The sequence below is a fragment of the Nocardioides sp. Leaf285 genome (assembly GCF_001422955.1).
In the GTDB taxonomy this organism is placed as follows: Bacteria; Actinomycetota; Actinomycetes; order Propionibacteriales; family Nocardioidaceae; genus Nocardioides; species Nocardioides kribbensis.
Genome location: NZ_LMNH01000003.1, coordinates 854,517 through 910,020, shown reverse-complemented (window position 1 = coordinate 910,020; position 55,504 = coordinate 854,517). Strand labels below are relative to the sequence as shown.

Genomic DNA, 55,504 nt, shown 5'->3' with positions numbered 1-55,504 from the left:
GGGGGGCCTTGTCGCCGTAGACGGTGGCCGAGGAGGAGAAGACGAGGCGGTGCACGTCGTGGCGGCGCATGGCCTCGACGAGGGAGAAGGTGGAGTCGAGGTTGTTGCGGTAGTACTCCAGCGGCTTCGCGACGCTCTCCCCCACGGCCTTGAAGCCGGCGAAGTGGATCACCGCGTCGATCTCCTCCACCGCGAAGAGGTGGGAGGTCTTGTCGACGTCGGTGAGGTCGATGGCGTGCAGCGGCACGTGGCGCCCGGAGAGCGCCTCGAGGCGGGCCACGACCGTGGGCTTGCTGTTGGAGAAGTCGTCGACCACCACGACGTCGTGGCCGGCCTCGATGAGGGCGAGGACGGTGTGGGACCCGATGTAGCCGGCACCGCCGGAGACCAAGACGCGCATGGGGAGGAACCTACCGAGGCCGGCGCCGATGACTTCCCCGCCCCGCCGTGGTCTGCCCCCGCATGAGCCTCAGCACAGGAGACAGGCCCGCCGGCAGCATCACCCCCTGCCTGTGGTTCGACCACGAGCTGGAGGAGGCGGCGTCCTTCTACACCGCGATCTTCCCCCGGTCCTCGGTCGGCCACCTGTCGCGGTACGGCGAGGGCGCCCCGATGCCCGCGGGCACGGTGATGGCCGGGGAGTTCACCCTCGACGGCCTCACCTTCCGCGCGATCAACGGCGGACCGCTCCACGCCGGCTTCACGCCGACGGTCTCCTTCAGCATCGCCTGCCGCGACCAGGCCGAGGTCGACCACTACTGGCGGCGCCTCGGCGACGGCGGGGAGGAGTCGCGGTGCGGGTGGCTGACCGACCGCTTCGGGCTGTCCTGGCAGGTCGTGCCCGACCGGCTCGGCGAGCTGGTCTCCGACCCCGACCCCGCACGGGCCGGAGCCGCGATGCAGGCCATGCTCGGCATGCGGCGCATCGTCGTGGCCGAGCTCGAGGCCGCGGCCGACGCGGCCGGCCGGCCCGTCAGCTGACGTCGGGCCGCGTCGGTGTGAGCACCACCACCCGCTGGCGCACCTGCCGCCCGGCCACCTCGCGCCCCTAGCCTGGGAGCAGTCCGTGGACTCCATCCGGGAGCCGCGAGATCGCAGCCGAAGGAGCTCGTCATGAGCACGCCCAGCCCCGGGTCGCCCGACCCGTCCGTGCCGTCGTCCGCCGCGCCCGAGGAGCCCGCGCCCTACGGCACCGGCCCGGCCGCCCCCACCGCAGCCGCCGCAGCCGCCGCACCCGCCCCGGCACGACGCGTGCGCACCCACCACCTGCGCGAGATGAAGCAGCGCGGGGAGCGGATCACGATGCTCACCGCCTACGACCAGTACTCCGCGCAGACCTTCGACGAGGCCGGCATCGACGTCCTGCTCATCGGCGACTCCGCCTCCAACAACGTGCTCGGCAACGAGACCTCGCTGCCGGTCACCGTCGACGAGCTGCTGCCGCTCACCCGCGCCGTGGCCCGCTCGGCGCGGCGCGCGATGGTGCTCGGCGACCTGCCCTTCGGCTCCTACCAGGGCTCGCCGCAGCAGGCCTACGACACCGCCGTGCGCTTCATGAAGGAGGGGGGCGCCCACGCCGTGAAGCTCGAGGGCGGAGCCGAGATGGCGCCCCAGATCGAGCTGCTCACCCGCGGCGGCGTGCCGGTGATGGCCCACATCGGCTTCACGCCCCAGAGCGAGCACACCCTCGGCGGCTACCGCGTGCAGGGCCGCGGCGACACCGCCGCCCGGGTGCTGGCCGACGCGCGGGCGGTCGAGGCCGCCGGCGCCTTCGCCGTGGTCATGGAGATGGTGCCCGGCGACGTCGCCGGCGAGGTCAGCCGTGCGTTGGGCATCCCCACGATCGGCATCGGGGCCGGCCCCGAGTGCGACGGCCAGGTGCTGGTGTGGCAGGACGCCCTGGGTCTGCGCACCGGGCGGATGCCGCGCTTCGTCAAGCAGTACGCCGACCTGCACGGCGTCATGCTCGACGCGGCCCGTGCCTACGCCGCCGACGTCAGGGGCGGCACCTTCCCCGGCCCCGAGCACACCTTCTGACGCGACCTCCGGGCAGCACGAGACAGCCCGCGCGCCGCTCCCCCCGGAACGTCGTGCGGGCTGTCCTCGTGTGTCCGACGACGGGGGCGCTGTGGCCCCCCAGCCACGTGGTCCCCCGGGAGCGCGCGACCCTCCGTCGCCTTCTCCGTCGGCAGCCGGTCCGTCCCCCCGGAAGGTCCGGCTGATGGGTAGAACACTACGGACGTCAGGCCCACGGCCGGTCCACGCAGCGGTGACACGACCCCACCGGTTCGGTAACACGACGCCCGGCACCGCAGCGCCCGGCGGGCGCTCCTCCACACGAGATCCACCGATCGGGTGGATGCCTCCGGGCGGGTCGCGCCGTAGCGTGGCGCCATGGCCCCTCTCGGACTCCGCCGCCCCACCCGCCCCGCCGGCAGTCCCGCCCACCGTGGCGGCCGCCTGAGCGCGTGCGCCGCCGCCGTGCTCGCCGCCGCGCTCCTCGCCCCCGCGGCACCGACCGCCCAGGCGGCACAGGCGACGCCCGACGGCCAGGGCCCCACGGACTCACGCACCGCGGCTCCCGGGAGCACCGCCGACCCTCACCCCGCCCCCGTCACCGCACCCCGGGCCGTGCCGCGGCTGAGGGTGTCGCGGGTGGCCTCCGGTCTCGACCACCCGTGGGACGTGCGCTCCATCGGCGAGGGGCGCCTCCTGGTGACCCAGCGCGACCGCGCCGCGCTCACCGTGGTCGAGGGTGGCGAGACCCGCGACGTCGACTTCCCCTCCGACCAGGTGTGGGTCTCCGGGGAGACCGGCCTCATGGGCCTGGAGGTCGACCCCCGCTTCGCCGACAACGGGCGCTTCTACACCTGCCAGGGCGCCACGACCTCCGGCGGCGGCCACGACGTGCGCGTGGTCGCCTGGACCCTCGACGACGCCGCCACCACCGCGACCCGCGCCAAGGTGCTCCTCAAGGGCCTGCCCGCCTCCTCCGGGCGCCACGGCGGCTGCCGGCTCCTCGTCGCCCGCGACGGCTCGCTGCTCGTCGGCACGGGCGACGCCGCGGTCGGCACCAACCCCCGCGACCTGACCTCGCTGGGCGGCAAGACCCTGCGCCTCGACCGCCGCACGGGCGCCCCCTGGCCCGGCAACCCCTTCCCCGGTGCGAAGGTGCGCAGCAAGCGCTACGTCCACACCTACGGCCACCGCAACGTGCAGGGCCTGGCCCAGCGCGCCGACGGCAGCCTGTGGTCGGTGGAGCAGGGCAGCTTTCGCGACGACGAGGTCAACAAGCTCCGCAACGGCGGCGACTACGGCTGGCACCCCGTCCCCGGCTACAACGAGCAGGTGCCGATGACCGACCGGTCGCTGCCCGGCACCCAGGTCGCCGCCCGGTGGCGCTCGGGCCCCTCGACCGTCGCCACCTGCGGTGCCACCTTCGTGCGCGGGAAGCAGTGGGGCGCCCTGCGGGGCGCCCTCGCCGTGGCGGTGCTCAAGGACACCGAGGTGCTCTTCCTGACCTTCGACGCGCGGGGTGACCTGCGCAAGGTCCGCGCCCCCGCGGCGCTGAAGGAGCACGGCCGCATCCGCCAGGTCACCCAGGCCCCCGGCGGCGCGCTGCTGCTGACCACCGACAACGGCGACGGGAACGACGTCGTGCTGCGGGTCACCCCGGCCTGACCGGACCCGGCCCGACCCCGGCCCGCCCCCGGCCCGACCCCGGCCGCATCCGGATCACCCCTTGGGGCGATCAGGCACGCTCGGCACCACCTCGCCCCCGCACCAGGAGAACCGGTGGACCAACAGACCCTGATCAACGCAGCCCTCGTGCTGGCCTTCGTGCTCGTCGGAGGGGTGTTCGCCGGCACGGAGATCGCGCTGGTCTCCCTGCGCGAGAGCCAGGTCAGCGACTTCGAGAAGCGCGGCGGGCGCGCCGGACGCGTCGCCCACGTCGCGCGCCAGCCCAACCGCTTCCTCGCCGCCGTGCAGATCGGCGTGACCGTGGCCGGCTTCTTCTCCGCCGCCTACGGCGCCTCGACGCTCGCGCCCGACTTCGCGCCCTTCCTCGTCGGCGCGGGCCTGCCCGAGGCGGCGGCCGACACCGCCGCCCTGGTCCTGCTGACCCTCGTGGTGGCCTACGTCAGCCTCGTGCTGGGCGAGCTGGTGCCCAAGCGCATCGCGCTGCAGCGCTCCGCCGGCGTCGCCCTGGTCGTCGGGCCGCCGCTCGACCGCTTCGCCAACCTCATGCGCCCGGTGATCTGGCTGCTGTCGAAGTCGACCGACGCCGTGGTGCGCCTGGTCGGCGGCGACCCCCACGCGGCCTCGGAGGAGATGAGCGAGGACGAGCTGCGCTACATGGTCGACCAGCACGAGGGCCTCGGCGAGAGCGAGCGCCAGATCCTCGTCGACGTCTTCGACGCCGGCGACCGCACGCTGGTGGAGGTGATGCGGCCCCGCGCCGACGTGACGGTGCTGCGCGTCGAGGACACCGTGGCCCAGGCCTTCGCCACGATCCGCGACAACCCCTTCTCCCGCTACCCCGTCATCGGGCGCGACGTCGACGACGTGCGCGGCTTCGTGCACGTGCGCGACCTGTTCGGCGCCGACCCCGACGACCCCACCGACACCGTCGAGCAGCACCTGCGCGCGGTGACCCACCTGCCCGGCACCAACCGGGTGCTGCCCACCCTGACCTGGATGCGCAAGCAGCGGGCCCACCTCGCGGTCGTCGTCGACGAGTACGGCGGCACCGACGGCATCGTCACCCTCGAGGACCTGGTCGAGGAGCTGGTCGGCGAGATCGACGACGAGTACGACGACCCCGCGACCCACCAGCGCACCTCCGACGACGGCGAGGTCGACGCCGCGCTGACCATCGAGCAGTTCGCGACCCAGACCAGCGTGGAGCTGGCCGACGGACCCTACGAGACGGCCGCGGGCTACGTGCTGCACCGCCTCGGGCGCATCCCGGACGTCGGCGACGACCTCGCTGTCGGTGGGCACACCCTCGTCGTCACCGGCCGCGAGGGCGCGCGCCTGACCCGGTTGTCGGTGAAGCAGCCCGAGCCCGAGCCCGAGCCCACCGCCTGAGCGCGGGGCACCGCGGTCCGGCGGTGGCGCTGCTGCCGGGGCGGGGCGGCGTCGTGAGGCGGCGTGCGGGGCGGCGTGGCGGGCCGGCGTGGTGGGGCGGCTAGTCCGCCCAGCCCCACCAGGCCGCCCCCGCGACGACCGTCGCGAAGAGCACCACGAAGCCGACCACCGGCACCCACGGCACCCAGCCGGGATGCAGGCTCCACCAGGCCGCGGCCACCAGGAGCAGGAGGGCCCAGAAGGCCAGCAGCAGGGCCTGACCCCACCACGGCGTGACCGGGCCGCTCGCGGCGTACAGGAAGAAGACCGCGGCCATGCCGGCCATGCCGACGAAGGGCCACGGGGAGGCGGCGTCCGCGCGGCGCGGCGGGCGACCGGGTCGGCCCCGCCCCCCGCCCCAGCCGGGGGCCACCGTCAGCGGGGGTCCCCGCCGGCGGCGGGGGCGTCGTCGTTCCAGTCCGGGTCGCCGTCCCAGTCCTCGTTGCGCTGGGCCGCCTTCTCCAGGGCCCGCTCGGCCTCGGCCCGCGTGGCGTAGGGGCCGAGCCGGTCCTTGCTGGGGCTCAGGTCCTCGGTGGTCTCCACCCGGTGGAGCTTGACGTTGAACCAGTACTCGCCGTCGCTGTCAGCCATGGGGGCGAAACTACACTTCACGCCCGTGACCCCTCCCGCAGCCGCCCCCGTGACCCCGGCCGCCGTCAGCCCGCGCCGCCCGGTGCCCGCCCACATCGTGCGCCCCGAGTACGTCGACCGCCCCGCCCCCGCTCCCTTCGAGGGCAGCGAGGTCAAGGACGCCGAGACCATCGAGCGCATGCGCGCGGCCTGCCGCCTGGCCGCGCAGGCACGCGAGACCGTCGGCGCGGCGGTGCAGCCGGGGGTCACCACCGACGAGCTCGACCGCCTCGGCCACGAGTTCCTGTACGACCACGGCGCCTACCCCTCCACGCTCGGCTACCGCGGCTTCCCCAAGTCGCTGTGCTCCAGCGTCAACGAGATCGTCTGCCACGGCATCCCCGACAGCCGCGTGGTCGAGGACGGCGACATCGTCAACATCGACATCACCGCCTACCTTGACGGCGTGCACGGCGACACCAACGCCACCTTCCTCGCCGGCGACGTCGACGAGGAGTCGCGGCTGCTGGTCGAGCGCACCCGCGAGGCCCTCGACCGGGCGATCAGGGCGGTCATGCCCGGCCGACGGCTCAACGTCATCGGCCGGGTGATCGAGACCTACGCCCGTCGCTTCGACTACGGCGTGGTCCGCGAGTTCACCGGCCACGGCATCGGCACCCACTTCCACTCCGGGCTCGTGGTGCCGCACTACGACGACCCGCACTACGACGACGTCATCAACGTGGGCATGACCTTCACCATCGAGCCCATGCTCAACCTCGGCACCCACGAGTGGACGATGTGGGACGACGGCTGGACGGTGGCCACCAAGGACCTACGGCGCTCGGCGCAGTTCGAGCACACCCTCCTCGTCACCGCCGACGGCGCCGAGGTCCTCACCCACCCCTGAGCCCGCCCCCGCCGCCGCACGCGAGCCCCGGCGCCGGCGCCACGCGTGGGGCAGCAGCACACCCCCCACCACGAGCACCCCGCCGAGCACCTCGGCCAGCGCGGGGGTCTCGCCCAGCACCAGCCACGCGGTCGTGATGCCGGTGACCGGCACCAGCATCGAGAAGGGCGCGACCGCGCTGGAGGGGTTGCGCCGCAGCAGCAGCGTCCACAGCCCGCTGCCGACCAGGGTGCCGACGACCACGGTGTAGAGCAGGCCGAGGTTGGCCGCGGCCGCCTCGGGCGCGGCACCCGGACCCACGGCGGAGCCGAGCGACGCGAGGATCCGGTCCGGCCCCTCGACCAGGAGCGAGAGCGCCAGCATCGGCAGCGGGGGCACGACCGTCATCCACAGCATGAGCGCGAAGGGCGAGGCGCTCGCCGGCCCGGCCTGGGCCTGGGCCTGACGCGAGGCGATGTTGCCCAGGGCCCAGCCCAGCGCCCCCAGCAGCACCAGCACCGTCGGCAGCAGCGAGACCGTCAGGCCGCGGTAGGCCGCGATCACCAGCAGCCCGGCCATCGCCACCGCGATGCCCACCCAGGTCGCGCGGGAGGGGCGCTCGCCCAGGCACGCCGCCGCGATCAGCACCGTGAAGGGCGCGGAGGCCTGGAGCACCAGCGAGGACAGCCCGACCGGCATGCCGGCGGCCATGCCGGCGTAGAGGAACACGAACTGGAGCACGCCGAAGCCCACGCCGTAGCCGACCAGCCAGCGCGCGGGCACCTGCGGGCGCCGCACCAGCAGCAGCGTGGGCACCGCGATCACGGCGAAGCGCAGCGCGACCAGGAACATCGGCGGGTAGTGCTCCAGGGAGGCGTGGATGGCCAGGAAGTTCACCCCCCAGCAGACCGAGACGAGCACGGCGAGCAGGGCGTCGCGGCGGGTCACCGGCGGCCCACCCGGAGCGGGACGTGCGTGAGGGTCATGCACCCAGCCTGGGGCCACCCACCGTGAAGGTCCATGTCATCGTTCTGCAGCGACTGCGTAGTCTTCCTTCATGGACGTCCCGACCGGGCAGGCCCCGCCCCCGCGCCACCTCGACGTCCGGCGGCTGGGGCTGCTGCGCGACCTCGAGCGGCTCGGCACCGTCACCGCGGTGGCCGGGCGCGCCCACCTGACCCCCACGGCGGTCTCCCAGCAGCTCAAGACCCTGGAGCGCGAGGCCGGCGCCAGCCTGCTGCGCCGGGTCGGTCGCCGCGTCGAGCTCACCGACGCCGGCCGGGTGCTCTGCGAGGCCGCGGGCGAGGTCGAGCAGGCGCTCGAGCGCGTGCAGGCCCGGTGGGACGACTACCACGGCGAGGTGCGGGGCACCGTGCGGCTCAGCGTCTTCCCCACCGCCGCGCAGGGTCTGCTCCCCCACCTGCTCACCGCCCTCTCCCGCCACCCCGGTCTGGAGCTGGAGGTGGTCGAGGCCGACCTCCACGGCGACGAGTACGCCGCGCGCACCGACCTCGCCGACGTCGTCCTGGCCCACCGCGCGTCGGTCGACGGCGCGTGGTCGGGCGCGGTGTCGCAGGCCCTGTGGCGACGGCGCGGCGTGCGGGTGGTCGACCTGGTCGAGGAGCCGCTCGACGTGGGTGTGCCGCCCGGCCACCCCCTGGCCGGTACCACCCGGCCGGTCCGGGTCGAGGACGTGCGCGCCGAGACCTGGGTCGGGGTGCCGGCCGGCTGGCCCTTCGACCGGGCGCTGCTGGCGTGGTTCGCCGCCGCGGGCGCCCCGGCGCCGCAGGTGACCCACCGCTTCGCCGACCTGCGCACCCAGCAGGCGCTCGTGGGTGCCGGGCACGGCCTCGCCCTGCTGCCGCGCCACGCCGCGCGCCTCGGCGACGCGGGCTCGGGCCCCGCGTCGGGGTCGGGCGCCCGCTCGGGGGCGGGCAGGCCGGTGCTGCTGCCCACCGCCGAGCCCGTGCAGACCAGGCGCATCGCCGCGCTCGCCCGCGCCGACCAGGCCGAGCGGGCCGCGGTGCGGGTGGTGCTGGAGGCGCTGCGCGAGGTGGCGCCGCGCTACCGCGGGCACGCCGCTGTCCCGACGGCCCCGACGGTCCGCGGCGACCGCGAGGGCGGCTGACCCACCCCAGGCCCCGAGGCCGGGTCAGGTCGGGGTCAGGTCAGGTCGGGGGTCAGGTCAGGTCGTCGAAGGACCGCTCGCCGGCCTCGGCGAGGCGCCGCTCGACGCGGAGCACCGCGACCTCGTGCTCGGGGTCGCCCGACATCGCCGCGGCCAGCCGCAGGTGGGGCAGGGCGTCGGCGAGGCGGCTCTGGCGCTCCAGGGCGCGCCCCAGCGCGTGGCGCGCCCACAGGTCGTCGGGCTTCTCCTCCACCAGGCCGGCCAGCTCGGCCTCGGCCTTCGTCAGCTGGGCGCGCAGCAGGTACGCCCAGGCGCGCAGGGTCCGCAGCCCCGAGCTGGTCGGGTCGAGGGCGAGCGCGGGCTCGAGCACGGCGAGCGCCTCGGCCGGTGCGCGGCGCGCGAGCAGGTCGTGGGCGACGCGGTAGGCCGACTCCGCGCCGGTCTGGCCGGGGAACACGAGGGGCGGGGGCACCAGGTCGTCGGAGGACACGCCCCCACGGTACGTTCTCTCCTGCGGACGGGCTGGCCGGGCGACCGCGTCGTCTCCCTCGGGAGGCGCCGAGGAAGGTCCGGGCTCCACAGGGCGTGGTGGTGGGTAACGCCCACCCGGGGTGACCCGCGGGACAGTGCCACAGAGAACAGACCGCCGCCGAGGGCTCCGGCCCGAGGCGGTAAGGGTGAAACGGTGGTGCAAGAGACCACCAGCGCCCCGGGCGACCGGGGCGGCTAGGCAAACCCCACCTGGAGCAAGGTCAAGAAGTACGGAGCCGCGAGGCCCCGCACGCGTGCACGTCTGAGGGTGACCCGCCCGAGTGCACGGGTAGACCGCTGGAGGCTGTCGGCAACGGCAGTCGTAGATGGATGGTCGCCGCCGGCGCGAGCCGGCACAGAACCCGGCCTACAGGCCAGCCCGTCCGCACCCCGGGGTCCGCTGCACCGCGCGTGCCCCTTCACCCCGGGACGCCGAGGTCCTAGGGTCGCGAGATGCCCGAGTTCACCTGGCTCCCGGCCCACCGCGCCTCCGCCGAGGACGTCGCGGCCGTGTTCGCGGCGGGCGGGGCGAGCAGGTGCCGCTGCCAGGGCCTGAAGGCGCCGGGCTGGATCTGGCGCGACACCACCCAGGAGCAGCGGGAGGCGGCGCTGGTCGCGCAGACCGCCTGCGGCACCGACGGCCCGACCTCCGGTCTCGTCGGCTACGTCGACGGCGAGCCCGCCGGCTGGGTCGCCGTCGAGCCGCGCGAGCACTACCCCCGCATCTGGAGCCGCAAGCAGCCGTGGATGCGTCAGGACCCCGAGCTGTCCGGCGTCTGGTCGGTGACCTGCTTCCTGGTGCGGTCGGGCTGGCGCAGGGGCGGTCTCACCTACGAGCTCGCCGCGGCCACCGTCGAGTACGGCGCGCAGGTCGGCGCCCACGTCCTCGAGGGCTACCCGATCGAGCCCGCCCCGGGGCGCACCGTCATCTGGGACGAGGCGTCGGTCGGGCTCCTGCAGGTCTTCCTCGAGGCCGGCTACGAGGTCGTCTCCTCCCCCACCCTGCGCCGCCGCGTGGTGCGGCACCGGCTGGCCGCCGGGGCCTGAGCCGAGCCCGCGCCGCGTCCCGGGCGGAGCCGCGGCGCCCGTGGTGCCCGCACCACCCCGGGGGGCCTCGCGCACGGGACGGCGTCCGTGCTTGGGTGACCCATGACCAGACCCCGCGTGCTCGCGATCGTCCAGGCCGGCGGCGCCGGTGGGCGCATGGACGTGCTGACCCGGGAGCGCGCCAAGCCCGCGCTGCCCGTGGCCGGCGTCCTGCAGCTCGTCGACTTCCCGCTGTCCAACCTCACCCACAGCGGCATCAGCGACGTGTGGCTCTCGGTGCAGTTCCAGGGCGGCACGCTCGAGGAGGAGGTCGCCAACGGACGCCCGTGGGACCTCGACCGCACCCGCGGCGGCCTGCGGCTGCTCATGCCCGAGGAGGGCACCGGCAGCCTCGACGAGGAGGGCTTCGCTCGGGGCAACGCCGACGAGCTCTACCGGCTGCGCCACCAGATCACCGGCTTCGGCGCCGACGTCCTGCTGGTGATGAGCGCCGACCACGTCTACACCTACGACTACGCCGAGCTCGTCGCCGCCCACCTCGACCGCGGCGCCGAGTGCACCCTGCTCACCAGCGAGGTCGACCCCTCCGAGGCGGGCGACCACGGGGTCGTCGAGGCCGACGACGACGGCCTCGTCACCGGCTTCGCCTACAAGCCCGACGAGCCCGTGACCTCGGTGGTCTCGACCGAGGTCATCGCCTACGACCCGGTCGTGCTGGTGGCGGTGCTCGAGGAGCTGCACCGCGAGCTCGGCGCCGACAGCCCGGCCGGCGACTCCGGGCTCGACGACTTCGGCGACCACCTGGTGCCGCGGCTGGTGGAGCGGGGCCGCACCCGGGCGCTGGCCCTCGACGGCTACTGGCGCGACCTGGGCGAGCCCCACAAGTACCTGCGCACCCACCACGACCTGCTCCTCGACGACCAGGGGGTGCTGGGTCGCGCCGACTGGCCGATCCTCACCCGCCAGCCGCAGCGCTCGCCGGCGCGGCTGCGCGACGGCGCCGACGTCGTCGACAGCCTCGTCTCCCCGGGCTGCCAGGTCGCGGGGTCGGTGCACCGCAGCGTGCTGGGGCCCGGGGTGGTCGTCGAGGAGGGCGCGATCGTCACCGACAGCGTGCTCTTCGCCGACTCCGTGGTCGGTGCCCGCAGCGCCGTGCACGACGCCGTCGTCGACGTGCGCTGCCGCGTGGGCGTCGGCGCCATGGTCGGTGCGCCCCGCGAGACGGCCTCGCGGCCCGACCCCGAGCACGTCGTGCTGCTCGGCCGTGAGTGCACGGTCGGCGAGGGCGTGGTGCTCGAGCCCGGTGCGCGGCTGGAGCCCGGCACCACCGCCTGAGCGCACCGCCCCGACGTACGTCACACTGCTCACCTGCCGCCGACCGGCGGCGCCGACGGAAGGAACCCCATGGCCACCTACGACGCCGACCTGCAGGCCGCGGTCGACTCCACCTCGGTCGCCTACGCGACCGGCCAGACCGAGCTGCTCGACTACCTGCGCGGCGAGCTGGCCCAGCGCGACATCGAGACCTCCGACGAGGACTGGCTGCACCGCATGGTCGAGGGCATCAAGGCCGACCGCGGCTTCATGATCGACAGCGAGCCGTCGGACTACGAGCGCCCGCGCCGCGACACCTGAGCCCCGTCGGGACGCTTCTGACCGGCTCCCCGGCCAGAAATGTCCGATCGGAGGAGTGATCGCCCCCGCGCGCTGGGGAGAGTAGGACCCACGGCCCCCCGGGTGGCTGCGACGCGGCTCGCGTTCCCCCCGGCACGAGACGCGGCAGACCCGGGGGCCGGCCTACCTCGCCCCACGACGCTCCCGCGGCGGCACCGCTCACTCCACCAGCGCGAACCCGACCCTCCCGGTCGTCACGTCGGCGCTCTCCAGCCTGACCCGTACGTCGGCCCCGAGCGGCAGCTCGCCCGCCGCCGTGACCGTGGCCTCCACGGCGGGGTCGGCCACCACGACGGTGCCCCGGTGACCCTCGTCGTCGACCGAGACGACCACGCCGGCCATCTCCTCGCCCACGCGCCCGGCGAGCACCCCGGCCTCCACCAGGTCGAGCACCGCCCGCTCGTAGCGACCGGCCAGCTGCCCCGAGCGCTGCAGCGTGCGCGGCAGCTCGTGGAGCTCGGCCAGCACCCACGCGGGCACGTCCTCCCCCGCGCACAGCGCGAGGCACACCTCCCCGGCGTACCGGTCGCCCAGGCGGCGCAGCGGCGCCGTGACGTGGGCGTACTCCGAGGCCAGCGCGGCGTGCTGCGGGTCGGCCGGCACCTCGCCGTCGAAGCCGACGTAGCCGCTGCCGCGCAGCAGCCGGGTGCAGGCCACGACCATCGCGGCGTGCGCGGGCAGCGACGGGTCGAGGGAGCGGACGAAGTCGGGGTAGAGCTGCTCGGCGGGCCACTCGACGCCCAGCGCGCGGGCGGTGCGGTGCAGCCGCTGCACGTCGCGCGGGTCCGGCGGCGGCAGGGTGCGCAGCAGGCCGACGCGGCCGTAGACCATGAGCGCGGCGGCTGCGAAGCCGGTGAGCAGGGAGAGCTGGGCGTTCCACTCCTCCACCGGCAGCTGCCGGCGGAACTCGAGGTGCCAGGTCTCCCCGTCGACGTCGACCTCCTGCTCGGGCAGCGGCAGCGACACGCCGCCGCGCGCGGCCTCGCGCGCCAGGCGGATCGGTCCGAGCTCGGCCAGGACCCGCAGCGAGTCGGCCGCGCTGCCGTCGTCGATCGCGGCCTGGGCCTGCTCGTAGGACAGCTGGGCGGTCGAGCGCACCCGGGCCCGCTCGACCACGACGTCGGTGCGCTCGCCCTCGGCGCTCAGGGTGATCGTCCACAGCAGCGCGGACCGCACCTGCCCCGGCAGCAGGGAGGCGGCGTCCTCGCTGAGCACCCGCGGGTGCAGCGGCACCTTCGCGTCGGCGGCGTAGAGGGTCTCGCCGCGGCGGTGGGCCTCGACGTCCACGGGGTCGCCGGGGGTCACGAAGGCCGCGACGTCGGCGATCGCGTAGTGCACGACGAAGCCGCCGTCGTCGCTGCGCTCGAGGTGCAGCGCCTGGTCGAGGTCGCGCGCGCCCTCGGGGTCGATGGTCAGCAGCGGCAGGTCGGTGCGGTCGAGGTCGGGCAGCCGGGGCGCAGCGGCCGCGCGCGCGGCGGCCTCCTCGACCTCGGCCGGGAAGGCCTCGGTGACCTCCAGCTCCTCGCGGATGCGGTCGATCCCGGCGCGCAGCCGGGTCGCGGCCACCCCGTCGTCGGAGGAGCGGACCCGGACCACGCGGTTGCTGGGCATGCAGGCACCATAGCGACGTGCTGATGCTGCTGCCCCCCAGCGAGGGCAAGACCGCGCCGCGGCGTGGCAAGCCCCTCGACCTCGGGTCCCTCTCCTCCCCCTCGCTCACCCCCGCCCGCGAGCGCGTCGTCGACGCACTGGTCGCCCTGTGCGAGGGCGATCCCGAGGCGGCGGCCCGCACCCTCGACGTCGGCTCCACCCAGCTCGACCTCGTCGACCTCGACCGGCGCCTGCGCGAGAGCCCCACGGCGCGCGCCGACCAGGTCTACGCCGGGGTCGTCTACGACGCGCTCGACGCCGCCACCCTCTCCCCCGCCGCCCGGCGCCGCGCCGCCACCCGGCTCGCGGTCGTCTCCAGCGTCTTCGGCCTGGTGCGCCCCGCCGACCGGATCCCCGCCTACCGGCTCTCCGGTGGCACCTCGCTGCCCGGTCTCGGCCCCGTCGCCGGGGTCTGGCGCGAGGCGCTGGGCCCGGCCGTGCTCGACGCCGTCGGCGACGGCCTGCTCGTCGACCTGCGCTCCTCGACGTACGCCGCCTTCTGGCGCCCCTCGCCCGAGGAGGCGCGCCGCGTGGCCACCGTGCGCGTGCTCCACGAGGTCGACGGGGTGCGCAAGGTGGTCAGCCACTTCAACAAGGCCACCAAGGGTCGCCTCGTGCGCGGGCTGCTCGAGGACGGCGCCAACCCCCGCACCCCGGCGCGGCTCGCCGAGGCGCTGCACGACCTCGGCTGGACCGTCGAGGTCGGCGCCCCCGGACCCCAGGGCACCCGCCTCGACGTAGTGGTCGCCGCGCTCTGACCGGCCGCGATCTCACCGGGGCCCGGTGCCGCTGTGCCGGGAGATCGTGGGGCTCGCCCGTCGCCCCTGCGTCCAGGGCTCACGGTCGCGCGTGCGGTCGGCACCGTGCACGGTTCGGCTCGCACTGCGCTCCGCCGGTGATCGCACGGCGCTCGCACGGCGCTCCGCCGGTGATCGCACGGCGCTCGGTCGGCGCTCGGTCGGCCGCTGCCGTCGGATGCCGACGGAGTACTCGGCAGCGAGCCCGACTGGTCACCCGACGGAGCACTCGGCGCCGAGCCCGACCGGCGAGGGCGCCGGCCGCTCGGCAGCAAGGTCGGCCGGTCACCCGACCGGGGCGCACGGCAGCAAGGTCGACCAGTCACCCGACCGGGGCGCTCGGCAGCAAGGTCGACCAGTCACCCGACCGGGGCCCTCGGCAGCAAGGTCGACCAGTCACCCGACGGGGCGCACGGCAGCGCGCCCGACCGGCGAGGTCGCCAGCCGCTCGACGAGTCGCTGGCGCCCCGCGGGGGTGAAGCAGGACGCCCGCAGCAGCGCGGTCCACGCGCGCACCGTGGCCGGGTCGTGCTCGCGCCCCAGGGCCAGGTCGACGTCCCGCACCACGGCGCCGGGCCGCGCGACGAGGTCGCCCGAGGTGTAGGCGCGGCGCGACCACCCGGCGCGGGCCAGGCGGCGGTCGCGGCGCAGGTCGTCGGCGTGCTGGGGCGCCTCGCGGTGGTGGGCTCCGTCGTACTCGTGCAGCACCGTCGTGCCGACCAGCCACAGGTCGCCGCGGGCGACCATGCCGGAGTCGTCGCGCACCTCGTGCTGGCTCACGACGTCGGCCCCGCACACGTGGTGCAGCACCCGCAGCACGCTCTCCCACGCCGACTCCGCCCCGGCGTCGGCCAGCGCGGCGGCGCGACGCAGCGCCGGGAGGCCCCGCCGCCCGGTGAGGTCCGCGAGCCCGTCGAGGCAGGAGGCGTCCTCGCGCAGCGCGGCGTCGACGAGGACCACCAGGTCCAGCAGCGCGAGGTCGCACGCGCACGCCAGGAGGACGTCGAGCGCGGGCGCCACCCTCAGCCCCCGCACGTCCTCGACCCGCGGCCGCGCCAGGCGGATCGTGCGCAGCCCGGGGCGGGCCGGACGCACGTCGCGCCGGCCCATGCAGACCAGCACCGGCAGGCCGGCGGGGAGCGGCGGCAGGGACCAGCCCCGCGCCGCGGCGCCGGTGAGATGGGTCAGCCCGCCCGACGGCGGCACCAGCAGCAGCCACGCCGCCAGCTCTTCGTCGTCCCCGGCCGACGCCGGCACGTGCAGGCCGTGCGCCACCTGACGCCACCCGACGCCGCGCCGGCGCCCCCGCACGGCCCCGGCGTCGGGCTCGTGGGGGCCGTCGGGGGCGGGACCGCTCGCGAGGCTGGACACCCCCGGGTCCTTCCCACTCCGGGCCCCTCGGTCCCGTCCACGGCGGCACCCTGTGGACAAGCACCCGGACGTGGCGTCGTGCGACGAGCCCACGGCTCTCCGAGCTGTCGTCTGCCGCCACTTCCCGCGGGCCACCGACCTGGAGTGTGCCGCCCTGTCCCCACGGGCCATCAACCCGGTGGCGGCGACCACCACCAGCCACCCGGCGCCGAGACCCGCAGCGGACCCGGCCGCACCACCGAGACCCGGACGACGTCCGACTCGGCGGCCCCGCCCACTCAGAAGTGGCGGCGAACGACAGGCCCACGCCCCTCCGACCTGCCGTCTGCCGCCACTTCCCCGCACGCCGCCGATCCGGCAACAGCGACGACCACCACCAGCCACCCGGCGCCGCGACCCGCAGCAGGACCCGGCCGCACCCCCGACACCCGGACGACATCCGACCCGGCGGCCCCCCCACTCAGAAGTGGCGGCGAACGACAGGCTCACGGCCCTCCGACCTGCCGTCTGCCGCCACTTCACGCGGGCCCCCGACCTGGCGTGTGCCGCCAGGTACCCACGGGCCATCAACCCGCTGGCGGCGGCCACCACCAGCCACCCGGCGCCGCCACCCGCAGCAGCAGGCCCGCACCGCCGACACCCAGACGACATCCGACCCGGCAGCCCCGCCCACTCAGAAGTGGCGGCGAACGACAGGCCCACGACCCTCCGACCTGCCGTCTGCCGCCGCTTCCCGCACGCCGCCAATCCGGCAACAGCGACCACCACCAGCCACCCGGCGCCGAGACCCGCAGCGGACCCGGCCGCACCACCGACACCCGGACGACGGGCGACCCGGCGGACCCGCCCACTCAGAAGTGGCGGCAAACGACAAGCCCACGACCCTCCGACCTGCCGTCTGCCGCCACTTCCCGCACGCCGCCGATCCGGCAACAGCGACCACCACCAGCCACCCGGGGCCGCGACCCGCAGCAGCACGCGGCCCGCACCGCCGACACCCGGACGACGTCCGACCCGGCGGACCCGCCCACTCAGAAGTGGCGGCGAACGACAGGCCCACGACCCTCCGACCTGTCGTCTCCCGCCACTTCCCGCACGCTGCCAATTCCGCAGCATCGGCGACCACCACGACCCACTCGGGGCCGAGACGCCCCGGCAGGTAGCTCAGCCCGCCGCACCAGCACACCCTCGACAGCGGACCCCGGCCCCGGCAGGTAGCTCAGCCCGCCGCACCAGCCCACCGCCCGCGGCAGCCCGCGGCGTCCGCGCCGCCGGCTACCAGCGACCGGGGTCGAGGCTGGCCTGGTCGCCGGGGGGCAGGGCGTTGTAGAGCCGCATCGAGCCGCGGGGGGCGGAGGGCTCGTCACCGGGGTAGAACGACAGCACCGAGATCGACGCCGGCGAGAGCTCCATGCGGAAGACCGCGCCGAGGGGCGCGTCGACGGCGTGCGCGACCAGCGTCTTGATCGGGGTCACGTGGCTGACCACCACCACGGTGCGCCCGGCGTGCTGCTCCAGCACCCGACCGAGACCGGCGAGCACCCGCTCCTGCACCACGGCGAAGGACTCTCCGCCGGGCGGCGGCACGTCGAGCGAGCCGAGCCAGGCGTCGAGACCGGCCTGGTCGCGCTCGGCGACCTCGGCGAAGGTCAGGCCGTCCCAGGCGCCGAACTCCATCTCCGCGAAGCCGGCCTCGGTCTCGACCGGGAGGCCGAGCCGCTCGGCGACGATCGCGGCCGACTCCTGGGTGCGGCGCACCGGCGAGGCGACGACGGCGTCGACCCGGTCGCCGAGCCCGCTCAGCCAGTCGGCGGCGGCGCGCACCTGGGCGCGGCCCTCCTCGCTCAGCCCAGGGTTGTCGCCGCCGAGACCGCCGGAGAAGCGCTTGGCCGCGGTGTGCGGGGTGACGCCGTGGCGCAGCAGCACCAGGGTCGTCGGCGGGCCGCCGGGGCCCGACCAGCCGCGCGCGGGCGCCGAGCGCTCGACCTCCTCCACCAGCGACTCGTCGTGCTCCTGGGCCGGCGCACCCGCCCCGGCGTACCCCGGAGCCACGGTGACGCCGTCGCGCCGACCGTCGAGCGCCTCGTTGGCGAGCCGGTCGGCGTGGGCGTTCTGCGCCCGCGGCACCCAGGTGTACGTCGTGCCCGCCGGTGCCAGCGTCCTCGCCTCGGCCGCCAGCGGCACCATGTCGGGGTGCTTGATCTTCCAGCGCCCCGACATCTGCTCGACGACCAGCTTGGAGTCCATCCGCGCCTCGACGGTGGCGCCGGGCGCGAGGTCGCGGGCGAGGCGGAGTCCGGCGATCAGCCCGGAGTACTCCGCGACGTTGTTGGTCGCCACCCCCAGGCGCGCGGCGTCCTCGGCGACGACCTCGCCCGTGTCGGCGTCGGTGAGCACGGCACCGTAGGCCGCCGGCCCGGGGTTGCCCCGCGAGCCCCCGTCGGCCTGCACGACCACCCGGCGGGGCGCCGGCGTGGGAGCAGCGGTCACAGGCCCGACTCGGCGGTGCGCACGAGGATGCGCGAGCACTCCTCGCAGCGCACGACGGTGTCGGCCGGGGTGGAGCGGATGACGGCGATCTCGGCGTTGTCGATGCCGAGCTGGCAGCCGGTGCAGCGGCGCTGGTGCAGCCGTGCGGCGCCCACGCCGCCCTTCTGGGCGCGCAGCTTCTCGTAGAGCGCCAGCAGGTCCTCGGGCAGGCCCTCGACCGACGGGCCGCGCTGGGCCTCGACGTCGACGAGCTGGGTGTCGATGACCCCGGCCTTCTCGTCACGCGCCTCGGTGAGCGTGGCCAGGCGCGTGTCGATGGTCTCGACCTGGGCGGTGAGCGAGTCGAGGGTCGCCTGGGCCTGCTCGATGCGCTCCATGACCTCCAGCTCGTCGTCCTCGAGGCTGGCGATGCGGCGCTCGAGGGAGGTGAGCTCGTGACCCATGCGCTCGAGGTCCTTGGGGTTGGTGATGAGCCCCTGGTCCATCCGGTCGCGGTCGCGGGTGCGGCGGGCCTTGACCTGCTCGACGTCGGCGTCGACCTTGGCCTGCTCGGCCTGCAGGTCGTCGACCACGATCCGTGCGTCGCGGGCCTGGTCGTCGAGCTGCTTGCGCTGCGTGGTGAGGTCGGCGATCTCGGCCAGCTCGGGCAGGTGCGAGCGCAGGTGGCGCAGCTGGTCGGCGCGGGCGTCGAGCTCCTGGAGGTCGAGGAGCTTCAGCTGGGCGGACGGGTCGGCTTTCAGGGGGTGCTCCTGGTGTCGGGACGCTCCGTGCGGAACGTCCAGGGGTCGGTCGATCGCGTGCTGACGCGGGTCTCCACCGTATCGCCCAGCGCCGCGCGCAGACGCTTCTCCAGCACCGGCAGCCAGGTCCACTCCGCGGCCCAGTGGGCCACGTCGACCAGGGCCGGGCCGTCGTGCTCGAGGAACTCCCCGGCCGGGTGGTGGCGCAGGTCGCTGGTGACGTAGACGTCGGCGTCGCTGTCGCGCACCCGGTCGAGCAGGAAGTCGCCGGCCCCGCCGCACAGCGCGACGCGGCGTACGACGCGGTCGGGGTCGCCGGCGACCCGCACGCCCTGGGCCGTGGCCGGCAGGGCCCGGGCGACCACGTCGGCGAAGTCGCGCAGCGTCGTCTCGGCCACCGTGCCGATCCGGCCGGTGCCGGTGAGACCGACGCCGGCGTCGACGATCTCGGCGACGTCGTAGGCGACCTCCTCGTAGGGGTGCACGGCGAGCATCGCCCCGACCACCTCGGCGCGGCGGCTGCGGGGCATGACCACCTCGATGTTGACCTCGGAGGTCACCTCGAACTGGCCCACGGTGCCGATGGCCGGGCGCGCGCCGGGCAGCGGCCGGAAGCGCCCCTCGCCCACGGAGGAGAACGACGCGTGCTCGTAGGCCCCCACCGACCCGGCGCCGGCCTCCGCCAGCGCGGCGCGCACACGGTCGGCGTCGGCGGCCGGCACGTAGACGGTGAGCTTGTCCAGCGGGGCGGCGGGCGCGGGCAGGACCGGGCGCAGGTCCTCCAGGCCCAGCGCGAGCGCCATCGCCTCCGAGACCCCGCCCGCGGCCTGGTCGGCGTTGGTGTGGGCGGCCAGCAGGGCGCAGCCGCCGCGGGCCAGGGTCATCAGCGTGCGCCCCTTGGGCGTCTCGGTGGTGAAGCCGTGCACGCCCTGGAGGAAGAGCGGGTGGTGCACGACCAGGAGGTCGGCGCCCCAGGCGACGGCGTCCTGCGCCACCTCGAGCGTCGCGTCGACGGCCAGCATCACCCGGGCCACGGGCTGCGCGGTGTCACCGTGCACGAGCCCGACACGGTCCCAGTCGTCGGCCGTGGCCGGCGGGTACCACCCGTGGAGCAGGTCGACGACGTCGCGCAGGGAGAGGGGCGAGGGCATGGGCGGGAGGCTATCCGGCGTACGCCCGGTGACGGGCATCCGACTCCTGTGCGACCGGTCCTAGGCTGGGCGCATGCCCGTCGTGAAGATCAACGCCATCTCCGTGCCGCCGCAGGCTGGTGCCGAGCTCGAGAAGCGCTTCGGGGCGGCCGCCCACCGCATGGACGGCACGCCCGGCTTCCTCGGCTTCCAGCTGCTGCGCCCCGTCGCCGGGGAGTCCCGCTACTTCGTGGTCACCCACTGGGCCGACGACGAGGCCTTCTCCGCCTGGCGCGAGGGCCAGGCCGGCGCCGTGCACGGGGGCGAGGGCGGCGAGCGCCGCGACCCCGTCTCCTCGGGCGCCGACCTGCTGGAGTTCGAGGTCGTCCTGGACGTCGCCGCCTCGTCCTGACCCGCCGGCCGAGCCCTCAGTTGACCTGGCGGTCGCGACCCTCCCAGTACGGCGCGCGCAGCTTGAACTTCTGCAGCTTGCCCGTCGCGGTGCGGGCCAGCTCGTCGCGGAACTCGATCGACGTCGGGGCCTTGTAGCCGGCCGCCTTGTCCTTGCACCACGCGATCAGCTCGGCCTCGGTGGCCTCGCCGCCGGGGGCGAGCACCACCAGCGCCTTGATCGTCTCGCCCCATTTCTCGCTGGGCACGCCGATGACGGCGACCTCGGAGACCGCGGGGTGGGAGAAGAGCACGTCCTCGACCTCGATCGAGGAGACGTTCTCGCCGCCGGTGATGATGACGTCCTTCTTGCGGTCGCTGATGGTGAGGTAGCCGTCCTCGCCGATGACACCGCCGTCACCGGTGTGGAACCAGTCGCCCGCCAGCGCCCTCGCCGACTCCTCGGGCTGCTCCCAGTAGCCCTCGAGCACGACGTTGGAGCGGGCCAGCACCTCCCCGGCCCCCTCCTCGGAGTCGTCGATGCGCAGGGTGACCCCGAGCGCGGGTGCGCCGGCGCGGGTCAGCAGACCGGCGCGCTCCTCCGTGCCGAGGTGGTCCCACTCGGCGCGCGAGCGGTTGACGGTGAGCAGCGGCGAGGTCTCGGTGAGGCCGTAGATCTGGATGAACTCCCAGCCCAGCTCCTCCTCGACCCGGGCGACGGTCTTCGTCGGCGGAGGCGCGCCGGCCATGATGATGCGCACCTTGTCGCGCCCGGGGATCTCGCCCTCCCAGTCCTGGGCGGCCTCCAGCACGGCGGCGGCCACGGCCGGGGCCGCGCACATCACCGTGACGCCGTGCTCCTCGACGCGCCGCAGGATCTCGGCGCCGTCGATCTTGCGGATGACCACCTGCGTGATCCCCAGGCCGGTGGTGGCGAAGGGCATGCCCCAGCCGTTGGCGTGGAACATCGGCAGCGTGTGGAGGTAGACGTCGCGGTCGCTGAGCGTGACGTGCATGGCGAACGTGACGGCGTTGGTCCAGATGTTGCGGTGCGTGATCTGCACGCCCTTGGGTCGCGCGGTCGTGCCCGAGGTGTAGTTGATGCAGGCCGTGGCGTTCTCGTCGTGCTCCCACGCCCGCGGCTCGGCGCCCTCGGGGGCGTAGAGGTCCTCGTCGTCGCCGAGCACGAAGCGGTGCTCCGCGGTCACCTCGCGCAGCGCCTCGTCGAGCTCGGGGTCGACGTAGAGCACCCGCGCCCCGGAGTGCTCGACGATGTACTTCACCTCGTCGGGGCGCAGCCGGAAGTTCACCGGCACCAGCACGCGACCCGATCCGGCGACGCCGAAGAACGACGTGAGCAGCCGCGAGCTGTTGTGGCTCACCACCGCGACCCGGTCGCCCACGCCGATGCCGAGCTCGTCGAGCCTCGCGGCCTGCCGGCGGGCCAGGGCGGCCATCTCGCCGTAGGTGAGGCGGCCCTCGTCCCCCAGCGGGGTCGCGGGCTGCTGCGGCTCGTCGACGGCGCCGACGCGGTCGGCGTACACCCCCTCGGCACGCTCGATGAAGTCGGCAACGCTGAACGGGACGAACATCGGACCTCCTGGCTGGTCGCCCGGCGGCACGCCGGGCGGACGAGTCTCCTGGACCCTCCTGGACGGGGAGTGACGCGGGCCACTCTAGTGAGACGAGGTCGGCTCGCCGTTGGCCCGACGCGCCGAGCGCGACGAGCGGTCGCTCCCCCGCGCCCGGTGGTCGTGCCGGAAGCAGGGCGCCGGACCGGTGGCCGGGGCTGTGGCCGGTGCGGTGGCCGGTGCGGTGGCCGGTGCGGTGGCCGGTGCGGTGGCCGGGGTCGCGAGGATGAGAACCCTCTCATCGCGGTCTCACGCCCGACCCACGATGAGGCAGGATCGTCCTCGTCATGAACATCGTGTGGAAGGTCGTCGTCGCCCTGGCGCTGCTGCTGCCCGTGGGCGGCTACGTCGCGGGCTCCCTGGCCGCCAACTCCAGTGACGGCCCGGCTCCCCGCGACCCGGTCGTGATCTCCCCGGCGGCCTCACCCGACACCGACCCCGCCCGCGCCGCCGGCGACGACCGCGGCGGCGAGCGGTCCGACGACGAGCGCTCCGACGACCGGTCGGACGACCGCGGCGACGACTCCGACGAGCGCGGGGACGACTCCGGTGGCGTCGACGTGGTCGCGCCGCGGCCCGGCGAGGTCGACGACGACAGCGGCCCCGGCAGCGACGACGGGGACGACGACGGGGACGACGACACCGACGACGGCGGGGACGACGGGGACGACGACGGCGGGGATGACGACGACTGACGCGCCCCGCACCGCTCCCGACGCCCGACCACGCCGGTCGGGCGTCTCGGTGCGTGTGCGCATCACCGCCACCGTGGCCCTGCTCGTCGCGCTCGCGCTGACCGGCGCCGGCTTCATCGTCTACGCCATCGAGAGCCAGCGCCTCGACCGGCAGTCGGCCGAGGAGGTCGACCAGGAGCTCGACGAGTTCGCCCGTCTCGTCGCCGACGGCCGCGACCCCGAGACCGGTGAGGCCTTCCCCGCGATCCGCCCGCTCATCGACCTCTTCATGGGCCGCAACGTCCCCGACGACGACGAGCTGCTGGTGGGCTGGATCGGTGACGGCCCCAAGGTGAGCTTCCCCGAGGACGCCCTGGTCTACGACCCCGGCTTCCGCGCGGCCACCGCTCCCCTGGTCACCGGCGGCGGGTCGACCACCCTCGACACCGCGCAGGGCGAGGTGCTCATCGCCTCCCAGCCGATCACGCTGGCCGGCTCCGACGCGGTGGCCCCCGACGCCAGCGGGCCCTCGACCGGCGCCCTGGTCGTCGTGGTCTACCTCGACGAGGACCGCGCCGAGCTGCTCGACACCATGCGCACCTACGGCATCGTGGCGCTGCTGTCGCTGCTCGCGGTCATCGCCTTCGCCTTCTGGCAGTCGGGCCGGCTGCTGGCGCCGTTGCGCACCCTGCGGCTGACCGCCGAGGAGATCGGCGACACCGACCTGTCGCGGCGCGTGCCCGTGCGCGGCAACGACGACATCACCGCACTCACCCTCACCGTCAACGGCATGCTCGACCGGCTCGAGGACTCCTTCGCGGGCCAGCGACGCTTCCTCGACGACGCCGGCCACGAGCTCAAGACGCCGCTCACCGTGCTCCGCGGCCACCTCGAGCTCCTCGACGTCGGCTCCCGCGAGGACGTCGAGGAGACCAAGGGCCTGCTGCTCGACGAGGTCGACCGCATGGCGCGCCTGGTCGGGGAGCTGATCCTGCTGGCCAAGAGCGACCGGCCCGACTTCGTCACCACCGGCCCGGTCCAGCTCGGCCGGCTCACCGAGGACCTGCTGTCCAAGGCCAGCGCCCTCGGTGAGCGTGCCTGGCGCCTCGACGCCGCGGCCGAGGTCGAGGTCGACCTCGACGAGCAGCGCGTCACCCAGGCGGTGCTCCAGCTGGCCGACAACGCGGTCAAGCACACCCGCCCGGGCGCGGAGGTCGCGCTGGGCTCGTCGTACGACGGGCGCGAGGTGCGGCTGTGGGTGCGCGACACCGGGCCCGGTGTGCCCGCCGGCGACCGCGAGCTGGTCTTCACCCGCTTCGGGCGCAGCGCCGTGCCCGAGGGCGACGAGGGCTTCGGGCTGGGCCTGTCGATCGTCGCCGCCATCGCGGAGGGCCACGGCGGACGCGTCGAGCTCGACGACGCCGAGCCGCACGGCGCGCGCTTCACCCTCGTCCTGCCCTCGCGCTCCCACGGCGCCCCCGACGTCACCGCGACCCGGACGCTGCCCGCCCTGCGGGCCGTGACCGGGCCCGACAGCACCCGCGGGCAGACCGACCCCGACCGCACCACCGGCACCACCACCGGCACCGGCACCAGCACCAGCACCGACACCGACACCCGGCCCGTGAGGGCCCTCCAGGAGGACTCGTGGCCCGCATCCTGATCGTCGAGGACGAGGCGCGCATCGCGTCGTTCGTGGCGAAGGGTCTCAAGGCCGACGGCCACCAGGCGACGGTCGTGGGCGACGGTCCCGGCGGCCTCGACCACGCCCTGAGCGGCGACTACGAGCTCATGGTGCTCGACATCGGCCTGCCCGGCATGGACGGCTTCGAGGTGCTCGACCAGCTGCGCTCCCAGGGCTCGCGGATGCCGGTCATCGTGCTCACCGCGCGCGACTCGGTGGGCGACACCGTGACCGCGCTGGAGAACGGCGCCGACGACTACATGCCCAAGCCCTTCCGCTTCGCCGAGCTCCAGGCGCGCATCCGGCTGCGCCTGCGCCAGGCCCCCGGCAACGAGGGCGGCGGGGGCCGCTCGGGCGACGTGGTCGAGGCCGGCGGGGTGGCGCTCGACGTGCGCACGCGCCGGGCCACCGTCGACGGACGCCAGGTCGACCTCTCGGCGCGCGAGTTCACCCTCGCCGAGATCTTCATGCTCAACGCCGGCCAGGTGCTCTCGCGCGAGCAGCTGCTCGACCACGTGTGGGGCTTCGACTTCGACCCCGGCTCCAACGTGGTCGACGTCTACGTCGGCTACCTGCGCAAGAAGTTCGGCGCCCCCACGATCGAGACCGTCCGGGGCATGGGCTACCGCTTCGTGCCCTGAGCCGGCCCGGCCCCCGCACGACGAGAACCGCGGCGGGGGCCCGGGGACAGGGGCCTCCCGCCGCGGCGCGGTGGAGGGGGGATGCGGAGGATCGTGCGGACAGGGCGGGTACGCCGGGTCTCAGCGCACCTTCCAGCCCGCGAGCCGGGCCCGCGGCTGGGCGGCGAGCACCGGCTCGAGGGCCTCGGCCACCTCGTGGGGCAGCGGACGGTCCTCGGGCCGCTTCTCGAGACCGGCGTAGACGATCTTGGCCACGTCGGCGGGCACTGCGTCGGGGAGCCGGTAGGGGTCCTGGGACACCTGCGGGTAGCGCACCCGCACGTCGTCGGAGGTCAGGTCGCCGTCGTCGAAGGCGCGGTAGCCCGCCACCGCCTCGAAGAGGGTCGCGGCCAGCCCCCAGACGTCGCTGGCGTGCCCGGGGGTGCCGGTGCGGGGCGGGTCGGCCTGCTCGGGGGCGAGGTAGGCGTCGGTGCCGATGACGTGGTCGAGGGCCTCGGCGGCGGCCAGCGGGCGCGCCACCGAGAGGTCGATCAGGCGCGCGGGTGCGCCCATGATGATGTTGCTCGGCTTCACGTCGAGGTGGGTCCAGCCGAGGTGGCGCAGGTAGTGCAGCGCCGAGGCGACCTCGATGCCGAGCGGCAGGTACTGCTGCGGCTGGAGCGGGCCGTAGCGGCGTACGAGTGAGGACAGGCGGGGCCCGTCGAGGTGCTCGAGCACCAGGTGGGGCCGCTCCCCCTCCAGCTCGTGGCGCAGGCCGCGGACGACGGCGGGGTGGTTGACGACGGCCAGCGCCTCGACCTCACGGCGCAGGCCGCGGATGCTCGAGCGGTCCTCGACCTTGGCCGGCCGGACGATCTTCACCACCACCGGGGCGTAGGTGATCTCGTCGAAGGCCAGGTAGGCCTCGTAGGACGACCCGCCCCCGAGCAGCCGCATCGCGGTCAGCTCGCGGGTGATCGGGTCGCCCTCGCCCAGGCCCCAGGTGCTCGGCTTGCTCATCTCGTCCCCTCCGTCGTCCGCGTGCCCGGACCGTCAGCCGCGGGTGTCGTTGCGCGAGGCGTCGTTGGTCTGGTTGGCGGAGAAGTCGCGGGTGCGGTCGCCGCCGTCGCGCGTGAAGTCCTTGGTCTTGTCGCTGCGCGAGACGTCGCGGTCGCGGCTGGCCTTGGTGAAGTTGCTGTTAGTGCCGTCGTTGGTCGACTTGCTGGCGCCGGTGTTGGTGTTGTCGCCGTTGGTGTCGTCGTCGCGGTTGCCCGTGTCGTCGTCATCGTCGTCGTCGACGCTCATGACGACATCGGCGGTGTCCTCGTCACGCTTGGCGAAGGCGTCGTCGGCGTTGGCGATCGGGGCCTGGAAGGCCAGCAGGCCGCCGGTGAGGGCGGAGGCCAGGGTGAGCGAGCCGAGGGTGGCGATCTTCTTCATGGTGCTTCCTCTCGTGGGTCCGCCGGGTGGTCCGGCGGCTGATGAGGAAGACTCTGACGGCCGGGGGTGAGGCCCCCATGAGGCTCGGATGAGGGCACTCTCATCCACGACGGGCCGCAGGGGTGAGGCGCACCCTCCCGGCGCCGGGTCAGCGCCGGGTCGGCGCCGGGTCAGCGCCGCCAGACGGCCAGGCGCCGCGACGAGGTCGGCTCGGCCGGCGGGGAGTCGGTCTGGGCCCAGACCCGCCGCCAGGTGGCCACCTCGGGACCCGAGGGGTCGGGGGTCTCGCCGCGGGCGGCGCGCCCCCGGGCCTCCCACCAGGTGGTGGTCTCCTCGTCGAGCAGCGCGGCCACGGCGTCGCGCACCCTCGGCGCGAAGTCGCGCACCGACTCGCCCTCGCGCGCACGCAGCGGCTCGCCGAAGCGCACGGTCAGCTGGCGGCGGCCGCGGCCGGGCCACCCCTGGCCGCGCGGCATCGCCGCGAAGGTGCCCCGGTGGGCCACCGGCACGACGGGCACGCCGTGCTCGTGGGCCAGCCAGGCCGCGCCCATCCGGAAGCCCGACATCCAGCCGTCGGTCGACCGGGTGCCCTCGGGGTAGATGACCAGGCTCCAGCCGTCGGCGAGCACCTCGCCGGGCGTCGCGGTGAGCGTGCCGCCGCGCCGGTCGATCGGGAAGGTGTTGAACAGCAGCGAGGAGCCCACCGCGCGCCACCAGGTGTCGAAGAAGTAGTCGGCCGCGGCGGCCACCGCCGTGCGCCGACGCCACGCGTCGGGCAGCGAGAGCAGGATGAGCGGGGTGTCGAGGTGGGAGGCGTGGTTGGCCACGAAGATCACCGGGCCCTCGACCCGCTCGAGCACGTCGAGGCCCTCCACGCGCGTGCGCACCTGGCTGCGGAAGAGCGGCTCCAGCCCGCCGCGCTGCGCCACCTCGCGGGCGGCCACGGCCGAGGGCCGGCGCGACCAGTCGGAGGGGAACACACGCGAGCGCGCCGCGGGCACGTAGGGCTCGGCCGAGCGCGGCACCTGCGCCCGCCTCCCCCAGCGCCAGCCGCGCGCCGTGCGGCGTACGTCGTCGACACCCTCGCTGACGAAACCCATCGCTGCCTCCCTCGCCCCGCTGCTCAGACCCGCACGTCGGCGACGAGGTGGGGCGGGTTGTGGAGGTAGGTGATCGACGGGCTCGAGCCCACCGAGCCCGACACCATCTCGAGGGCGTCGGCCAGCGTCGAGGCGGCGCGGAAGCCCAGCCGCGCGGCGACCCGGCGGTCGCCACCGACCCAGACGACGTCGCCGACGTGGTCCATCGCGTGCGCCGCCCAATACCACATGTAGAACGGGTGGACGCCGTGGTAGGCGTGCGAGGTGCGGTAGAGGTGGCGGTACCAGTCGTCCTCGGCGAACTGCCGCTCGTACTTCTCCGAGAGCACCACGGGATCGGTCGTCTCGGAGAGCACCTCCTCGTAGAAGTCGACGTAGGAGGGGTGGTGCAGCTGGTTGAAGCCCTCGTCGAGGGGGTGGTAGAGGATGACCGCGCCGCCGCGGCGGACCACCGGGTGGTTGCGGTAGGAGTTGAAGTAGTAGCCCAGACCCATGCACGTGGCGAGCACGGGGTTCATCGAGCTGCCGACGTTGTAGGGGCCCAGGAACGGCACCCCGAGCACGAGCACGTCGGAGGCCCCGTCGACCTCCACCAGCTGCTGGCGGTGCACCCGCTCCAGGGTCTTCTCGTGGACCTCCTCGACCTCGCCGGCGGCGATGCCGGTCAGGCCGTAGGGCGCACGCAGGTCGTGGAAGATCTTGTGCCGCAGCTTCGCGGGGGCCAGCGCCAGGCCGCGGCGGGCCGCGAGCATCGAGGCCTGGTCGCGCAGCGACCACTCCCACTCACGCTTCATGAGGAAGTCGAAGGGCGCTGGGAAGACCTGGTTGTCCAGCGTGGTCTCGATCTGGAAGACCGCCACGTGCTCCTTGATCACCCGCCCGATGCGCCACGCCGAGTGGTGCATCGCCGACTTCTCGTGGTCCATGAAGGAGCGCGAGTGCACCATCGTGCGTGGGTTGTGGTGGTGGCGCAGCGAGCGGTAGGAGGCCAGGCCGATGCCGACCGACTTGTGCCCTCCGTCCATGGCCACGAGGTTGACGTTGACGTAGACCAGCAGGTCGGACTCCGCGGCCCGCTTGCTGATCTCGATGTCCTCGCCCTCGTCGGTGGTGCCGAGGTGGGTGAGGTTGTCGCGGTCCTCGGCGTCGAAGTTGTAGAGCTTGCCCTGGGGGTGGAAGGAGCGGAAGACGCGCTCGCCGACGATGTGGCGCAGCTCCGCGGTCGTCATCCGGCGGTGCAGGGCGTTGGCGGCGATGATCTCGACGTCGTCGACGCCGGCCTCCGCGGCCAGGGTGAGCACCTGCTCGATCACCCGCTGGCGGATGTCGGGGGCGCGCATCGGGGGCAGCGGCAGCGAGACGTCGTCGAAGGCGAGGGTCAGCCGCATGCCCGGGAAGAGGCGCTCGGGCAGCGGGTCGGAGCCCAGCGGGTGGAGCAGGGCGTCGGTGATCGCGGCCTCGACGTCGCGCACGGCCGGCAGCGACTCGGGCGGGTAGACCACGCGCGTGCCCTGCGGGAAGTCCTCGAGCCGGAAGCCGAGGCCCTCGTGCACGAGGAGCGGAGGCGTGCGGTCGTCGACCTCCAGGACGAATCCGGGACGGGGCACTAGTCGGTTCTCCTCGGGTCGAAGGCCACCTTGACCGTGCCGAGACGGCCGGCGGCGTGGGCGTGGTCGAGAGCTTCTCGCCAGCGGTGGAGCGGGTAGGTCGCGACCGACCCGGCGATGCGGGCGACGGCGTCGTGGGCGGCGAGGTCGGCGGCGAGGTCGAACGCCGCGCGGCCGGCCCGCGCACCGCCCTCGGCCCCGTGCAGGGGCTCGCGGGCGGCCGAGGCGTAGGTGCCGACCAGCTCCAGCTCGCGGAACCACGCCGCCGACAGGTCGGCCGCGGCGGGCATGCCCGAGAGCACGACCCGCCCGCCGGCGCGGGTGGACTGCAGCGCCGTCTCGAGCGAGCCGCGGGAGCCGACCGCGTCGATCGCCACGTCGACGCCGCCGAGCAGGTAGGGCGCGTGCAGCTGCGGGCTGACCTGGAAGGCCCCCGTCGTACGCCGCACCCGGCGCAGCACCTCGCGGGGCGCGACCACGTCGGTGGCTCCCAGCGCCAGGGCCAGCTCGCGCTGGTGGGGGTGCTTGGCCACGACCGTGACGTGCCCGGCGGGCGTGAGCTCGCGCAGGGCGAGCGTGGCGAAGAGCCCGACCGCGCCGGCGCCGCTGACCAGCACCCGGTCGCCGGAGGACACGCCGGCGCGCAGCGCGGTGTGGACCGCGCAGGCCAGCGGCTCGAGCAGCAGTGCCTGGTGGTCGTCGAGACCCTCGGCCACGGGGTGCAGCTGGCTGCGGTGGGCCGCCAGCTGCTGGCCCCAGCCGCCGCCGGTGTCGCGGCAGAAGCCGGTCTGCAGCCCGGGCGCGAGGTGGCCGACGGTGATGCGCGAGCAGCGGTTGGTCGCGCCCACCCGGCAGGCCTCGCACGGCTCGACGCCCCGGGTGGCGCAGGCCAGGACCGGGTCGAGCACCACGCGCGTGCCGGCGGGCAGGTCCTCGCAGTCGTCGAGCAGCTCGGCGACGATCTCGTGACCGGGCACGAAGGGCAGCGAGGACACCGCGGAGAAGTAGAGGCTCGTGCGCCCCGAGAGCGCGCCGAGGTCGGAGCCGCAGATGCCGGAGACGCGGGTGCGGAGCCGGGCCCAGCCGGGGCGGTCCACGCGCGGCGCCTCGCGGGTGACCAGTCGCAGCGGGGCGGCGAAGCCCGACAGCAGTCCGGGCACGCGTCCACCGACCGCACGGCCGGCCACGTGGCGCGGCAGCGAGCGGAACATCTCCAGCGCGAGCATCACCGGCGGCCTCCCGCGGGGTTGAGCGAGCGACCGGCCGAGGCGGGGCTGGCCCAGTCGACGATGCTCCAGCCCTGACGACGCGCGTGGCGGTAGAGCGGGACGTCGGGCCGCACGGCGACGGGGTTGCCGACGGCGGCCAGCAGCGGCAGGTCGGAGTGGGAGTCGGCGTAGGCGTAGGAGGCCGCCAGGTCGACGTCGTGCTGGGCGGCCCACGCCTGCATGAAGGCGGCGCGCGACTCCCCCACCAGCGGGGAGGACGCGAGGTGGCCGGTGCAGCGGCCCTGGTCGTCGACCACGAGGTCGACGGCCTCGACGTGGTCGAAGAGCGGCGCGAGCGGGCGGGTGAGCGGACGCACGGCCCCGGTGATGAGGACCGTGCGGTGACCCGCACGGCGGTGCTCGCGGATCCGGCGCGCCGCCTCGGGCGAGAGCCGGGCCAGCATGTGGTCGGTGAGCAGCTCGTCGGCGACCCGGTCGAGGGCGGCGCGGTCGGCGCCCTCGTAGTCGCGGTAGACCGCGCGCAGGAAGTCCCCGCGCTGGCGTCGCTCGGCGCGCAGCAGGCCGGGCACCCGGCCGAGCACGCGGCCCAGCTCCCCGGCGCGCTCTCCGGCCGAGAGCTCCTGCAGGCGCATCCACAGGTAGGTCTCGACCACGTTGGAGGACAGCAGCGTGCCGTCCATGTCGAAGAACGCCGCGACCCCCGGGGGGCCTGCTCCCTCCGCAGCCGGCACGGGGCGCAGGCCGCCGGCGCGCGCCGGGGTGGACCGGGCGCGGCGGGCACGGATCTCGTCGAGGCGTCGGATCGGGGCCGTCACCGCGGGGCAGTGGATGTCCTCGACGTAGACCCGCCAGTCGACGGCGGCGGTGTCGAAGGCGAACCGCTCCTGGTCGGCCGCCGACAGGGAGAGCCGCAGCGCGGTGGTGCGCTCGTCGGAGAAGCGCAGGTCGGCCTGGGCGTACTCCTGGTAGAGGTCGAGGTAGCGCCGCAGGAACTCCAGGCGCTGCCTCTGCTGCTCCAGCCGGCGGGCCAGGTCGCGGGTGCGGTCGCTGCGCGGGGCGCGACCCACGACCGACTCCGCGACGCGGTGGGCGCGCTCGCTGGTGGTCAGCAGCCGCTCGACGGCCGAGGCCCCGGGGAAGCGCCAGTCGGGCAGCGGGCTCGCGCCCCGCGACCCGGCCTGGAAGGGGTGGGCGTCGAAGTAGGCGCGCACGTGCTCGTAGAGCCGGCGGAAGGTGAGCGGGTTGCGGTGGCCCGAGGAGACGTGGAACCAGGCCGCCTCCCCCGCGGCCGGCGGGTGCGCGAGCACCGCGACCAGGGTCGCCACCACGTGGTCGACGGGCACGATGTCGACGATGGTGTCGGCCGCGGCGGGGAACTCCGGGAGCTCTCCGCGGCCGTAGGCGAGGATCAGCGGCTCGGCCATCTTGAAGCCCTCGATCCAGCCCGGGTGGGGGCTGGCGAGCGCCGACTCGATGATGCTGGGTCGCACCACCGACACCGGGTGGGTGCGGGCGTGCTGCTCCACGACGCGCTCGCCGAGGGCCTTGGTGAAGGTGTAGCAGTCGGTCCAGCCCAGGCTGCGGGCCCGCTCGCTGCCCACGCGGACCAGCTCGTCCTTGACCCACTGCCGCCGCGCCGCCTCGCTGGCCGCGGCCGCCGTGAGCAGCCCCGCGCGCCCGTGCTCGCGCTCGGCGCGCCGCCGCTGGGCCTCGAGCCGGTCGGCGTCGCGCGAGCGCCGCTCGAGCTCCCCGCGCTGGGCCAGCCCCCACGCCAGCTCGGCCTCGAGGTCGACGTCGTGGGCCACCGGCCCCTCGGGCACCGTGCCGCTGCGCCGCCCGGAGACGTAGGCGGTGGAGACGTGGACGTAGTGCACGGCACGGCCGTCGCCGCGCTCCTCGGCCTCGCGCAGCCGGGCGAGCAGGTCGCGCGTGCCGACGACGTTGGTGGTGAAGGCGGCGTCGACCGGCGGGTCGAAGGACACGTCGCCCGCGCAGTGGACGACCGCGTCGAGGTCGTCGGGCAGCGCGGGCACGTCGGAGAGGTCACCGGCCACGACACCGACGCGCGCGGCCAGCAGGGGCTCCACCCCGCCGGCGACCTCGACCGCCGGGGCGAAGACCGGCTTGCCCAGCAGCGTCGCGACCCTCGCGGCCGCGGACGTCGAGCCCTTGGGGCGCACGAGCACGCTGACCCGCACGTCGGGCACCTCGACCAGCAGCAGCCGCAGCAGGGCCTCGCCGACAAAGCCGGTGACCCCCGTCAGCAGGACGTGGCGACCGGCGAGGCGCTCGGCGACGCCCGGCCCGGATCCGGTTGCTGCCACGCTGCGTCCTCCGTCGCCGCTCGCCGTGCTGGTCTGTGGTGGGTGCGGGGCCGATTGTGCCCCGTCCCACCGACACCCGTCGGCGGGGGTCCACACCGTGGGGGCACACGACGACGGCCGCCCCGGGTGGACCGGGACGGCCGTCGTACGTCGTGCACGCGCCCGCACGGGCGCCGTGGTCGCGCAGGAGCGCTCAGGCTCCGGGCCACTCCGCGGTGGCGACGGACCCGCCGGGCACCTCGACGGTCAGGACGATGTCGGTCGTGTCCTTCACGTAGAGGTCGTAGGAGCCCCCGACGAGGTCGGGGTAGACCAGCGAGGGCACCGAGCCCCCGCCGGGCACCGGACGGGCGACGACCGCGACGTGCGGGTGCCTCCCGTGACCGTGACCGTGACCGTGGTCGTGACCGTGGTCGTGCTCGTGCGGGTGGTCGGCCGGCTCGTCGAAGTCGGCGCCGACCGGCTTGATCTCCACCTCCACGTCGAGCATCGACGCCGGCATGGTGACCACCAGGGCCCCGACGTCACCCCCGATGTCGAGCAGGACCGAGCCCTGCCCGGCGTGCGGGTTCTCGACCGACGCGGGGGTGGTCACGAGGCCTGCGTGGTGCCGGGCTCGGTCTGGTAGCCGCCGCCGGGCAGGCCCAGGAACGGGAACCGGTCGAGCAGCGGCGCGTTGGTGTTGCTGGTGCCGTCGGTGAGAGCACCGGCGGCCGCGTCGGGCTCGTAGGACGGGTCGACCAGCGGGATCGTGGCACCGGCCACGGCCCGCAGCTCGATGGCCACCACGTCGTCGCCGAGGCGACGGCCGTTGGGGAAGCCCGCGGCGTCGCCGGCCACGAGGCCGATCGGGTTCTCGTCGGCCGGAGCCGTCGGGGGCACCGCCACGTTGAGGCGCAGCATGTCGGCCTTGACCGGCCCGGTGTAGTTCTGGAAGCCGGGCACGACACCCTCGGGGATGCCGGTCAGCAGGATTGCGTCGAGGTCGGCGCGCGGCTTGTCGTAGGCCGCCAGGTTCGGGAAGACCCCCGGGTAGAGCGCCGGGAGCAGCCCCTGCAGCTCGGGCTTGGCGACGTACTTGGCGAAGCGCTTGTCGGCGGTGACCGGGCTGGCGTTCCAGTTGTCCTTCTCGGCCATCGGCACGATGACCTCGTTGAACAGCGGGTTGCCCAGGCGCGAGACCTGCTGCCACGGGCCCATGCCGGTGTACTTGCCCTGGTTGGCGTTCCACATCCGCGACTTGCGGCGGCTGGCGGTGGCCCACACGCCGATGACGGACTTGGGGTCCATCACGTCGTCGGGCTTGGAGCCGTCACGGGTCAGCTCGGTGATGTTCACCTGCAGCGCGATGGTGTGCACGTTGTAGGACTGCACCGAGTTGACGCCGTTCATCTCCGGCATGGAGATGACGTGGGCCTCGTTGAAGGGTCGCAGGGCGCCGAGGTCGAAGATGCTGCCCAGGTCGACGTGGAAGGCGTCGGCACGCTGGCCCGCGAAGACCTTGCGACCGTTGCCGAGGCGGTGGGTGGCCTGGTCGGCGAGGTCGCCGTAGTTGGGCGTGCTGCGCGGACCCACGTTGACCGGGGGCACGGGCAGGTTGCGCCCGATGACCTGCTTGCGACCGCCCTGCACCTTCATCACGGTGTAGAACTGCGGGCGGTTCCAGGCCTCGTCGGAGATGTCGGTGATCTGGCCGGTGTTGTAGAGGAACGTCTTGGGGTTGCGCACCTGGGTCCGGAAGCGGAACTGGTAGGTGATGTCGGGCTCCGACGTGCCCTTGTTGGAGACGTGGATCTCGTACTGCACGTCGTCGGCGAACTCGTAGAAGTTCGGGCCGCCGTTGGGCTGCTGCAGCGGGATGAAGTTCGCGATCAGGATGACCTTGTTCGGGTTCTCCGGGCTCACGAACGCGTAGGTGTCGGTGCCGTCGGCCGCGGGGTCCTTGGCGATCTCCGGTGCTTCGCGGTGCGACGACATCAGTTGCCCCCTGCTGCGTTGAGGATGCGGGTGACGAGGTCGCGGTCGCGGACCTCGATCTCGCGCTCGCCGACGAGGATCGTCAGTCGGTCGGAGCGGTGGTTCTCGACGTAGGCCACGACGGCCTCCTTCGCGGTGCCCGGACGCGGGCGGGCGGCCGCGGCGCTGCCGCCGGTCGCCAGGGTGACGCCGCCGGCCACGGCGGTCGCCGCGGTGCCGGCTCCGGCCGCGGCGATGAACTTCCTTCTGCTGGTGTCGCTCATGCGAAAGCCCCTCCATAGGGATCCAGTCGCCTCGTGTGAGGCAGGCCACTACGGGTTCGGAGCCCTCGCCGTGCCGGATGGCACCGGACCGGCACCAGTTCCGACCGGTCTGGTCCGGAGGGCGGCGACCGGCCGGCGCCGGTCTCGTCTAGTCTGTGCCCGCCTCGGTGCGACCGGGGCGCGGGGGCGTATAGCTCAGCGGTAGAGCAGCTCGCTTACAACGAGCAGGTCGGGGGTTCGATCCCCTCTGCGCCCACCAGCCCCGACCCGGTCAACACCCGGTCACGGCCGGCCCGCGCGCTCAGCCGCCGAAGACCGCCCGGCCCCGCGTGGCCGACGTGCCGAGGTCGCTGACCGGCAGGGCCTCCCCCGCGGCGACGGCCGCGGCCCAGTCACCCGTCGTGGCCACGGCCGCGAGGTTGGAGTGCAGCAGCACCATCAGGGTGGCGTGCAGCTGCTCGGCCGAGACCTCGCCGGCCTCGTTGGCCAGGTGGATGGCGCCCGTGGCGTCGGAGAGGACCTCGGCCGTGAGGCCGAGCTCCTCGGCGCCGACGGCGGTGGCGAGGTCGCAGTTGTTGGTCATGTAGCCGACGATCGTCACGGTGTCGACGTCACGCTCGCCCAGCCAGGCGGCCACGTCGGTGCCGGCGAAGACGCTCGCCTTGTCCTTGGTGGCGCGCAGCCACGACGGGTCGAGCCGGCGCTCGACCTCAGGGTGCAGCGACCAGCTCCGACTGCCCACGGCGAAGACGGGCGCGCCCTCGGGCAGCTCGTGCTGCACGACGACGACCGGCAGGTCGGCCTCCGCGGCCGTGTCGAGGGCCGCGAGCACCTGGGCGAGGGTGCGGTCGCGGTCGGGGGCCTGGATCGCGAGCACTCCCTCGAAGTACTCCTGCTGGACGTCGACGACGACGAGGGCGCGGCGGGGGTGGGTCATGGTGTCTCCTCGGTGCTGCGGGGGTGAAGGCTCCAGCGTCCCCCGGAGGTTGCGCTAGCGTGAGTGGCTCGACGGACCACCTTCGATGAGATCGGGCCAAGATGCGCATCGTCGTCCACGCCTTCGACGGCGTCACCCTCTTCCACCTCGCCACGCCGCTGCTGGTGTTCGGCGAGGTGGGCCGTCAGGGCCTGGCCCCGGGGTGGGACCCCGTGGTGTGGACAGCCGACGGCCGCGCGGTGCGCACGACCGAGGGCCTCCTCGTCGGCGGCGTCCACGGACCCGAGGTCGTCGAGGGCGCCGACCTGCTCGTGCTGCCGTCGTGGCCCACCGACCTGCCTCCGGCCGAGGAGGACCTGGTGCGGGCGGTCCGGGCGGTCACGGCGGGCGGCGGCACGGCCGTCGGCCTGTGCCTGGGGGCGTTCCCGGTCGTGGACAGCGGTGTGCTGGACGGCCGCGGCGCGGTCACGCACTGGGGCGCGGCGGCGCAGCTCGCGCGCCGGCGCCCCAACGTGGCCGTCGAGGCGGCAGCGCTCTACCTCGACCACGGCGACGTGCTGACCTCGGCGGGCACCGCGTCGGCGATCGACGCCTGCCTCCACGTCGTGCGGACCCGCCTCGGCGCGGTCGCCGCGGCCACGGTGGCGCGTCACCTGGTCGTCGCCCCCCACCGCGAGGGCGACCAGGCGCAGTACGTCGAGCGACCGGTGCCGCGCGCGGACGACACCGGGCACGTCGGGCCCACCATGGACTGGGCCCTGGCGCACCTCGACCGCCCCCTGGGCGTCGAGGAGCTGGCCGCGCACGCCCGGATGAGCCGACGCACCTTCACGCGTCGCTTCGCCGAGGCCACCGGCACCACCCCCGCGCGCTGGGTGCTCGCCCGCCGCCTCGAGGAGTCGCGCCGGCTGCTGGAGACCACCACCCTCCCGGTCGCGCGGGTCGCCGCGACGTGCGGCTTCGCCAGCGCGGTGACCTTCCGGCAGAACTTCGCGAGCGCCTACGCGACGACGCCCACGTCGTACCGCAAGCGCTTCGCGGTCACCTGAGCCGGCGGCCCGGGGCCTCCGCCCGCGGGGTGGGTCAGGCCAGGGCCTGCAGCTGGCGCACGTGCTCGTCGAGGTCACGGCCCTCGGGGTTGGAGTTGTGCACCGCCCACCGCACCAGGCCCTCCTTGTCGATGACATAGGAGGAGCGGCGGGGGCAGCCCTTGCGCTCGTCGAAGACGTCGTAGGCGCGGGTGACCTCGCCGTGGGGCCAGAAGTCGGAGAGCAGCGGGAAGTTCAGCCCGTCGGCGTCAGCGAAGGCCCGCAGCGCGTAGGTCGGGTCGCAGGAGATGGCCAGGACCTCGCTGTCGAAGGTCATGAACTCCGCGAGCCGGTCGCGCACCCCGGCCATCTCGCCGGTGCACACCCCGGAGAAGGCGAAGGGGTAGAAGAGGATCGCCACCGCCTTGGTGCCGCGGTAGGACGACAGCGTGACGTCCTGGCCGAACTGGTCGCGCAGCGTGAAGTCGGGCGCCGGGCCCCCGAGCCGCAGGCCCGGGGCCCCGCCCGCCGACGGGGACGCCGACGTCGCCGTCGCGCTCATGCGTCCCGCTTCGCCAGGTCGCGCTTGAGGACCTTGCCGGTGGAGTTGCGCGGCAGCTCGTCGAGCAGCACGATCTCGCGCGGCACCTTGTAGCGGGCCAGGTTCTGCTTCACCCAGCCCTTGAGGTCGTCCTCGCTGACCGAGGAGTCGTCGACCACCACGAAGGCCTTGAGCCGCTTGCCGAAGTCGTCGTCGTCGACCCCGACGGCCGCCGCCTCGACCACGTGCTCGTGGCGGGCCAGGCAGTCCTCGACCTCCTTGGGGAAGACGTTCTCGCCGCCGGAGACGATCATCTCGTCGTCACGGCCCTCGACGTAGAGCCGGCCGTCCTCGCCGAAGCGCCCCACGTCGCCGGTCGACATCAGCCCGTCGACGACCTCCTTGTGGCCGCCGCCGGTGTAGCCCTCGAAGAGCAGCCCGTTGCCCACGAAGATCCGCCCGGCCTCGCCGGCGGGCAGCTCGCGGCCCTGCTCGTCGAGGATCTTCACGACCGTGGCGTACGGCGGGTGGCCGGCCGACGACGGGGCCGCGCGCAGGTCGCGCGGGCCGGCGATGGAGGCGTAGGCGACCTCGGTGGAGCCGTAGGTGCTGTAGAGGTTGTCGCCGAAGCGGTCCATCCACGTCACCGCCAGGTCGCCGGGCAGCGCCGAGCCCGACGAGGCCACGACCTCGAGGCGGGTCAGGTCGTGGCGCTCGAGCACCTCCTCGGGCAGGGCGAGGATGCGCTGCAGCATGACCGGGATGACCACGAAGGAGTCGCACTCCTCGGCCGCGAGCAGCTCGAGGCTGGCCTCGGGGTCGAAGCGGCGGGTGAGCACGAGGGTGGAGCCGAGCAGCATGGCCAGGGCCATGTGGGCGAAGCCCCACGTGTGGAAGAGGGGCGCGGCGACGTGGGTGCGCCAGCCCTGCTTCAGCGGGATGCCCGAGAGCAGCGCGACCGCGGCGTCGACGCCGGCCTCGCTGCGCGGAGCGCCCTTGGGCGTGCCGGTGGTGCCGGAGGTCAGGATGATCGTGCGGCCGTGGCGCTCGGGGGCCGTGAGGTCGCCGTCGTCGTGGGCCGCGACGAGGGACTCCACGGTCGGCTGCCCGGGCTCGGAGCCCTGCTCGGTCCAGGCCAGCACGGTGTGGGCGACGTCGGCCGCCGCGACCATCTCGGCGAACTCCTCGTCGTGGACCAGCACGGTGGGCCGGTCGCGCTCCAGGACCTCCACGAGCTGCGGTCCGGCGAAGGCGGTGTTGAGGTAGATCGCGTCACCGCCGAGCTTGGCGACGGCGATGCTGGCGTCGAGGAAGTAGCGGTGGTTGCGGCACATGATCGCGACGCCGTCGCCCTCGCCCACGCCCAGGTCGGCCAGCGCTCGCGCAAGGGCGTTGGAGCGACGGTGCAGTTGCTCCCACGTCAGGGAGCCGATCTCGTCGACCAGCCCGGTCGCGTGGGGGTCGCGGATCGCCAGCGAGGCGAAGCCCCCCGCAGGCCCCGGGCCCCACTGCGTGAGCGTCCTGGCCAGCCGGGCCAGCACCACCGGCGAGTAGGGCTTGATGACCCCGGCACGACCGAGGACCTTCACCGACATGCCGGCCGAGGAGACACCGGTCATGATCTTCTGGAGCACGGGGCGTTCCTGTCTGGCCGTCCACAGGCGACCTGGGCATCCGGCCGCGGGAGCCGGTCGGGGCGGTGCCGCCCCGGTGAGCGGACCGTACGACGCGTCGCGCGCCGCCGGTTCACCCACCAGGACGACTCGGTCGTGCGAGGACGCCGGGGGTGGCCGGCGGCCCGCTCAGGCGGGGGTCTTCGGCGCGACGAGCCGCGTCGCGGCCCAGTCCTTGCTCACCGCCGCGGTCGTGGTCTGGGCCAGGCCCGCGATGGGCGCGGCCTCGGCGATGTCGGCGGCGTCGACCGAGCCCGGTCGTCCGACCTTCGGCGTGAGCAGCCAGATGGAGCCGCCGCCGACCAGGTCGGTGAGGGAGTCGACGAGCCCGTCGACGAGGTCGCCGTCGTCGGCGCGCCACCACAGCACGACGGCGTCGACCACGTTGCCGTGGTCGCCGTCGACCATGTCGGCGTCGATGGTGTCCTCGATGGAGACCCGGAGGTCGTCGTCGGTGTCGTTGTCCCAGCCGAGCTCCTGGATGACCATGCCCGCGCTGAAGCCGAGCCGTGCCGCCGGAGTGTCGGCAGTGGTGCCGTCGTCGGTCGTGGTCCCGGTCGTGGGGCCTGTCTGGGTGGACCCGCCACCCGCGGTCGAGCTCACTGAGTCCTCCAGTCTGTGGGCTCCGGGGCCGTCGGTCCGGCCACGGATGAGGAGTAGTCCAGCGGAGTGCGGGCCCGCGCGCAAGCCAGTGACCAGGGTGAGGACGTCGGCGGTCCGGTCAACGGACGTCCCGTGACGCTCAGCGAACCCTTTTCCGGCGTACTCGCGGGTAGATTTCGCCGGTCGGGACGGCGTGCCACGATGAGCGAGTGACCGATGACTCATCCACCCCGTCCGGCACCTCCTCGACCGGTCCCGCCACCGCGGGCACCGCACGTGCGGGCTCGGCCCGCGCCGTGATCCACGAGGGCCTGCCCACCCAGCTGCCCGACATCGATCCGGACGAGACCCACGACTGGATCGACTCCTTCGACTCCATGGTCGACGAGCGCGGCCGCGAGCGCGCGCGCTACGTCATGCTCCGGCTGCTGGAGCGCGCCCGGGAGATGAACGTCGGCGTGCCCGCCCTGCGCAGCACCGACTACATCAACACCATCCCGCCGGAGCGCGAGCCCTGGTTCCCCGGCGACGAGGAGGCCGAGCGGCGCATCCGCGCCTTCATCCGGTGGAACGCCGCGGTGATGGTCTCCAGCGCCAACCGCAAGGGCCTGGAGGTCGGCGGCCACATCGCCACCTACCAGTCCTCGGCGAGCCTCTACGAGGTCGGCTTCAACCACTTCTTCCAGGGCAAGGACGCCCCCGGCGGCGGCGACCAGATCTACATCCAGGGCCACGCCTCCCCCGGCATCTACTCGCGTGCCTACCTCGAGGGCCGGCTCAGCGAGCAGCAGCTCTACCGCTTCCGCCAGGAGGTGCAGCACGGCACGGGCCAGGGCCTGCCCTCCTACCCGCACCCGCGCCTCATGCCGGACTTCTGGGAGTTCCCGACGGTCTCGATGGGTCTGACCGGCATCAACTCGATCTACCAGGCGCGCTTCAACCGCTACCTGCAGAACCGCGGCATCAAGGACACCGACAACCAGCACGTGTGGGCCTTCCTCGGCGACGGCGAGATGGCCGAGCCCGAGTCGCTGGGCGCGATCCGCGTCGCGGCCCGCGAGGAGCTCGACAACCTCACCTGGGTCATCAACTGCAACCTCCAGCAGCTCGACGGACCGGTGACCGGCAACGGCAAGATCATCCAGGAGCTCGAGGCCAACTTCCGCGGCGCCGGCTGGAACGTCATCAAGGTCGTCTGGGGCCGCGAGTGGGACCAGCTGCTGGCCCGCGACGTCGACGGCGTCCTGGTCAACAAGATGAACGCCACCCCCGACGGCGACTTCCAGACCTACTCGGTCGAGGACGGCGGCTACGTCCGCGAGAGCTTCTTCGGCGGCGACCCGCGCCTGCGGGCCATGGTCGAGCACATGAGCGACCAGCAGATCCAGAAGCTGCCGCGCGGCGGCCACGACTACCGCAAGGTCTACGCCGCCTTCGACGCCGCCAAGAAGCACGTGGGCCAGCCCACCGTGATCCTGGCCAAGACCATCAAGGGCTGGACGATCGACGCCCTCGAGGGCAAGAACGCCACGCACCAGATGAAGAAGCTGACCCCCGAGGACCTCAAGAAGTTCCGCGACCGGCTCTACCTGCCGATCTCCGACCGCGACCTCGAGCGCTCCTACGAGGAGACCGGCGCCGCGCCGTTCTTCCACCCCGGCGAGAAGTCCCCCGAGATCGACTACATGATGGAGCGCCGCCGCCAGCTCGGTGGCTCGGTGCCGCGCCGCGTGCTGCGGGCCGAGCCGCTCACGCTGCCGGCCGACAAGGTCTACGCCGACCTCAAGAAGGGCTCGGGCAAGAACTCGGTGGCCTCGACCATGGCCGTCGTCCGCCTGCTCAAGGACTGGATGAAGGACCCCGAGATCGGCAAGCGGATCGTGCCGATCGCGCCCGACGAGTACCGCACCTTCGGCATGGACGCGATGTTCCCCAGCGCCAAGGTCTACAACCCCGGCGGTCAGCGCTACGAGTCGGTCGACCGCAAGTTGTTGCTCTCCTACAAGGAGTCGACGCAGGGCCAGATGCTCCACGAGGGCATCTCGGAGGCCGGCGCGATGGCCTCGGCCACCGCAGCGGGCTCGGCCTACTCCACGCACGGCGAGCACATGATCCCGTTCTACATCTTCTACTCGATGTTCGGCTTCCAGCGCACCGGCGACTCGATCTGGGCCATGGCCGACCAGCTCGCCCGGGGCTTCCTCGTCGGCGCCACGGCCGGTCGCACCACGCTGACCGGCGAGGGCCTGCAGCATGCCGACGGACACTCGCCGCTGCTCGCCACCACCAACCCGGCGATCAAGCACTACGACCCGGCGTTCGCCTACGAGATCAGCCACATCATGCAGACCGGGCTGGAGCAGATGTACGGCTCCACCGAGGAGCACCCCGACGGCGAGAACGTCATCTACTACCTCACCGTCTACAACGAGCCGGTCCCGCAGCCGGCCGAGCCCGAGGACGTCGACGTCGAGGGCATCCTCAAGGGCATCCACAAGGTGTCCACCGGCGAGGGAGACGGACCCCGCGTGCAGCTGCTCGCCTCCGGCGTCGGCTTCCCGTGGGCCCAGGAGGCCGCGCGGATCCTGCGCGAGGACTGGGGGGTCGTGGCCGACACGTGGTCGGTGACCTCGTGGAACGAGCTGGCCCGCGACGCCGTCGCCTCCGAGCAGTGGAACCTCATGCACCCCGGCGAGCCGCAGCGCACGGCGTACGTCGCCGACAAGCTGGCCGGGTCGCAGGGCCCGTTCCTGGCCGTCTCGGACTTCATGGCCGCGGTGCCGCTGCAGATCGCGCGCTGGGTGCCCGGCGACTACTGCGTGCTCGGCGCCGACGGGTTCGGCTTCGCCGACACCCGGCCCGCCGCGCGCCGATTCTTCAACATCGACGCCGAGTCGGTGGTGGTGCGCACGCTGCAGGCGCTGGCCGACGCGGGTGAGATCGACCCGGCACAGGTCGAGAAGGCCTTCGCGCAGTACCGCATCGACGACCCGACCGCGGTCGCCGGACGCAAGCAGGAGGGCGGCGACGCCTGAGCGTCACCGCACCAGCACGGCACGCGAGGGGCGTGCGGGCCTCGGCCCGCACGCCCCTCGCGGCGTCGTCGGCACCGCTCCGGCCCGGCACGCGCCGCCGCGGCCCTGCGCGGCCTCAGGCCGTGGCGAAGACGTGCACCGGGCTGACCGGTGCGGCGGGGCCGTTGGCGAGCAGCCGCCGCCACCGGGCCCGGCTGTAGACCGCGGGCCGGGTCGTGCGCACGAAGTCGTCGAGGATCGCGGCGAACCGCTCGGGGTGGTCCTTGTGGGGGAAGTGCCCCGCACCCGCGATCACCTCCACGCTGGCCTTGGGCGCCAGCGACGCGGCGTTGTCGGCGTGGCTGACCGGGATCACCCGGTCGTGGCTGCCCCAGACCACGCTCATCGGCATGGCCTCGGTGAGGTAGGCCCGGTCGGCCATCGTGACGAGCTGGCCGCGCCAGTCGACGACCGCGCGCACGACCTGGCGGATCGCGGCCCGGGCGCGCGGATCCTTGAAGGAGTCGTAGATGTCGGCGACCTCGGCGAGGTCGCTGGTGCCGGGCAGCGGCGCCGCGGCCAGCGTGCGCATGCCGGCGACGCCCACGTGGCGCACGCCGGGCAGGGTGAGCACGCCCATCAGCTGGTGGAAGCCGGGCGTCGTGATGGCGCGGATCGCCGGCGAGACCTCGGGCCCGAGACCCCCGGAGGCGACCAGCATCATCCGCTCGGTGCGCTCGGGGAACTGGTAGGCGAACTGCATCGCCACGCCGCCGCCGAAGCTGTGGCCGACCACCGTCACCTTGTCGATGCCCAGCACCGTGAGCAGGTCGCGCATGCCGTTGGCGTAGCCACCCACGGAGTAGTCGGCGCGCGGCTTGTCGGAGGCGCCGTGACCCAGCAGGTCGGGCGCCAGCACGGTGTAGCGCTCGGCCAGGGTGTCGATGACCGGCGACCACGTGGTGTGGTCGCAGCCCAGACCGTGCAGCAGCAGGACGACCGGCCCGCTGCCGACCTTGACGAAGGCGCGGCGGTGGCCGTGGATGGTGAGGTGCTGGACCTCGTGGTGCGGTGCCGTCACGCGGGGCCTCCCGGGGCTGCGACGTTGTGCGGGATTCAACCAGACGCCCCGCGGCCCACGCAGCACAACCGCCCGGCCCACCGCTGATTTCACCTGCGCGGGGGCACTAGCCTCGGGGCGTGCCCCCTGCCGCCGCGGACCCCTCGGAGCAGCGGCGCCGCGCCGCGGCGCGCCTGCTGCGCGCCACCGGCGCCCTCAGCACCGCCGCCACGGCCCGCATGGACGCCTCCGTCCCGTGGTTCCGCGAGCTCAGCGCCGAGGACCGCTCCTGGGTCGGCCTCATCGTGCAGGCGGGCGTGCGCGGGTTCGTGGAGTGGTACGGCGCCGACGGCGGGACCCCCGGGTCCGGGCCGGCGCTGGCCGGGTCGATCTTCGAGGCCGCGCCCCGCACCCTGGCCGGCGTCATCACCCTGGGTCAGACCGTCGACCTGGTGCGGCTCTCGATCGAGGTCGTCGAGAGCAACGTCGACAGCGTGCTGGAGCCCGAGGAGGCGGTCGACGTGCACGCCGCCCTGCTGCGCTACGCCCGCGAGATCGCCTTCGCGACCGCCGAGGTCTACGCGCGCGCCGCCGAGGTCCGCGGCGCCTGGGACGCCCGCCTCGAGGCGCTGGTCGTCGACTCGGTGCTGCGCGCCGAGGCCGACGAGACCGTGCTGTCCCGCGCCAGCGCCCTCGGGTGGACCGCGCGCGGCCGGGTCGTGGTCGTGCTCGGGTCGGCGCCGGCGCGACGCACCGAGACCGACCTCTTCGACGAGGCGCGCCGACGGGCCCGGGCCGCGGGCACCGACGCCCTGTGCGCCGTGCAGGGCGAGCGGCTCGTCGTCATCCTGGGCGGCGTCGAGGACCCCCGCGCCGCCGCCGACGTGGTCGTCGGGCTCTTCGGCGAGGGACCGGTCGTCGTCGGGCCCGTCGCCGGGAGCCTCGCGGAGGCCCACGTCTCGGCCCGGGCCGCGGTCTCGGCGCTGCGCGCCGCCAGCGGCTGGCCCGAGGCGCCGCGCCCCGTGCTGGCCAACGAGCTGCTGCCCGAGCGGGTGCTGGTGGGCGACGGCCACGCCCGGCGCCACCTGGTGGAGGACGTCTACCTCCGCCTGGTCGGGGCCCGCGGCACGCTGGTGGAGACCCTCGCGGCCTACCTCGCCGCCGGCGGCTCCATCGAGGGCGCCGCGCGGGCGCTCTTCGTCCACGCCAACACCGTGCGCTACCGGCTGCGCCAGGTCGCCGACCTCACGGGCTACGCGCCCGGCGAGCCGCGCGACGCCTTCACCCTCGAGATGGCGCTGGTGCTCGGGCGGCAGTCGGGTCGGCGGACCCCGGCACGACCGGCTTCGGACACCACGACACATCTGTAAACCGGATTTGTCGGGTTCCTACAACTTCGAGCCGCGCACTTGGTGCGCGCCGCAGGTGGGTCCCGGCCCCGGGCCCCGGCAGAGTGGGGGTGTGCTCGTCATCGTCGCTCCCGGTCAGGGAGCCCAGTCGCCCGGTTTCCTCACCCCCTGGCTCGAGGACCCCACCTTCGCCGCCCGCTTCGAGTGGCTCTCCACCGTCGCGGGCCTCGATCTCGTCGACTACGGCACCAACGCCGACGCCGAGACCATCCGCGACACCAAGGTCGCCCAGCCGCTGCTGGTGGCGACCGGTCTGGTCACGGCGCTCGCGCTCTTCCCGCACCCCGGCGACGCCTTCGAGCGCATCGGGGCCGTGGCCGGCCACTCCGTGGGCGAGATCGCCGCCGCGGCGGGCGCCCGCGTCATCACCGCCGAGCAGGCCATGGTGCTGGTGCGCGAGCGCGGCAAGGCCATGGCCGAGGCCTCGGCCGCGACCCCGACCGGCATGGCCGCCGTGCTGGGCGGTGACCGCGAGGAGGTGCTGGCCGGCCTGGCCGAGCACGGTCTCACCGCCGCCAACGACAACGGCCCCGGCCAGGTCGTCGCCGCCGGCACCCTGGAGCAGCTGGAGGCCTTCAGGGCCGCTCCCCCGGCCAAGGCCCGCCTCGTGCCGCTCTCGGTCGCCGGCGCCTTCCACACCCACCACATGGAGCCCGCGGTCGGCCACCTCGGCCACCTCGCCCGCGCGGTCTCGACCCACGACCCCCGCACCCGCGTCATCTCCAACCGCGACGGGCAGGTCGTCCACGACGGTCGCGAGGTGCTGCGCCGCCTGGTCGGCCAGATCTCCCACCCGGTGCGCTGGGACCTGTGCCTGGAGACCATGGAGGACCTCGGCGTGACCGGCATCCTCGAGATGCCGCCGGCCGGCACCCTGACCGGCATCGCCAAGCGGGCGCTCAAGGGCGTGGAGACCTTCGCCCTCAAGACCCCCGACCAGCTCGACGACGCGCGCGCCTTCTGCGACAAGCACGGCGAGTCCGCCGGCATGGAGAACAGCCCCACCTGGCGCATGGTCGTCTCCCCCACCAAGGGCACCTTCCACCGCGACGAGGCGGCGGGCGCCACCGACCAGCTGGCCGCGGGCGCGGTGATCGGCGAGGTCGCCAGCTCGCGCGACAAGCTGGTCGTCACCGCCAACCACGGCGGCCAGGTCGTCGAGTGGCTCGTCGAGGACGGCGACCTGGTCTCCCCCGGTCAGCCCCTGCTGCGCCTGCACCCCCACGGCGCCAGCTGATGGCCGCCACCACGGGCCTGCGCACCGCCCAGGGCGCCGCCCACGCCGCCATCAAGAGCGTCGGCGCCTACCGCGCCTCGCGCGTCGTCCCCAACTCCGAGGTCGTCGAGGCCATCGACTCCTCCGACGAGTGGATCCAGCAGCGCTCGGGCATCCGCGAGCGGCGCTGGGCCACCGAGGAGGAGACGGTGCAGGTGATGGCCGTGGGCGCCGCCCGCCAGGCCGTCGAGCGCGCCGGCCTGGAGCCGGGCGACATCGGCTGCGTCATCGTCGCCACCGTCAGCCACCACCTCAGCACGCCGTCGCTGGCCACCGCCGTCGCCCACGAGCTCGGCACCGACCACGCCCCGGCCTTCGACATCTCCGCGGCGTGCGCCGGCTTCTGCCACGGCGTGGCCCTGGCCTCCGACCTCGTGCGCGGCGGCAGCGCCGGGCACGTGCTGGTCATCGGGGTCGAGAAGCTCTCCGAGATCACCGACCCCACCGACCGCGGCACCGCCTTCATCTTCGCCGACGGTGCGGGCGCCGTGGTCGTCGGACCGAGCGAGACCCCGGGCATCGGCCCGGTCGTCTGGGGCTCCGACGGCGAGCAGTACGACCTCATCCGCACCCGCGAGGACTGGCACCAGGCGCTCACCTCCGAGGAGCCCCGCGTGCCGCACCTGGTGATGCAGGGCAACGCCGTCTTCCGCTGGGCCTCCTTCCAGATGGCCAAGACCGGGCTGGAGGCCGTCGAGCGGGCCGGGATCACCGTCGACGACCTCGACTGCTTCGTGCCCCACCAGGCCAACAACCGCATCACCGACACCATGGCGCGGGCCATGAAGCTGCCGGCCGACGTGCGCATCGCCCGCGACATCGTCGACCAGGGCAACACCTCCGCCGCCTCCGTGCCGCTGGCGCTGGACCGCATGGTGGCCGAGGGCGACGCCCGCTCCGGCGACCTCGCGCTGCTCATCGCCTTCGGCGCCGGGCTCTCCTACGCCGCGCAGGTCGTCACCATCCCCTGACCGGGCCCTGAGCGGCCCCGCGCGGGCCCGGCAGGAGCCCGACCGCACGCCCCCGACGTACCCGACGCACCACCCGAACCCCCGCGGGGACCTCCCGCGGCCACCACAGAGAAGGAATCACGCGATGCCCACCACCGAAGAGATCCGCGCCGACCTCGCCGAGATCGTCAACGAGGTCGCCGGCGTGGACGCCGACGACGTCCAGCTCGACAAGTCCTTCGTCGACGACCTCGACGTCGACTCGCTCTCGATGGTCGAGGTCGTCGTGGCCGCCGAGGAGAAGTTCGGCGTGTCCATCCCCGACGACGAGGTCAAGAACCTCAAGACCGTCGGCGACGCCGTGGCGTTCATCGAGCGCGCCTCCGCCTGACCGGCAGCACCACCGCAGCACCACGGCGGCCCCGGACCCCGGGGCCGCCCCGCACCACCCGCGTCGGGCGGGCGCAGCAGCACCGCCCGACGCGTCCCTTCCCGCACGTGAGGACACCCTGACGATGACATCCGCGCCATCCGCCCGCACCCGAGTCGTGGTCACCGGGCTCGGCACCACCAGCCCCGTCGGCGGCGACGTCGCCACCACCTGGGACGCGCTCGTCGCCGGCCGCTCCGGCGTCCGGCGCCTGACCGACGAGTGGGCCGCGGACATGCCGGTCAAGATCGCCGGTCGCGTGGCCGTCGAGCCCACCGAGGTGCTCGAGCGGGTCAAGGCCCGGCGTCTCGACCGCTCCTCGCAGTTCGCGATGGTGGCGGCCATGGAGGCGTGGGCCGACGCCGGCCTCCTCGACGCCGAGCTCGACCGCGACCGCCTCGGCGTCGCGATGGCCTCCGGCATCGGCGGTGTCACCACGCTGCTGTCGAACTACGACGTGCTCAAGGAGAAGGGCCCCCGCCGCGTCTCCCCGCTGGCGGTGCCCATGCTCATGCCCAACGCGCCCGCCGCCAACATCAGCCTCTACGTCGGCGCCCGCGCCGCCGTGAACACCCCGGTCTCCGCCTGCGCCTCGGGCAACGAGAGCATCGCGCTGGCCATCGACCAGATCCGCCTCGGCCGTGCCGACGTCGTCGTCGCCGGCGGCACCGAGGCCGCGATCCACCCCCTGCCGATGGCGGCCTTCGCCAACATGATGGCGCTGTCGAAGACCGGCAGCGAGGAGGGCGGCGACCCCACCACCGTCTCCCGTCCCTGGGACACCGGGCGCGACGGCTTCGTGCTCGGCGAGGGCGCCGGCGTGCTGGTGCTGGAGTCGGAGGAGCACGCCCGCGCCCGCGGTGCGCGCATCTACGCCGAGGTGCTCGGTGCCGGCATCACCGCCGACTCCCACGACATCGCCCAGCCCGACCCCGAGGGCCGTGGGGGCACCCGCGCGATCAAGCGGGCCCTCCTCGAGGCCGACATCAGCCCCGCCGACATCGTCCACGTCAACGCCCACGCCACCTCGACCCCGCAGGGCGACATCGCCGAGGGCCTGATGCTGCACGCGGTGATGGGCTCGCACGCCTCGGAGGTCGTCACCACGAGCACCAAGTCGATGACCGGCCACCTGCTCGGCGGCGCCGGCGCGCTGGAGTCGATCGCGACCGTGCTGGCGCTGCACCACCGCCTGGTGCCGCCCACGATCAACCTCGACGACCTCGACCCGCAGGTCGAGCTCGACATCGCCACCACCGCCCGCACCCTGCGCGACGGCGACATCGCGGCGCTCAACAACTCTTTCGGCTTCGGCGGCGCCAACGTCGCCGTCGCGTACGGGACCTACCGATGAGCGTCCAGGCGGCGCCCGCCAAGCCGGCGAAGCTCCCCCGGGACCAGGACCCCCGCAACCCGGTCCTGCGCCTGACCGCCTTCTTCGACGACGGCTCGATGGAGCTGCTCACCCCCGACGGTGACTCCGGCATGCTCGCCGCCATCGGCAAGGTCGCGGGCTCGCCCGTGGTCGCGTTCTGCTCCGACGCCACCGTCATGGGCGGGGCGATGGGCGACGTGGGCTGCCGCGTGGTCGTCGACGCCTACCACCGCGCGATGACCGACGGCGTGCCGATCGTGGGCCTGTGGCACTCCGGTGGGGCGCGCCTGGCCGAGGGCGTGCTCTCCCTGCACGCCGTGGGCCGCATCTTCCACGTGATGACCCAGGCCTCGGGCAAGATCCCGCAGATCTCCGTGGTGCTCGGCCCCGCGGCCGGCGGCGCGGCCTACGGCCCGGCGCTGACCGACGTGGTCATCCTCGGCCCCGAGGGACGCATCTTCGTCACCGGGCCCGACGTCGTGCGCTCGGTGACCGGGGAGGACGTCGACATGCTGCGTCTCGGTGGTCCCGAGCCGCACGGTCGCCGCTCCGGCGTCGTGCACATCCTCACCGACTCCGAGGCCGAGGCCCTCGAGCGCGCCCGCGGCGTGGCCTCGCTGCTCGGCGCCCAGGGCAGCCTGCGTGTCGAGGACGTCGAGGACCGCGACCTCGCGGCCCTGCTCCCGGAGTCGAAGAAGCGCGCCTACGACGTGCACCCGCTGGTCGAGTCGGTGCTCGACGAGGGCACCGCCCAGGAGCTCCACGCCCGGTGGGCGCCCAACATCGTCACCGCCCTGGGCCGCTTCGGCGGGCGCACCGTCGGTGTCGTGGCCAACAACCCGCTGCGCCTCGGCGGCTGCCTCGACTCGCTGTCGGCGGAGAAGGCCAGCCGCTTCGTGCGCATGTGCGACGCCTTCGGGGTGCCCCTCATCGTCCTCGTCGACGTGCCCGGCTACCTGCCCGGTGTCGGTCAGGAGTGGGACGGCGTCGTGCGTCGCGGCGCGAAGCTCCTGCACGCCTTCGGCGAGTGCGTCGTGCCCCGGGTCACCCTGGTGACCCGCAAGACCTACGGCGGCGCCTACATCGCCATGAACGCCCGCTCGCTCGGTGCCACCAAGGTGTTCGCCTGGCCCGGGGCCGAGGTCGCAGTCATGGGCGCTGTCGCCGCGGTGCGCATCCTGCACCGGCGCAAGCTCGCCGAGGTGTCGGTGGAGATCCGTCCCCAGGTCGAGGCCGAGCTCGCCGCCGAGCACGAGCGCATCGCCGGTGGTGTCGACAAGGCCGTCGAGATCGGGGTCGTGGACGAGGTCGTCAGCCCCGAGCGCACCCGCAGCATGATCGCGCGCGCCATCGACGAGGCCGTGCAGAGCGTCGGCGTACGCCACGGCGCGCACGGCAACATCCCGCTCTGAGGCTCCTCGCCGGCCTCCCACCGCGCCCCCCGCACGCACCAGCACGCACCAGCACGCCCCCGGGTCGTCCCACGATCCGGGGGCGTGTCGCGTCACCGCCGCGCCCGTGGCACGGTGGGGAGACCACCGTCACACGACGACCACCCGGGAGGTCGACCCCCATGCCCGCCACCACGCTCGCGCTGATCCGACCGTCCATCCGCCGCGCCCGCGCCGTCCGGGGCCCGCGCGCGGCCGCACTGGCCGTCGCGGCGGCCACGGCGCTGGGCGCCGCCGTGCTCGGGCCCGCTGCGCCGGCGCCGGCGCACCCGGGTCACGAGGGCTTCGCCCGCTTCGCCCAGGTCGAGCGGGGCGACGGGATCCTGCGCAAGGGCTGCCACGACTACCGCTACCGCTACGAGGTGGAGGTGAAGCCGCGCTTCGACCAGTGGGCGTTGGAGACGTTCCTGGTCGACCGGCGGGGCGAGCGGGTCGCGGCCGGCGCCTTGCTCAAGGGCGCCGACCCCAAGGCCGGGGTGGACTCGATCCGCTTCTGCCGCACCGCGACCGTGCCGGGCCGCTTCACGCTGCGCGGCAAGCTCACGCTGCAGAACGTCGACGAGATCCACGACGGCTCCATCAAGCCGATCCGCTTCCGTCTGCGCCTGCCGAGCTGACCCGACGGCTCGCGGCACCGGGCTCGGCGGGACCTCACGGCGTCGGCCCTGCGGGGTGCCGGACCAGCGTCGGCGACCGGCCCGACGGCCTCAGACGACCTGGTGCAGCCAGCGCACCGGCGCGCCGTCGCCCGCGTGGCGGAAGGTCTCGAGCTCGTCGTCCCACGGCTTGCCGAGCAGCTTGTCGATCTCGGTCAGCAGGGTCACCTCGCCCAGCGCGGCCTTGACGACCGCGGCCTTGAGCCGGTCCTCGGGGATCATGATGTCGCCGTGCAGCCCGGTGACGGCGTGGTAGACGCCGAGCTCGGGGGTGTAGGAGAAGCGGGTGCCCTCCGTGGCGCTGGTGGGCTCCTCGGTGACCTCGAAGCGCAGGTGGTTCCAGCCGCGCAGCGCCGAGGCGATGGCGGCAGCACTGCCGGCCGAGGCCGCCCAGGACAGCTCGGCTCGGTAGGTGCCCGACTGCGCCGGCTGCGGCGTCCAGTCGAGGCTGACGGCGACACCGAGCACTCCGCCGACGGCCCACTCCACGTGCGGGCACAGCGCCGAGGGCGCTGAGTGCACGTAGAGCACGCCCCTCGTCGAATTACGGGTGGCAGTCTGTGTGGTCACCGTGACCTCCTTCATCTGCGGCGCGAGCTACGCCTTCCCCAGCGGTCTCGTCGTCAGATGTCGGTCGCACGAATGACACTCGTGTAGTTGTGCGCCCCATTGTGCCGCACGCCGGCCCCGGGCACCAGCACGACATCCCGTCGGTGCCTCACAGGTGGCGCACAGGTGGTCCCGGTGGTGCTGCCAGCCGCCCCGGCGAGGGTCCTCGGTGTGAGACGTCGAGCGACGTCGCAGACCCGGCGAGAGGACACCACCATGAGCGACGACCGATCCGGCACCGACCGGCCCACCCCCAGCGGCTCGCGCTGGGAGCCGACCGGCCCCGCGGCGCCCACCGCACCGCTCGCCGCCGCACGCCCGGCCGAGGCCCCCGCTCCGAGCGCCGAGACGGCCGCCTCGACGGGCGCCCCGACGGACACCGCTGCCGCCGCGCCGCTGTCGACCCGCCGCCGGTGGCGCGAGCGGCTCCCCCGCCGCCGCGGCGCACGCGTGGCCGCCGCCGGCGCGCTCGCGGCGCTGCTGCTGCTGGGCTCGGCCGCGGGCGGCTTCGCGGTGGGCCGGGCGACCGGGCCCGACGGCGACCGCACCGGAGTGCCGGGCGCGCCGTCGGGCCACGGACCCGGCGACGGCGACGGCGACGACCGCGGCTTCCCCGCTCAGGGTGGCCCCGACGGCGACGGCCCCGCGGGAGGGTTCCCCGCCGCTCCCGACGGCACCCTGCCCGACGGCACGGCACCCGACGGCACCGCTCCCGGGGGGACCGCGCCCGACCCCGCCGTCCCCGGCGCGACGACCGACGACGACGCGAGCGGGTCGGCCACGTGACCACCCTCGCCGCTCCCCCGGCGCCGCACGGGGCCCGAGCACGTCCGCGGCGCTCGACACCGGTGCCGCGCGCGTCGACGCAGCGGTCCGGACCTCGGCCGTGGCGGCGCTGTGGCTGAGCCTGCTCGTCGTCACCTACTGGTGGGTCGCCGGCGGAGGGGTGCAGGACCTCGCGGGGTGGGAGACGGGTCTGCTCTCCAGCGGCCGCCTCGCCGGACTGGTCGGCTCCGACCTGCTGCTCGCGCAGGTGCTGCTCATGGCGCGACTGCCGTGGCTCGAGCGCGCCTTCGGCCAGGACCGACTGGCACGGCTGCACCGCGTGGTCGGCTTCGTGTCCTTCGACCTCGTGCTGGCCCACGTCGGTCTGACCGTCTGGGGCTACGCCGCCGGGGACCTGCTGGCCACCCCGGCGACCGCCTGGGACCTTACGGTCGACTACCCGGGCATGCTGCTCGCGCTCGCCGGCCTGGTCTGCCTGGTCATGGTCGTGGTGACCAGCATCCGCGCGGCCCGCTCCCGGCTGCGCCACGAGTCCTGGCACCTGCTGCACCTCTACGCCTACCTCGGGGTCGGGCTCGCGCTGCCCCACCAGCTGTGGACCGGGCAGGAGCTGCTCGCCTCGACCGCGGCCACCGTCTACTGGTGGAGCGCCTGGGCGGCGGCGGCCGGCGCTGTGCTCCTGTGGCGCGTGGCGCTGCCGCTGTGGCGCTCCTGGCGCCTGGACCTCCGGGTCACCTCGGTGGTGGCGGAGGGCGACGCCGCGGTGTCGGTCTACCTCGCCGGACGCCTCGACCGGCTGCGGGTCGAGGCCGGGCAGTTCCTGCTCTGGCGCTTCCTGACCGGCCCCGGCTGGTCGCGCGCCCACCCCTATTCGCTCTCGGCCGCCCCCGACGGACGCAGCCTGCGCCTGACGGTCAAGGCGCTCGGCGACGGCAGCGCCGCCGTCGCCTCGCTGCGCCCGGGCACCCGCGTGCTCGTCGAGGGGCCCTTCGGGCGCCTCACCGCGCGTGCCCGCACCCGCCGGGGCGTGCTCCTGGTGGGGTCGGGCGTGGGCATCACCCCGCTGCGCGCGCTGGCCGAGGGGCTCGACCAGACCCCCGGCGACGTGGTCGTGCTCCACCGCTACGCCCGGGAGCCGCTGCTCGGCGCCGAGCTCGCCGTGCTGGCCCGTGAGCGCGGCCTGCGCCTCGTGGGGCTCCCCGGCCCCCGCCGGGCTCCCGGCTCCTGGCTCGGCGACGGCGTGCCGCCCGTCGACGACACGACGGCCCTGCTCCGCCTCGTGCCCGACGTCGCCGAGCGCGACATCTTCGTCTGCGGCCCCGACGGCTGGAGCGACTCCGTCCTCGCCAGCCTGCGCGCGGCAGGCGCGCACCCCGACCACATCCATCTCGAGACCTTCCGGTGGTGACCCGATGAGACGCATCTCCCTGTGGGCCCTGAGCACGCTGTCGACCGTCGTGCTCCTCCTGGGCTACCGCACCTCCCTGGAGGGCCCGAGCACCACCGCGGCCCTGCCCGCCTACAGCGCCACGACCACGAGCACCGCCGGCGCGACCACGGGCGGGACCACGGGCGGGAGCACCACCGGTGGGTCGACCGGCGCAGGGGCGGGAGGCGGCGACTCCGGCTCGGGCGGCTCCGGTGGGTCGAGCACGGTGACCGGCAGCGTGGTGCAGACCCAGTGGGGGCCGGTGCAGGTGCAGCTCACGGTGGACGGCGGCGGCGCGATCACCGGGGTCGACGTGCTGCAGTACCCCTCCGGCAACGGTCACGACCAGGAGATCAACGCCTACGCGCTGCCGGTGCTGGTGCAGGAGACGCTCGACGCCCAGAGCGCCGACATCGACATGGTCAGCGGCGCCACCGTGACCAGCCAGGGCTACGTCGGCTCGCTGCAGGACGCCCTCGACCAGGCCGGCCTGTGAGCGCCCCCGCGGCCACCGCACCCGGCCCGACGCGCCGCCACGTCGACCACGTCATGGGCCTGCCGGTCAGCCTCGCGCTGCGGGGGCCACACGCCGCCGACCCCGACGACCCGGCCGCGCTCGAGGCCTGGTCGGCGGTCATGACGAGCCTGCGCGGCAGCGACGCGCTGCTGAGCACCTGGCGCGAGGACTCCTGGGTGTCGCGGCTGGACCGGGGCGAGGTCTCCCTGGCGCAGTGCCCACCGGAGCTGGCCGAGGTCCTCGCCCTCGGGGAGGACGCCACCCGCGACTCCGGCGGCGCCTTCACGCTGCGCCTGCCCGACGCCGTGGGCCGCGTGCGTCTCGACCCGACGGGCGTGGCCAAGGGCTGGGCCCTCGACCGGGCGGCCCGCGCGCTGGAGCCGCTGGTGGGCACCGACTGGTGCCTGTCGGGCGGCGGCGACGTGCTCTGCCGCACCCGGAGCCGGCGTACGCCGCTGTGGCGGGTCGGTGTCGAGGACCCGCGCGACGCGTCGCGGCTGTTCGCCGTGGTGCCGGTCGGCAACGGCGCGGTCGCCACCTCGGGCACGACCCACCGCGGCGCTCACCTGCTCGACGGGCGCACCGGCCGCACGGCCCGCGGGGTGCGGCAGGTGACGGTGGTGGCCCCGACCCTCACCGAGGCCGACGTCGACGCCACCTGCGCCTACGCCCTG

The 55,504-nt window shown here is 74.5% G+C and carries 53 protein-coding genes, 1 tRNA gene and 1 other RNA gene (2 of these 55 only partly in view); 29 read left to right on the top strand and 26 right to left on the bottom strand.

The window, feature by feature from the left end; all coding sequences use genetic code 11:
- Nucleotides 1–400: the start of a UDP-glucose 4-epimerase GalE gene (galE, locus tag ASF47_RS12595; RefSeq protein WP_056864283.1), read on the bottom strand. It extends 632 nt beyond the left edge of the window; 400 of the gene's 1,032 nt are visible here — the first part of the coding sequence; its start codon is at nt 398–400; the stop codon falls past the left edge of the window.
- A 62-nt stretch (nt 401–462) separates the two neighbouring features.
- Here galE and ASF47_RS12590 point away from each other — a divergent pair, with 62 nt between their 5' ends.
- The 4 genes from ASF47_RS12590 to ASF47_RS12575 all read left to right on the top strand — a co-directional run bounded on the left by ASF47_RS12590 (nt 463) and on the right by ASF47_RS12575 (nt 5,091).
- Nucleotides 463–981 carry a VOC family protein gene (locus ASF47_RS12590; protein ID WP_056864282.1) on the top strand — a complete coding sequence of 173 codons (519 nt, stop codon included), beginning with the start codon at nt 463–465 and terminating at the stop codon, nt 979–981.
- 132 nt (nt 982–1,113) lie between these two features.
- Entirely contained in the window at nt 1,114–2,037 is a 924-nt protein-coding gene (panB, locus tag ASF47_RS12585; protein ID WP_056864281.1) for a 3-methyl-2-oxobutanoate hydroxymethyltransferase, read from the top strand.
- A gap of 357 nt (nt 2,038–2,394) precedes the next feature.
- A complete protein-coding gene (locus ASF47_RS12580; protein ID WP_056864280.1) occupies nt 2,395–3,681 on the top strand; it encodes a PQQ-dependent sugar dehydrogenase in 1,287 nt (428 codons plus the stop codon).
- A gap of 114 nt (nt 3,682–3,795) precedes the next feature.
- The gene (locus ASF47_RS12575) at nt 3,796–5,091 is read left to right on the top strand and encodes a hemolysin family protein (protein WP_056864279.1); all 1,296 of its coding nucleotides are present in this window, start codon (nt 3,796–3,798) and stop codon (nt 5,089–5,091) included.
- Between the two features lie 100 nt (nt 5,092–5,191).
- Here the strand turns inward: ASF47_RS12575 and ASF47_RS12570 are convergent, their stop codons facing one another.
- Together ASF47_RS12570 and ASF47_RS12565 are read right to left on the bottom strand one after the other, a co-directional pair.
- A complete protein-coding gene (locus ASF47_RS12570; protein ID WP_156697876.1) occupies nt 5,192–5,416 on the bottom strand; it encodes a hypothetical protein in 225 nt (74 codons plus the stop codon).
- 89 nt (nt 5,417–5,505) lie between these two features.
- Nucleotides 5,506–5,721: a hypothetical protein gene (locus ASF47_RS12565; protein ID WP_056864277.1), complete on the bottom strand. Its 216-nt coding sequence runs from the start codon at nt 5,719–5,721 to the stop codon at nt 5,506–5,508.
- Nucleotides 5,722–5,746: 25 nt separating this feature from the next.
- Here ASF47_RS12565 and map point away from each other — a divergent pair, with 25 nt between their 5' ends.
- A complete protein-coding gene (map, locus tag ASF47_RS12560) occupies nt 5,747–6,610 on the top strand; it encodes a type I methionyl aminopeptidase (protein ID WP_235558734.1) in 864 nt (287 codons plus the stop codon).
- On the opposite strand, the gene ASF47_RS12555 is transcribed toward map, so the two are convergent.
- Nucleotides 6,536–7,537 (bottom strand): EamA family transporter, encoded by a 1,002-nt coding sequence (locus tag ASF47_RS12555; RefSeq protein ID WP_082500252.1) that lies wholly within the window; start codon nt 7,535–7,537, stop codon nt 6,536–6,538. The genes map and ASF47_RS12555 overlap by 75 nt on opposite strands.
- 109 nt (nt 7,538–7,646) lie before the next feature.
- On the opposite strand from ASF47_RS12555, the gene ASF47_RS12550 reads away from it, so the two are divergent.
- Nucleotides 7,647–8,717: a LysR family transcriptional regulator gene (locus ASF47_RS12550; RefSeq protein WP_056864275.1), complete on the top strand. Its 1,071-nt coding sequence runs from the start codon at nt 7,647–7,649 to the stop codon at nt 8,715–8,717.
- Nucleotides 8,718–8,769: 52 nt separating this feature from the next.
- Here ASF47_RS12550 and ASF47_RS12545 read toward each other — a convergent pair whose 3' ends face one another.
- Nucleotides 8,770–9,207: a tetratricopeptide repeat protein gene (locus ASF47_RS12545; protein ID WP_082500251.1), complete on the bottom strand. Its 438-nt coding sequence runs from the start codon at nt 9,205–9,207 to the stop codon at nt 8,770–8,772.
- Nucleotides 9,208–9,235: 28 nt separating this feature from the next.
- On the opposite strand from ASF47_RS12545, the gene rnpB reads away from it, so the two are divergent.
- From rnpB to ASF47_RS12530, 4 genes are all read left to right on the top strand, one after another.
- Nucleotides 9,236–9,634: RNase P RNA component class A (gene rnpB, locus ASF47_RS14265), an RNA gene on the top strand.
- A gap of 67 nt (nt 9,635–9,701) precedes the next feature.
- A complete protein-coding gene (locus ASF47_RS12540; protein WP_056864274.1) occupies nt 9,702–10,295 on the top strand; it encodes a hypothetical protein in 594 nt (197 codons plus the stop codon).
- A gap of 102 nt (nt 10,296–10,397) precedes the next feature.
- Nucleotides 10,398–11,630 (top strand): glucose-1-phosphate adenylyltransferase family protein, encoded by a 1,233-nt coding sequence (locus tag ASF47_RS12535; protein WP_056864273.1) that lies wholly within the window; start codon nt 10,398–10,400, stop codon nt 11,628–11,630.
- A 69-nt stretch (nt 11,631–11,699) separates the two neighbouring features.
- Nucleotides 11,700–11,930 (top strand): hypothetical protein, encoded by a 231-nt coding sequence (locus ASF47_RS12530; protein ID WP_056864272.1) that lies wholly within the window; start codon nt 11,700–11,702, stop codon nt 11,928–11,930.
- A gap of 198 nt (nt 11,931–12,128) precedes the next feature.
- Here the strand turns inward: ASF47_RS12530 and ASF47_RS12525 are convergent, their stop codons facing one another.
- Complete coding sequence (locus tag ASF47_RS12525; protein WP_056864271.1) at nt 12,129–13,580, bottom strand: RNB domain-containing ribonuclease; 1,452 nt, start codon at nt 13,578–13,580, stop codon at nt 12,129–12,131.
- 23 nt (nt 13,581–13,603) lie between these two features.
- Between ASF47_RS12525 and yaaA the strand changes: the two genes are divergently transcribed.
- A complete protein-coding gene (gene yaaA / locus ASF47_RS12520; protein WP_228942118.1) occupies nt 13,604–14,377 on the top strand; it encodes a peroxide stress protein YaaA in 774 nt (257 codons plus the stop codon).
- A gap of 435 nt (nt 14,378–14,812) precedes the next feature.
- Here the strand turns inward: yaaA and ASF47_RS12515 are convergent, their stop codons facing one another.
- The 4 genes from ASF47_RS12515 to ASF47_RS12500 all read right to left on the bottom strand — a co-directional run bounded on the left by ASF47_RS12515 (nt 14,813) and on the right by ASF47_RS12500 (nt 20,168).
- Complete coding sequence (locus tag ASF47_RS12515; RefSeq protein WP_056864269.1) at nt 14,813–15,787, bottom strand: hypothetical protein; 975 nt, start codon at nt 15,785–15,787, stop codon at nt 14,813–14,815.
- Nucleotides 15,788–17,062: 1,275 nt separating this feature from the next.
- Nucleotides 17,063–18,277 (bottom strand): bifunctional RNase H/acid phosphatase, encoded by a 1,215-nt coding sequence (locus ASF47_RS12510; protein WP_056864268.1) that lies wholly within the window; start codon nt 18,275–18,277, stop codon nt 17,063–17,065.
- Nucleotides 18,274–18,993 (bottom strand): CT398-like coiled coil hairpin domain-containing protein, encoded by a 720-nt coding sequence (locus ASF47_RS12505; RefSeq protein WP_082500348.1) that lies wholly within the window; start codon nt 18,991–18,993, stop codon nt 18,274–18,276. Before ASF47_RS12505 ends, ASF47_RS12510 begins: the two co-directional genes overlap by 4 nt.
- Before the next feature lie 20 nt (nt 18,994–19,013).
- The gene (locus tag ASF47_RS12500) at nt 19,014–20,168 is read right to left on the bottom strand and encodes a Nif3-like dinuclear metal center hexameric protein (RefSeq protein ID WP_056864267.1); all 1,155 of its coding nucleotides are present in this window, start codon (nt 20,166–20,168) and stop codon (nt 19,014–19,016) included.
- A gap of 73 nt (nt 20,169–20,241) precedes the next feature.
- On the opposite strand from ASF47_RS12500, the gene ASF47_RS12495 reads away from it, so the two are divergent.
- Nucleotides 20,242–20,559 carry an antibiotic biosynthesis monooxygenase family protein gene (locus ASF47_RS12495; RefSeq protein ID WP_056864266.1) on the top strand — a complete coding sequence of 106 codons (318 nt, stop codon included), beginning with the start codon at nt 20,242–20,244 and terminating at the stop codon, nt 20,557–20,559.
- 16 nt (nt 20,560–20,575) lie between these two features.
- Here the strand turns inward: ASF47_RS12495 and ASF47_RS12490 are convergent, their stop codons facing one another.
- Complete coding sequence (locus ASF47_RS12490) at nt 20,576–22,129, bottom strand: AMP-binding protein (RefSeq protein ID WP_056864265.1); 1,554 nt, start codon at nt 22,127–22,129, stop codon at nt 20,576–20,578.
- Between the two features lie 326 nt (nt 22,130–22,455).
- Here ASF47_RS12490 and ASF47_RS21135 point away from each other — a divergent pair, with 326 nt between their 5' ends.
- Genes ASF47_RS21135 through ASF47_RS12480 form a run of 3 tightly spaced genes read left to right on the top strand, consistent with a single transcriptional unit; the run spans nt 22,456 to nt 25,167 of the window.
- Nucleotides 22,456–22,863 carry a hypothetical protein gene (locus tag ASF47_RS21135; RefSeq protein ID WP_156697875.1) on the top strand — a complete coding sequence of 136 codons (408 nt, stop codon included), beginning with the start codon at nt 22,456–22,458 and terminating at the stop codon, nt 22,861–22,863.
- Nucleotides 22,850–24,505, top strand: a complete 1,656-nt coding sequence (locus ASF47_RS12485; RefSeq protein WP_156697874.1) for a sensor histidine kinase — start codon at nt 22,850–22,852, stop codon at nt 24,503–24,505. The genes ASF47_RS21135 and ASF47_RS12485 overlap by 14 nt, the downstream gene beginning before the upstream one ends.
- A complete protein-coding gene (locus ASF47_RS12480) occupies nt 24,490–25,167 on the top strand; it encodes a response regulator transcription factor (protein WP_056864264.1) in 678 nt (225 codons plus the stop codon). Before ASF47_RS12485 ends, ASF47_RS12480 begins: the two co-directional genes overlap by 16 nt.
- Before the next feature lie 120 nt (nt 25,168–25,287).
- Here the strand turns inward: ASF47_RS12480 and ASF47_RS12475 are convergent, their stop codons facing one another.
- From ASF47_RS12475 to ASF47_RS12435, 9 genes are all read right to left on the bottom strand, one after another.
- Complete coding sequence (locus ASF47_RS12475; RefSeq protein ID WP_056864263.1) at nt 25,288–26,166, bottom strand: serine/threonine-protein kinase; 879 nt, start codon at nt 26,164–26,166, stop codon at nt 25,288–25,290.
- Between the two features lie 33 nt (nt 26,167–26,199).
- Nucleotides 26,200–26,586, bottom strand: coding sequence for a hypothetical protein (locus tag ASF47_RS12470; RefSeq protein WP_056864262.1), 387 nt, complete (start codon nt 26,584–26,586; stop codon nt 26,200–26,202).
- A 170-nt stretch (nt 26,587–26,756) separates the two neighbouring features.
- Complete coding sequence (locus tag ASF47_RS12465) at nt 26,757–27,686, bottom strand: lysophospholipid acyltransferase family protein (RefSeq protein WP_056864261.1); 930 nt, start codon at nt 27,684–27,686, stop codon at nt 26,757–26,759.
- A 23-nt stretch (nt 27,687–27,709) separates the two neighbouring features.
- Nucleotides 27,710–29,293: a lactate racemase domain-containing protein gene (locus ASF47_RS12460; protein WP_056864260.1), complete on the bottom strand. Its 1,584-nt coding sequence runs from the start codon at nt 29,291–29,293 to the stop codon at nt 27,710–27,712.
- A complete protein-coding gene (locus ASF47_RS12455; protein ID WP_056864643.1) occupies nt 29,293–30,519 on the bottom strand; it encodes a zinc-dependent alcohol dehydrogenase in 1,227 nt (408 codons plus the stop codon). The genes ASF47_RS12460 and ASF47_RS12455 overlap by 1 nt, the downstream gene beginning before the upstream one ends.
- On the bottom strand, nt 30,519–32,846 hold the full coding sequence (locus ASF47_RS12450; RefSeq protein ID WP_056864259.1) for an HAD-IB family hydrolase: 2,328 nt from the start codon (nt 32,844–32,846) through the stop codon (nt 30,519–30,521). Before ASF47_RS12450 ends, ASF47_RS12455 begins: the two co-directional genes overlap by 1 nt.
- A 193-nt stretch (nt 32,847–33,039) precedes the next feature.
- Entirely contained in the window at nt 33,040–33,441 is a 402-nt protein-coding gene (locus ASF47_RS12445) for a hypothetical protein (RefSeq protein WP_056864258.1), read from the bottom strand.
- Nucleotides 33,438–34,823, bottom strand: a complete 1,386-nt coding sequence (locus tag ASF47_RS12440; RefSeq protein WP_056864257.1) for a DUF4331 domain-containing protein — start codon at nt 34,821–34,823, stop codon at nt 33,438–33,440. The genes ASF47_RS12445 and ASF47_RS12440 overlap by 4 nt, the downstream gene beginning before the upstream one ends.
- Entirely contained in the window at nt 34,823–35,086 is a 264-nt protein-coding gene (locus tag ASF47_RS12435) for a hypothetical protein (protein WP_056864256.1), read from the bottom strand. Before ASF47_RS12435 ends, ASF47_RS12440 begins: the two co-directional genes overlap by 1 nt.
- Before the next feature lie 184 nt (nt 35,087–35,270).
- On the opposite strand from ASF47_RS12435, the gene ASF47_RS12430 reads away from it, so the two are divergent.
- Nucleotides 35,271–35,345 (top strand) — tRNA-Val (locus ASF47_RS12430).
- Nucleotides 35,346–35,387: 42 nt separating this feature from the next.
- Here the strand turns inward: ASF47_RS12430 and ASF47_RS12425 are convergent.
- Nucleotides 35,388–36,023, bottom strand: a complete 636-nt coding sequence (locus tag ASF47_RS12425) for an isochorismatase family protein (RefSeq protein ID WP_056864255.1) — start codon at nt 36,021–36,023, stop codon at nt 35,388–35,390.
- Nucleotides 36,024–36,124: 101 nt separating this feature from the next.
- Here ASF47_RS12425 and ASF47_RS12420 point away from each other — a divergent pair, with 101 nt between their 5' ends.
- Nucleotides 36,125–37,072, top strand: a complete 948-nt coding sequence (locus tag ASF47_RS12420; protein WP_056864254.1) for a GlxA family transcriptional regulator — start codon at nt 36,125–36,127, stop codon at nt 37,070–37,072.
- A gap of 34 nt (nt 37,073–37,106) precedes the next feature.
- Here the strand turns inward: ASF47_RS12420 and ASF47_RS12415 are convergent, their stop codons facing one another.
- From ASF47_RS12415 to ASF47_RS12405, 3 genes are all read right to left on the bottom strand, one after another.
- Complete coding sequence (locus tag ASF47_RS12415) at nt 37,107–37,613, bottom strand: peroxiredoxin (RefSeq protein WP_056864253.1); 507 nt, start codon at nt 37,611–37,613, stop codon at nt 37,107–37,109.
- Nucleotides 37,610–39,226: an AMP-binding protein gene (locus ASF47_RS12410; protein WP_228942132.1), complete on the bottom strand. Its 1,617-nt coding sequence runs from the start codon at nt 39,224–39,226 to the stop codon at nt 37,610–37,612. The genes ASF47_RS12415 and ASF47_RS12410 overlap by 4 nt, the downstream gene beginning before the upstream one ends.
- A gap of 168 nt (nt 39,227–39,394) precedes the next feature.
- A complete protein-coding gene (locus ASF47_RS12405) occupies nt 39,395–39,868 on the bottom strand; it encodes a DUF3052 domain-containing protein (protein ID WP_082500250.1) in 474 nt (157 codons plus the stop codon).
- 209 nt (nt 39,869–40,077) lie between these two features.
- Between ASF47_RS12405 and aceE the strand changes: the two genes are divergently transcribed.
- Complete coding sequence (gene aceE, locus ASF47_RS12400; RefSeq protein ID WP_082500249.1) at nt 40,078–42,903, top strand: pyruvate dehydrogenase (acetyl-transferring), homodimeric type; 2,826 nt, start codon at nt 40,078–40,080, stop codon at nt 42,901–42,903.
- A 115-nt stretch (nt 42,904–43,018) separates the two neighbouring features.
- On the opposite strand, the gene ASF47_RS12395 is transcribed toward aceE, so the two are convergent.
- The gene (locus ASF47_RS12395) at nt 43,019–43,963 is read right to left on the bottom strand and encodes an alpha/beta fold hydrolase (RefSeq protein ID WP_056864252.1); all 945 of its coding nucleotides are present in this window, start codon (nt 43,961–43,963) and stop codon (nt 43,019–43,021) included.
- Between the two features lie 119 nt (nt 43,964–44,082).
- Here ASF47_RS12395 and ASF47_RS12390 point away from each other — a divergent pair, with 119 nt between their 5' ends.
- The 7 genes from ASF47_RS12390 to ASF47_RS12360 all read left to right on the top strand — a co-directional run bounded on the left by ASF47_RS12390 (nt 44,083) and on the right by ASF47_RS12360 (nt 51,450).
- Nucleotides 44,083–45,312: a PucR family transcriptional regulator gene (locus ASF47_RS12390; RefSeq protein WP_056864251.1), complete on the top strand. Its 1,230-nt coding sequence runs from the start codon at nt 44,083–44,085 to the stop codon at nt 45,310–45,312.
- Nucleotides 45,313–45,403: 91 nt separating this feature from the next.
- Complete coding sequence (locus tag ASF47_RS12385) at nt 45,404–46,588, top strand: acyltransferase domain-containing protein (RefSeq protein WP_056864250.1); 1,185 nt, start codon at nt 45,404–45,406, stop codon at nt 46,586–46,588.
- Nucleotides 46,588–47,598, top strand: a complete 1,011-nt coding sequence (locus ASF47_RS12380) for a beta-ketoacyl-ACP synthase III (RefSeq protein WP_056864249.1) — start codon at nt 46,588–46,590, stop codon at nt 47,596–47,598. The genes ASF47_RS12385 and ASF47_RS12380 overlap by 1 nt, the downstream gene beginning before the upstream one ends.
- Before the next feature lie 124 nt (nt 47,599–47,722).
- Nucleotides 47,723–47,968 (top strand): acyl carrier protein, encoded by a 246-nt coding sequence (locus ASF47_RS12375; RefSeq protein WP_056864248.1) that lies wholly within the window; start codon nt 47,723–47,725, stop codon nt 47,966–47,968.
- A gap of 124 nt (nt 47,969–48,092) precedes the next feature.
- Complete coding sequence (gene fabF, locus ASF47_RS12370; protein ID WP_056864247.1) at nt 48,093–49,361, top strand: beta-ketoacyl-ACP synthase II; 1,269 nt, start codon at nt 48,093–48,095, stop codon at nt 49,359–49,361.
- A complete protein-coding gene (locus tag ASF47_RS12365) occupies nt 49,358–50,794 on the top strand; it encodes an acyl-CoA carboxylase subunit beta (protein WP_056864246.1) in 1,437 nt (478 codons plus the stop codon). The genes fabF and ASF47_RS12365 overlap by 4 nt, the downstream gene beginning before the upstream one ends.
- A 161-nt stretch (nt 50,795–50,955) precedes the next feature.
- Nucleotides 50,956–51,450 carry a hypothetical protein gene (locus ASF47_RS12360; protein WP_056864245.1) on the top strand — a complete coding sequence of 165 codons (495 nt, stop codon included), beginning with the start codon at nt 50,956–50,958 and terminating at the stop codon, nt 51,448–51,450.
- Nucleotides 51,451–51,540: 90 nt separating this feature from the next.
- On the opposite strand, the gene ASF47_RS12355 is transcribed toward ASF47_RS12360, so the two are convergent.
- On the bottom strand, nt 51,541–52,074 hold the full coding sequence (locus tag ASF47_RS12355) for a DUF3145 domain-containing protein (protein ID WP_056864244.1): 534 nt from the start codon (nt 52,072–52,074) through the stop codon (nt 51,541–51,543).
- Between the two features lie 240 nt (nt 52,075–52,314).
- On the opposite strand from ASF47_RS12355, the gene ASF47_RS12350 reads away from it, so the two are divergent.
- The 4 genes from ASF47_RS12350 to ASF47_RS12335 all read left to right on the top strand — a co-directional run.
- Nucleotides 52,315–52,884, top strand: coding sequence for a hypothetical protein (locus ASF47_RS12350; protein ID WP_056864243.1), 570 nt, complete (start codon nt 52,315–52,317; stop codon nt 52,882–52,884).
- Between the two features lie 100 nt (nt 52,885–52,984).
- The gene (locus ASF47_RS12345; protein WP_056864242.1) at nt 52,985–54,292 is read left to right on the top strand and encodes a ferredoxin reductase family protein; all 1,308 of its coding nucleotides are present in this window, start codon (nt 52,985–52,987) and stop codon (nt 54,290–54,292) included.
- A 4-nt stretch (nt 54,293–54,296) separates the two neighbouring features.
- Nucleotides 54,297–54,809 carry an FMN-binding protein gene (locus ASF47_RS12340; RefSeq protein WP_056864241.1) on the top strand — a complete coding sequence of 171 codons (513 nt, stop codon included), beginning with the start codon at nt 54,297–54,299 and terminating at the stop codon, nt 54,807–54,809.
- Nucleotides 54,806–55,504, top strand: the 5' portion of a protein-coding gene (locus tag ASF47_RS12335; RefSeq protein WP_235558732.1) for an FAD:protein FMN transferase. The gene runs 99 nt beyond the window's last position; the window shows 699 of its 798 coding nt (coding positions 1–699); it begins with the start codon at nt 54,806–54,808; the stop codon falls past the right edge of the window. The genes ASF47_RS12340 and ASF47_RS12335 overlap by 4 nt, the downstream gene beginning before the upstream one ends.

Excerpts from the sequence above, each read along its gene's own strand:
- yaaA (WP_228942118.1), top strand. The coding sequence starts at position 13,604 with ATGCTGCTGCCCCCCAGCGAGGGCAAGACCGCGCCGCGGCGTGGCAAG.
- ASF47_RS12470 (WP_056864262.1), bottom strand. The coding sequence starts at position 26,586 with ATGAAGAAGATCGCCACCCTCGGCTCGCTCACCCTGGCCTCCGCCCTC.
- ASF47_RS12420 (WP_056864254.1), top strand. The coding sequence starts at position 36,125 with ATGCGCATCGTCGTCCACGCCTTCGACGGCGTCACCCTCTTCCACCTC.
- fabF (WP_056864247.1), top strand. The coding sequence starts at position 48,093 with ATGACATCCGCGCCATCCGCCCGCACCCGAGTCGTGGTCACCGGGCTC.
- ASF47_RS12360 (WP_056864245.1), top strand. The coding sequence starts at position 50,956 with ATGCCCGCCACCACGCTCGCGCTGATCCGACCGTCCATCCGCCGCGCC.
- ASF47_RS12535 (WP_056864273.1), top strand. The coding sequence starts at position 10,398 with ATGACCAGACCCCGCGTGCTCGCGATCGTCCAGGCCGGCGGCGCCGGT.
- ASF47_RS12530 (WP_056864272.1), top strand. The coding sequence starts at position 11,700 with ATGGCCACCTACGACGCCGACCTGCAGGCCGCGGTCGACTCCACCTCG.
- ASF47_RS12570 (WP_156697876.1), bottom strand. The coding sequence starts at position 5,416 with ATGGCCGGCATGGCCGCGGTCTTCTTCCTGTACGCCGCGAGCGGCCCG.
- ASF47_RS12485 (WP_156697874.1), top strand. The coding sequence starts at position 22,850 with ATGACGACGACTGACGCGCCCCGCACCGCTCCCGACGCCCGACCACGC.
- ASF47_RS12590 (WP_056864282.1), top strand. The coding sequence starts at position 463 with ATGAGCCTCAGCACAGGAGACAGGCCCGCCGGCAGCATCACCCCCTGC.
- ASF47_RS12495 (WP_056864266.1), top strand. The coding sequence starts at position 20,242 with ATGCCCGTCGTGAAGATCAACGCCATCTCCGTGCCGCCGCAGGCTGGT.
- ASF47_RS12455 (WP_056864643.1), bottom strand. The coding sequence starts at position 30,519 with ATGCTCGCGCTGGAGATGTTCCGCTCGCTGCCGCGCCACGTGGCCGGC.
- panB (WP_056864281.1), top strand. The coding sequence starts at position 1,114 with ATGAGCACGCCCAGCCCCGGGTCGCCCGACCCGTCCGTGCCGTCGTCC.
- ASF47_RS12465 (WP_056864261.1), bottom strand. The coding sequence starts at position 27,686 with ATGGGTTTCGTCAGCGAGGGTGTCGACGACGTACGCCGCACGGCGCGC.
- ASF47_RS12580 (WP_056864280.1), top strand. The coding sequence starts at position 2,395 with ATGGCCCCTCTCGGACTCCGCCGCCCCACCCGCCCCGCCGGCAGTCCC.
- ASF47_RS12380 (WP_056864249.1), top strand. The coding sequence starts at position 46,588 with ATGGCCGCCACCACGGGCCTGCGCACCGCCCAGGGCGCCGCCCACGCC.
- ASF47_RS12540 (WP_056864274.1), top strand. The coding sequence starts at position 9,702 with ATGCCCGAGTTCACCTGGCTCCCGGCCCACCGCGCCTCCGCCGAGGAC.
- ASF47_RS12490 (WP_056864265.1), bottom strand. The coding sequence starts at position 22,129 with ATGTTCGTCCCGTTCAGCGTTGCCGACTTCATCGAGCGTGCCGAGGGG.
- ASF47_RS12475 (WP_056864263.1), bottom strand. The coding sequence starts at position 26,166 with ATGAGCAAGCCGAGCACCTGGGGCCTGGGCGAGGGCGACCCGATCACC.
- ASF47_RS12350 (WP_056864243.1), top strand. The coding sequence starts at position 52,315 with ATGAGCGACGACCGATCCGGCACCGACCGGCCCACCCCCAGCGGCTCG.
- ASF47_RS12435 (WP_056864256.1), bottom strand. The coding sequence starts at position 35,086 with ATGAGCGACACCAGCAGAAGGAAGTTCATCGCCGCGGCCGGAGCCGGC.
- ASF47_RS12525 (WP_056864271.1), bottom strand. The coding sequence starts at position 13,580 with ATGCCCAGCAACCGCGTGGTCCGGGTCCGCTCCTCCGACGACGGGGTG.
- ASF47_RS12550 (WP_056864275.1), top strand. The coding sequence starts at position 7,647 with ATGGACGTCCCGACCGGGCAGGCCCCGCCCCCGCGCCACCTCGACGTC.
- ASF47_RS12355 (WP_056864244.1), bottom strand. The coding sequence starts at position 52,074 with ATGAAGGAGGTCACGGTGACCACACAGACTGCCACCCGTAATTCGACG.
- ASF47_RS12440 (WP_056864257.1), bottom strand. The coding sequence starts at position 34,823 with ATGTCGTCGCACCGCGAAGCACCGGAGATCGCCAAGGACCCCGCGGCC.
- ASF47_RS12565 (WP_056864277.1), bottom strand. The coding sequence starts at position 5,721 with ATGGCTGACAGCGACGGCGAGTACTGGTTCAACGTCAAGCTCCACCGG.
- ASF47_RS12425 (WP_056864255.1), bottom strand. The coding sequence starts at position 36,023 with ATGACCCACCCCCGCCGCGCCCTCGTCGTCGTCGACGTCCAGCAGGAG.
- ASF47_RS12340 (WP_056864241.1), top strand. The coding sequence starts at position 54,297 with ATGAGACGCATCTCCCTGTGGGCCCTGAGCACGCTGTCGACCGTCGTG.
- ASF47_RS21135 (WP_156697875.1), top strand. The coding sequence starts at position 22,456 with ATGAACATCGTGTGGAAGGTCGTCGTCGCCCTGGCGCTGCTGCTGCCC.
- ASF47_RS12500 (WP_056864267.1), bottom strand. The coding sequence starts at position 20,168 with ATGCCCTCGCCCCTCTCCCTGCGCGACGTCGTCGACCTGCTCCACGGG.
- ASF47_RS12375 (WP_056864248.1), top strand. The coding sequence starts at position 47,723 with ATGCCCACCACCGAAGAGATCCGCGCCGACCTCGCCGAGATCGTCAAC.
- ASF47_RS12365 (WP_056864246.1), top strand. The coding sequence starts at position 49,358 with ATGAGCGTCCAGGCGGCGCCCGCCAAGCCGGCGAAGCTCCCCCGGGAC.
- ASF47_RS12415 (WP_056864253.1), bottom strand. The coding sequence starts at position 37,613 with ATGAGCGCGACGGCGACGTCGGCGTCCCCGTCGGCGGGCGGGGCCCCG.